This is a genomic window from Micromonospora sp. NPDC005707, assembly GCF_040631005.1.
Taxonomy (GTDB): domain Bacteria; phylum Actinomycetota; class Actinomycetes; order Mycobacteriales; family Micromonosporaceae; genus Micromonospora.
Map to the genome: position 1 here is coordinate 1 of NZ_JBEXYR010000003.1, position 55,388 is coordinate 55,388.

The window sequence follows — 55,388 nt, forward strand, 5'->3', positions numbered from 1 at the left end:
TTAACCATCGCCGCCGCACCTTAGTAGGAAAATTTCCTTTACAACAGGGGGTACTCGCGGCGGGCGCCCGCCTCCGTCTTCACCCTGAGCTGCCCGGACGGCACCCCTGCCGCCCGGGCGTCCGGCTGCGATACCGTCGCCTCGGCCGCCCGCCGCGAGTACCCCCTGTTGTAAAGGAAATTTTCCTACTAAGGTGCGGCGGAGAAGGTTAATGCCAAACGCCCCGAGGGAGATATGGCGTGAACAGGTGGAAGCGGCTGGCCCCGGTCACCGCCATCGTGGCCTCGGCCGCGATGGTGCTCTCCGGGTGCGGTGGCTCGGGCGACGACGACAAGGCCGGCGACAACAGCAAGCTGACGGTCTGGATGATGGGTGAGGGCGGCGACGCCCAGACCGCGTTCCTCGACGGCGTCGAGGCGGAGTTCAAGAAGAAGCACCCCGAGACCGACGTCGTGGTGCAGTACATCCCCTGGCTCGAGGCGCCGAAGAAGTTCCAGGCCGCGCTCGCCGGCGGGGAGGGACCCGACGTCACCGAGCTGGGCAACACCGAGACGCAGGGCTGGGCGGCGCAGGAGGCCCTCGCCGACGTCACGGAGAAGTTCAACGGCTGGTCCGAGGGCAAGGACATCCTTCCCGACCTCGTGAAGAACGCCCAGCTCGACGGCAAGCAGTACGGCGTCCCGTGGTACGCCGGCGTGCGGGCCATCTACTACCGCACCGACTGGTTCGCCGAGGCGGGGGTGAAGCCGCCGACGACCTGGGACGAGCTGGTCGCCGCCGCGAAGGCCGTCCAGGCCAAGAAGCCGGGCACCTACGGCATCGCCCTGCCCGGCAACTCGGAGCTGCCGTTCTACTCGTTCCTCTGGGCGGCCGGCGCGGAGATCGCCACCAAGGACGGCGACAGCTGGAAGTCCGGCTACAACACGCCGGAGGCGCAGAAGGCGGTCAAGTTCTGGACCGACCTCGTGACCGTGCACAAGGTGGCCCCGCCGGCCGCCGCCGCCTGGAACGAGGTCGACGCCCGCACCCAGTTCGCCACCGGCAAGGCCGCCATGGCATTCGCCGGTAGCTGGCAGGGCGGCGCGATGAAGAAGGACAACCCCGACATCGAGAAGGTGTGGGGCACGTTCCCGATCCCGGGTCCGGACGGCAAGGCCGCCCCGGCCTTCGCCGGTGGCTCCGACATCGCCCTCTGGAAGGACAGCAAGCGGCAGGCCCTCGCCTGGGACTACCTGACCGTGCTGCTCAGCAAGCAGAAGGACCAGGAGTTCGCCAGCAGCCTCGGCTTCTTCCCGGTCTACAAGGACCTGGTCGGCGGCGGCAACTACGCCAACGACAAGGTGATGGCGGCGTTCGCCACCACGATGCAGAACACCAAGCTGACCCCGCTCACCCCGAAGTGGGTGGAGGTGAGCCGGACCAAGACGGTGACCCAGGCCATGAACAGCTCGGTCATCAAGGGCCAGAAGACGGTCGAGAAGGCCACCGCCGACGCGGCCACCGAGATGGAAAGCATCCTCAACGCCAAGTGACCACGCTGACCGAGGTCACCGGCGAGGCCGCCGCGCGGGAGACCCCCGCGCGGCGGCGCCGCCGTGTGGACCGCCTTCCGTACCTGCTGCTCCTGCCCTGCCTGGCGATCATCGCGGTGCTGCTGCTCTGGCCGCTCGGCCAGGTCGTGATGATGTCCTTCTACAAGCTGGACAGCGTCCGGCAGCTGCGGGGCGACCGCGAGTGGCCGTGGGTGGGCCTGGCCAACTACGCGCAGATCCTCGGCGACCCGTTCTTCCGTACGGTGCTGCGCAACACCGTGCTCTTCGCCGTGGCCAACGTGGTGCTCACCATGATCCTCGGCACCCTGGTCGGGCTGCTGCTCAACCGGCTCGGCAGGAAGATGGCCACCTTCGTGGCGAGCTGCGTGATGCTGGCCTGGGCCACCCCGGCGCTGACCGGCACCATCGTCTGGAAGTGGATCTTCGACGACACCAGCGGCCTGGTGACCTGGCTGTTCAACAAGCTTCCGGACGGGCTCTCCACGGCCCTGTTCGGGCGCAGCGACTGGACCGGCTACGGCTGGTTCAACGACCCGCTGCTCTTCTTCGGCATCCTGACCCTCGTGGTCGTCTGGCACTCGTTCCCGTTCATCGCCGTCAGCGTGCTGGCCGGGCTGAAGAGCGTGCCGAGCGAGCTGCAGGAGGCCGCCCGGGTCGACGGGGCCGGCCCGTGGCGGGTCTTCTGGTCGGTCACCTTCCCGATGCTGCGGCCGGTCTTCGGCATCCTCGTGGTGCTCTCCACGATCTGGGACTTCAAGGTCTTCACCCAGCAGTTCGTGCTGGCCGGTGGCACCCAGGACCGGTCGACGTTCATGCTGTCGATCTACTCGTACGCGGAGGCGTTCTCGCCGCCGCCCAAGTACGGGCTGGGCTCCGCCATCGCCGTCATCCTGACGCTGATCCTGCTGGTGGTGACCGGCGTGTACGTCCGTATGGTGCTCCGGCAGGAGGACGAGTCGTGAAGAAGATCGCCCTCAACGGCGCCGGCCTGCTGGTCGCGCTCTTCGCGGCCTTCCCGGTCTACTGGATGGTCGCCACCTCGCTGAAGCCCAACAAGGAGATCTTCTCGGCCACGCCGCGCCCGGTCCCGGCGGAGCCGACCCTGGAGCACTACCGGGAGATCCTCACCGGCAACCTCATCCCGGGCGTGACCTTCACGGACTTCTTCCTCAACAGCGCGCTGGTCGCGGTGGCCACCGTGGTGTTGAGCGGGCTTGTCGCGCTGCTCGCCGCGACCGCGGTGGCCCGGTTCCGCTTCAAGCTGCGCACCACCTTCCTGATCCTGCTGCTGGTGGTGCAGATGATCCCGCTGGAGGCGCTGGTCATCCCGCTGTTCCTGATGATCCAGCGGCTCGGGCTCTACAACACCCTGCCCAGCCTGATCCTGACCTACCTCGGCTTCTCGCTGCCGTTCGCGGTCTGGATGCTGCGCGGCTTCGTGGCCGCGGTGCCCAAGGAGCTGGAGGAGGCGGCGGCGATCGACGGGGCCAGCCGGGCCCAGACCTTCCGCAAGGTGCTCTTCCCGCTGGTCGCGCCCGGCCTGGTGGCCACCAGCATCTTCTCCTTCATCACCGCCTGGAACGAGCTGATCTTCGCGTTGACCTTCGTCAACGACCAGAGCAAGTACACGCTGCCGGTGGCCATGACGTTCTTCTTCGGGCGGGACGACACCGCCTGGGGTTCGGTGATGGCCGCCTCGACGCTGTTCACCCTGCCGGTGATCGTCTTCTTCCTGCTGGTCCAGCGCCGGATGGTGTCCGGCCTGGTGGCCGGCGCGGTCAAGGGCTGACCCGTCCGCCGGGTGCCGGGAGGAACCCGTTTTCCCGCACCCGGCGGCGGCACCTAGGCTGACCGCCATGACGGGCAGGCTGGCGGCGGTGAACATCGGCGGGGTGACCGAGGCGGAGTGGGCAGGCGACCCGAGCGGTCGCAGCGGCATCGACAAGCGGCCCGTCGACGGCCGGGTGGAGATCCGCTTCGCCGGCGTCGCCGGGGACTTCATCGGCGAGCGGGCCCACCACGGCGGCCCCGACCAGGCGGTCTACGCGTACGCCGAGGAGGACGCCGGCTGGTGGGCCGGCGAGCTGGGCCGGGCCCTGCGGCCGGGCGCCTTCGGCGAGAACCTCACCACCTGGGCGGTGGACGTCACGGGCGCGGTGATCGGCGAGTGCTGGGCGGTCGGCTCCGCGCTGCTGCAGGTGACCAAGCCGCGCACCCCGTGCACCACCTTCGTCGGCTTCTGGGGTGTGCCCGACCTGATCAAGCGGTTCACCCTGCGGGGTGCGCCCGGGGCGTACCTGCGGGTGCTGCGCGAGGGTGACGTGGGCACCGGCGATCCCGTCGAGGTGGTCGACCGGCCGGCGCACGGGGTGACGATCGGCGAGGTGTTCCGGGCGACCACCCTCGAACCGGAGTTGCTGCCGCGCCTGCTCGACGTGCCGGAGCTGCCCGAGTCGGTGCGGGCCAAGGTCCGCCGCCGCCTCGGCGCCGCCGCCGGCTGACCGCCCGGACCGCCCGCGCCGCGCCGGGTCAGGCCGCGGCGGGCCGGGTCAGGCCGCGGCGCGCCGGGTCAGGCCGCGGCGAAGACCTCGGCCAGCACCTGGGTCGCCGGGTCGCCCTTCACCTTGGCCCAGGTGCCCTGCTCGGCCGTCCACTCCAGGCCGCCGAACCGCACCAGCTTCACCCCGTGGTCGTCGGCGTGCGAGACCAGCCAGTGGGCGTACCGCCAGCCGTTGCGGCTGTCGGCGGCCGGCACGGTCAGCCCGGTCAGGTCGGTGCCCGAGCTCAGCTCCGGCAGGCCCCAGTCGAGGGCCAGGCTCTGCATCAGGGCGCTGGCGGCGGCCGGGCCGCGCATCGTCGGCGTCGGGCCGACCGTGCAGGCCACCGCCCCGGTCGCGTTCCCCAGCAGGGCGCGGGTGAGCACCTGCGACTCGTCCGCCCACTTCTCGTACGCCTCGGGGTAGGCCGACCGCTGCACCCGCTGGGCGGCCTCGGTGACCCGCAGCTTCTCCCAGCCCTTGACCTTCTTCAGCGCGGCGTAGAACTTCTTGGCCGCGTAGCGCGGGTCGCGGATCTCGTCGGGGGTGCCCCAGCCCTGGCTCGGGCGCTGCTGGAACAGGCCGAGCGAGTCCCGGTCGCCGTGCGCGATGTTGCGCAGGTGCGACTCCTGGTAGGCCGTCGCCAGCGCCACCACCACGGCCCGCTCCGGCATCTTGCGCTGCACCCCGATGGCCGCGATGGTGGCCGCGTTGGCCATCTGGTCGGCGCTGAGCACGACCTCGCCGTCGGCCTTGACGGTGCAGGTCCGGCTGGCCATCGGCAGCCGCAGCTGGTGCCCGAACTGCTTCGCGACGAACCACACGCCGAGCAGGGCCAGGACCGCCACCACCACACCCGATGCCACGATCGCCGCTCGCGTTCGCACCCGCACCCCCAGTCCCGACAGCCCGCCAAGCGTACGTCGCCCACTCCCGTCCCCGGGTCGGCCGACCGGACGCCTCACGGTCCGTAGCCGACCCGGCACCTCCGGCCTCAGTCTGCGGCGGGCACCCAGGCCGCGGGCCGCTTCTCCCGGAACGCGAGGACGCCCTCCCGGCCCTCCTCGGACAGGAAGTACCCGGTGGAGAGCGCGGCCAACTCGGCGATCTCGGCGCGCAGGTCGGTGGCGGCCGGGCGGCGCAGCAGCTCCTTGGTGCCGGCGAGGGCCTTCGGTGCGCCCTTCACCAGCGAGGCGCAGTACCGGTCCACGGCGTCGTCCAGCGCGTCCGCCGGCACGGCGGCGGTGACCAGGCCGATCTCGGCGGCCCGCCGGCCGTCGAACATGTCGCCGGTCAGGTACAGCTCGGCGGCGGCCCGGGGGTGCAGCCGCGGCAGCACGGTCGCCGAGATCACCGCCGGGATCACCCCGATCCGGACCTCGGTGAAGGCGAACGTGGCCTCCTCGGCGCAGACCGCCAGGTCCGCGGCGGCGATCAGGCCCAGCCCGCCGGCCCGCGCCGGCCCGGCCACCCGCGCGAGCACCGGCTTCGGGCACTCCCGGACCGCGACCAGCACGTCGCCCAGCATCCCGGCCGGCACGGAACCGCTGGCGTACGCGGCGGCCGTCTCCTTCAGGTCGGCCCCGGAGCAGAACACCGGGCCGGTGTGGTCCAGCACGACGGCCCGGACCGCGCCGTCGGCGACCGCCGCGGCCAGCCCGGCCAGCAGTTCGGTCATCAGCGGGGTGGAGAGCGCGTTGCGGTTGTGCGGGCTGTCCAGGGTGAGGGTGGTCACCCCACGGGCCGTGGCGACCCGCACGAGAGCGTCCGGAGAGGTCATGCCGGGCACACTAGTGGCCATGCCCGGCGTCCTTCCAGAAGGCGAACCCGTCCCGCGCGACGGGGCGCTGCCCGCTGCCGCCCGCCGCGCCGTCGGCGCGCGCGGCTTCGGCGTGTACGTGCACGTCCCGTTCTGCGCCAGCCGGTGCGGCTACTGCGACTTCAACACCTACACGGCCGCCGAGCTCGGCGGCGGCGCCAGCCGCGAGACGTACGCCGACACCGTGCTGGCCGAGCTGGCCCTCGCCGGCCGGGTGCTGGGCGACACCCCGCCGCCCCGGGTCGACACCGTCTTCGTCGGTGGCGGCACGCCCACCCTGCTCCCCGCCGACGACCTGGCCCGGATCCTCGACGGCATCGACCGCACCTGGGGGCTGGCCGCCGGCGCCGAGGTGACCACCGAGGCCAACCCGGAGACGGTCACCCCGGAGTCGCTCAAGACGCTGCGGGCCGCCGGCTACACCCGGATCTCGCTGGGCATGCAGTCCGCGGCGCCCGGCGTGCTGGCGATCCTCGACCGGCAGCACAGCGCCGGCCGGGCCACCGCCGCCGCGCTGGAGGCGCGGGACGCCGGGTTCGAGCACGTGAACCTGGACCTGATCTACGGCACGCCGGGGGAGAGTGCCGAGGACTTCGCCGCCTCGCTGGAGCAGGTGGTCGCGGCGGGGGTGGACCACGTCAGCGCGTACGCCCTGATCGTCGAGGACGGCACCCGGCTGGCCGCGCGGATGCGCCGCGGCGAGCTGCCGTACCCCAGCGACGACGTGGCGGCGGACCGTTACCTCGCGGCGGAGGCGGCCCTCGGCGCGGCCGGCTTCTCCTGGTACGAGGTCTCCAACTGGGCCCGCTCGGAAGCGGCCCGGTGCCGGCACAACCTGCTCTACTGGACCGGCGCCGACTGGTGGGGCCTCGGCCCGGGGGCGCACAGCCACGTCGGCGGGGTGCGCTGGTGGAACGTCAAGCACCCGACCGCGTACGCCCAGCGGCTGGCCGCCGGGGAGTCGCCCGGCCTGGCCCGGGAGCTGCTCACGCCGGACGAGGCGCACATGGAGGACGTGATGCTGCGGCTGCGGCTCGCCGACGGACTGGCCCTGTCCGGGCTCGACGAGGCGGGCCGGGCGGGCGCCGAGCGGGCCCGGGCCGGCGGCTTGCTCGACGCGGGCGCGTACGCCGCCGGGCGGGCGGTGCTCACCCTGCGCGGCCGGCTGCTCGCCGACGCGGTCGTCCGCGACCTGCTGCCCTGACCGGCTCCGGCCGGCCCACGCCCGCGACGCTGCCCGGACGGGCCCGGCCGGCCCTCCGGGCCGGCCGGGCCGGGCTCACTTGATCAGGTTGGCCGACATCGGGTAGCGGTAGGGCTGCCCCTCGTTGGCCTTCACCCCGGCCATGATGCCGAAGATCACGCCGATGATGACGGCCGCGCCGACGGCGAGGAAGCCGACGAGGATGCAGCTCAGGATCCAGCCGACGAGGCCCACGATCGACCACACGAGCTGGAAGTTGAGCGCCGACACCGCGTGCTGGCGCACGGTCGGGGACTGGTTGCCCCGCGCCAGCATGGCGACCAGCGGCGGGAGCCAACCCAGCACACCGCCGCTGACGAACATCGCCGCCGCCCCGCCGAAGTGCGCGACGAGGGCCCAGGTCTTGTCGTCGTTGTTGGCGTAGCCGGCGGGCGGCCCGTAGGCGCCGCCGCCCGGGTAGCCGCCGCCCGGCGGGGGATAGCCGCCCGGGGGCGGGTAGCCGCCCGACGGCGGCTGGCCTCCGGGAGGTGGGGGATAGCCACCGGGCGGGGGATAGCCGCCCCCGGCCGGCGCCCCGGACAGTGGTGCGGTGGGTGGTTCGCCGGCCGGCGACGAGCCGTACGGTGCCGACGGCGGGGTCGGCTCCGGCGGCGGTGCGCCGGAGTCCCCCGCTCCGGGAGGGCGAGGAGGTTCAGTCATGGACGTCACGGTAGGTCCCGGGGGCAAGGGCACACCAGAGCGAGATCGCCCGGGATGTCCGGCTGTTCGGCCCTGGCGGGTCGGATGTGCGGCGGGCCGGGCCGGAGGTACGTCGCTGATCATCGCGTCGGCGGGTCGGCCGACGTAGACTGGCACTCGCTACAGTCGAGTGCCAGACGCCCGGCGGACGCCGCGCGCCGGGGCGGACGAGGTGCGTCAGGAGGTGGGGAGATGGGTCTCGACGACCGCAAGCTCGCCGTGCTGCGCGCGATCGTCGAGGACTACGTCGCCACGCAGGAGCCGGTCGGCAGCAAGGCCCTGGTCGAGCGCCACCAGCTGGGCGTCTCCCCGGCGACCGTCCGCAACGACATGGCGGTGCTGGAGGAGGAGGGCTACATCCGGCAGCCCCACACCAGCGCCGGCCGGGTGCCCACCGACCGCGGCTACCGGCTCTTCGTCGACCGGCTCTCCCGGGTCAAGCCGCTCAGCCCGGCCGAGCGCCGGGCGATCGAGCGCTTCCTGGTCGGCGCGGTCGACCTGGACGACGTGGTGCACCGCACCGTTCGGCTGCTGGCCCAGCTCACCCGGCAGGTCGCCGTGGTGCAGTACCCGAGCCTGGCCCGCTCCAAGGTGCGCCACCTGGAGCTGGTGCCGATCTCCACCACCCGGCTGATGGTCGTCATGATCGCCGACACCGGCCGGGTCGAGCAGCGGCTGGTCGAGATGCCCGGGCCGGTCGCCCCCGACGACGTGACCGACCTGCGCCGGGTGGTCAACGAGAAGCTGGTCGGCTCCCGGCTCTCCGACACCCCGCCGCTGGTGCAGGCCCTGGTCGACGAGTCGACCCCGCAGCTGCGCCCGGCCATGGCCACGCTCTCCAGCGTGCTGCTGGAGACCCTTGTCGAACGGCACGAGGAGCGCATCGCGCTGGCCGGCACGGCCAACCTCACCCGGGGTGGTTTGCTCGACTTCCAGGGTTCGCTGCGCCCGATCCTCGAGGCGCTCGAGGAGGAGGTCGTGCTGCTCAAGCTGATCGGGGAGGCCGAGCCGAGCACCACCCGGGTGCTCATCGGCGACGAGAACGAGATCGACAACCTGCGGGCCGCCTCGGTGGTCAGCACCGGGTACGGCCCGGGCAGCACGATCGTCGGTGGGCTCGGCGTGCTCGGGCCGACCCGGATGGACTACCCCGGCAATATCGCCATGGTGAGGGCCGTGGCACGCTACGTGGGCGAGTTGCTGGCCCAGAACTGACCAGTCAGACCGACGGCCGGCTCCGGCCGACGACCGGCGCAACGCGAGACGAACATGAGGACACCGAACGCAGTGGCCAGGGACTACTACGGCATTCTCGGCGTGAGCCGGGACGCCTCCGATGACGAGATCAAGCGCGCCTACCGCAAGCTGGCGCGGCAGTTCCACCCGGACGTCAATCCGGACCCGGAGGCACAGGAGAAGTTCAAGGACATCAACGCCGCGTACGAGGTGCTCTCGGACGATCGGAAACGGCAGATCGTCGACCTGGGCGGCGACCCGCTCGCCCCGGGCGGCGGGGGCGCGGGTCCGGGCGGTCCGGGCGGCGCCGGCCCGTTCGTCGGCTTCCAGGACATCATGGACGCCTTCTTCGGCGGGGCGGCCGGCGGCAGCCGGGGCCCGCGGCCGCGTACCCGGCCGGGCGCCGACGCGATCCTGCGGCTGGAGCTGGACCTGAACGAGACGGCGTTCGGCGTCGAGGCGCCGATCACCGTCGACACCGCCGTGCTCTGCACCACCTGCTCCGGCGCGGGCACCGCGGCCGGCACCCACCTGGCCACCTGCGAGGCCTGCGGCGGCCGGGGCGAGGTGCAGTCGGTGCAGCGGACCTTCCTCGGCCAGGTGGTCTCCGCCCGGCCGTGCACGGTCTGCCAGGGCTACGGCACCACCATCCCGCACCCCTGCCCGACCTGCGCGGGCGACGGCCGGGTGCGCACCCGCCGCTCGCTCACCGTCAAGATCCCGGCGGGCGTCGAGGACGGCATGCGGATCCGGCTGGCCCAGCAGGGCGAGGTCGGTCCGGGCGGCGGCACCGCCGGGGACCTCTACGTCGAGATCCACGAGCGCCCGCACGACGTCTACTCGCGCAAGGGCGACGACCTGCACTGCCGGGTCACCGTGCCGATGACCGCGGCGGCGCTCGGCACCCGCCTGACCATCAAGACCCTCGACAGCGAGGAGACGGTCGACGTCAAGCCGGGCACCCAGCCGGGCAGCACGCTGCGGCTGCGCGCCCGGGGCGTGCCGCACCTGCGCGGCACCGGCCGGGGCGACCTCTACGTCCACCTCGACGTGCGGACCCCGACCAAGCTCGACGCCGACCAGGAGCGGATGCTGCGCGACTTCGCCAAGACCCGCGGCGAGGAGGTCGCCGAGCTGACCAAGCAGGGCGGCTTCTTCTCCCGGATGCGCGACGCCTTCAACGGGCACGCCTGAGGTGTCGGCGCCGCTGTTCCTGGTCGAGGCGCTGCCCACCGGTGACACGCTGACGCTGGACGGCCCCGAGGGGCACCACGCGGCGACCGTGCAGCGGCTGCGCGTCGGCGAGGAGCTGCTGCTCGCCGACGGGCGGGGCGGCACGGCCGGCGCGGTGGTCACGGCCGTCGGCAGGGGCACCCTCGACCTCCGGGTCACCTCCCGGGGGTACGCCGACGCGTCCGTCCCCCGGCTGGTCGTGGTGCAGGGCATCGCCAAGGGTGACCGGGGCGAGCTGGCCGTGCAGGCGATGACCGAGGTCGGGGTGGACGAGATCGTCCCCTGGGCGGCGTCCCGCTCGGTGACCCAGTGGCGCGGGGACCGGGGCGTACGCGCGCGGGAGAAGTGGGCGGCCACCGCCCGGGAGGCGGCCAAGCAGGCCCGCCGGCCGTGGCTGCCGGTGGTGGCGGGCACGCCCGACGAGTCGACCACCACGGTGACCCGGCGGATCGCCGGCGCGGCCGCCGCGTTCGTCCTGCACGAGGAGGCCGAGGAGCGGCTGACCACGGTCGAGCTGCCCGACGCCGGCGAGATCGTCCTGGTGGTCGGCCCCGAGGGCGGCATCACCGACACCGAGCTGTCGGCCTTCGGGGAGGCCGGCGCCCGCCCGGTCCGCCTGGGCCCGTCGGTGCTCCGCACGTCAACAGCCGGCGTGGCCGCGCTGACCGTCCTGTCCACCCGCCTGTCCCGCTGGTAGACCCGCCCCGCACGGCGCTGCGAGTGGGCGTGTCAGGTGCGGAGGTAGGAGGCGCCGTTCAGGTCGACGATCGTTCCCGACGCCCACTCCGCTTCAGGGCTGGCCAGCCAGTGCACCGCCGCGGCGATCTCCTCGGGGCGGGCCACCCGGTTGAACGGGGACTGGGCGCGGATCGCGTCGCCCCGCTCGCCGCTGAGGTGGGTGGTGGTCATGTCGGTCGCCACGAAGCCGGGCGCGACCGTCGCCACGGCGATGCCGTACGGGGCCAGGGCCAGCGCCAACGACTGACCGAGCGCGTTCAGCCCCGCCTTGCTCGCCCCGTACGCGGGCTGCTCGGGCTCACCCCGGAAGGCGCCCCGGGACGACACGTTCACGATCCGGCCGCCCCGCTCGCGCATGTGCTGGGCGGCGCACCAGGTGGCGTTCGCGGCGCCGGTCAGGTTGGTCTCCAGGACCAGCCGCCACTGCTCCCGCCACTGGTCGTACGTGTTACCGAAGACCGGGTGGGGCAGGTCGCGGGGCCCGTAGACGCCGGCGTTGTTGACCAGGACGTCGAGACCGCCCAGGCGCTGCGCCGCCTCGTCCACCATGGCCCGCACGGCGTCCGGGTCGGCCAGGTCGGCACGGACCACCACGTGCCCGTCGCCGGGCAGCTCCGCCCGCAGCGCCTCGGCCAGCTCCGCGGAGTCCCGGTGGTGGATCGCCACCCGGTCCCCGCCCGCCGCGAACGCCCGCGCCACCGCGCGGCCGATGCCGCGCGAGGCCCCCGTCACCAGTACCGCCCGAGAAGTCACGCGGCACATCATGCCTGAGCGGGTACGGGACGACTTACCATGCCCCGATGGGAACCGACTGCCTGTTCTGCCGGATCGTAGCCGGGGAGATCCCGGCCACCATCGTCCGCGAGACCGCCACCACGCTGGCCTTCCGCGACATCGACCCGAAGGCGCCCACGCACGTGCTGGTGATCCCGAAGGAGCACTACGCGGACGTGGTCACCCTGGCCGAGGGCGACCCGGGGCTGGCCGGTGAGCTGCTGGGCACCGCGGCCGTGGTGGCCGAGGAGGAGGGGCTCACGGTGGACGGCTTCCGGCTGATGTTCAACACCGGCCCGTACGGCGGCCAGGAGGTCTTCCACGTGCACGCGCACCTGCTGGGCGGGGCCCCGCTCGGCCCGATGCTGTGCCGCTGACGGGCTGCCTAGACTGCCCTCATGATCACGGTGCATGACCGGCTCGGCCGGATGGTGCGGCAGGCGCAGGCCCACGGGCGGATCCCGGCCGTCTCGGTCGCCCTGCACCGGGCCGACCGGCCGCTGTGGACCTGCGCGGTCGGCGGGACCGGCAACGACACGGCGCTCGGGCCGGAGTCGGTCTTCCGGATCGGCTCGGTCACCAAGACCTTCACCGCGGTGCTGGTCATGCAGTGCCGCGACGAGGGGCTCCTCGACCTGGACGACCCGATCGGGCGGCACCTCGACCTGCCGGCGCACGGCGAGCTGACCGTACGCCGGCTGCTGTCGCACACCGCGGGCCTGCAGCGCGAGCCGCACGGCGACGTCTGGGACAGCCTCCGCGCGCCCGACGTCAGCGAGCTGCTCGCCGACCTGACCCGGGTGGAGCGGGTGCTGCCCACCGGCCGGCGCTACCACTACTCCAACCTCGGCATGGCCCTGCTCGGCGAGCTGGTCGCCCGGCTGCGCGGCGGCACCTGGGCCGAGGTGCTGGGCGAGCGGGTGCTCGCCCCGCTCGGGCTGGCCGCCACCGGCACCGCGCCCGGCGACCGGGCGGCGACCGGGTTCCTGGTCGACGCGTACTCCGACGAGGCCCGTCCGGAGCCGCCGACCGACTTCGGCGCGGTGGCCCCCGCCGCGCAGCTCTGGAGCACCGCGCCGGACATGGCGCGCTGGGCGGCCTTCCTGGCCGACCCGGCGGCGCTGGACCCGGCCGGCGCCGTGCTCGCGCCCGCCACCCTCGACGAGATGCGCTGGCCGCTGACCACCACCGACGAGACGCTTTGGGCGGGCGGCTTCGGCCTCGGGCTGATCCTGGTGCCGCAGCCGGGGCGGGTGATGCACGTGGGGCACGACGGGGCCATGCCCGGTTTCCTGGCCGCCGTCTACGGCCGGCGCGGCGGGGACGGCACGGCCGGCGCGATGGGCTGCGCGGTGCTCGGTTCCTCCGGCACCGGCGTGGAGGTCTTCGAGCTGCCGCACCGCCTGCTCGCCGCCGCCGCCGAGCACGACCCGGCCGACGTCGAGCCGTGGCGGCCCGGCGCGCCCGCCCCGGAACACCTGCGCGGCCTGCTCGGCCGCTGGTGGGGCGAGGGCTTCGAGTACGTCTTCTCCTGGCACGACGGGGCGCTGCGGGCCCGGGGCGCGGACGACCCGGCCGGCAAGCCGCCCTCGGTGTTCGCCCCGCTGCCGGACCGGCCGGACGTGTTCCGCACGGTCGCCGGCCGGGAGGTGGGCGAGCTGCTCCGGCTGACCCGGGACGAGCGCGGCGCCGTGGTGCGCATGCACTGGGCCACCTACCGGTTCACCCGGCACCAGGAGACCTTCGAGGGGTACGACTTCCGCGCCGGCAGCTGATCTCCCACCGATGGCGAGGGCTCTGTTCCGCCGGCTCGCGCCCGACGGAAATGGACACGGTGCCGCGGGTGTTGACCCGATACGATGGGAGTCACGACCGCCGCGCCAGCAGGGCCCGGCGCCGAGTTCGAGAGCAGGTGGCGCAGGGCCCGACGGGCCCGACCTATGACCGGCACCCCACCTCCCGGCCCGCCCCGGGTGCAGACCAGGATCACGGTCCCCGACCAGAAGATCATGGTGAATCTGCTCGGCGCGGGCGACGAGATCCTGCGGCTCGTCGAACGCTCGGTCAACAGTGACGTCCACGTGCGGGGCAACGAGATCACCATCACCGGCGCGCCCGCCGACAACGCCCTCGCCGAGCGACTCTTCAGCGAGCTGCTCGAACTGATCGAGAAAGGCGAGACCCTGACCACTGACGCAGTCCGGCGTACGGTCGGGATGCTCGAGCAGGGCGGCACCGAGCGGCCCGCCGAGGTCCTGACGCTCAACATCCTCTCCCGGCGCGGCCGCACCATCCGTCCCAAGACCCTGGGCCAGAAGCGCTACGTCGACGCCATCGACGCGCACACCATCGTCTTCGGCATCGGCCCGGCGGGCACGGGAAAGACCTACCTGGCCATGGCGAAGGCCGTCCAGGCGCTCCAGGCCAAGCAGGTCAACCGGATCATCCTGACCCGGCCGGCGGTCGAGGCGGGGGAGCGGCTGGGCTTCCTGCCCGGCACCCTGAACGAGAAGATCGACCCCTACCTGCGCCCGCTCTACGACGCGCTGCACGACATGCTCGATCCGGAGTCCATCCCGAAGCTGATGGCCGCCGGCACGATCGAGGTGGCGCCGCTGGCGTACATGCGGGGTCGCACCCTCAACGACGCGTTCATCATTCTCGACGAGGCGCAGAACACCACGCCCGAGCAGATGAAGATGTTCCTCACCCGGCTCGGGTTCAACTCCAAGATCGTGGTCACCGGTGACGTCACCCAGGTCGACCTTCCCGGCGGGACGACGAGCGGCCTGCGGGTGGTCCGGGAGATCCTGGGCAACGTCGAGGACGTGCACTTCGCCCAGCTGTCCAGCTCCGACGTGGTGCGCCACAAGCTGGTGGGCGAGATCGTCGACGCGTACGCCCGCTGGGACGCCGAGCGGGAGAACCAGCAGGCGCAGAGCGTGCACGCCGTGCCCGGGCGGACCGCCCAGGGCGGCCGGGCCGGCCGGCGCCGCTAACCATCAGAGGAAGACAGTTGTCCATCGAGATCGCCAACGAGTCTGGCGCCGACGTCGACACCGACGCCGTGCTCGCCGTCGCCCGGCACGCCCTCGACGAGATGGGGGTCAACCCCCTCGCCGAGCTCTCCGTGCTGCTGGTCGACATCGAATACATGTCCGAGCTGAACCACCGCTGGATGGGTGGCGACGGCCCGACCGACGTGCTCGCCTTCCCCATGGACGAGGGCAGCGTCGACCACGGCCCGGGGGAGAGCTCCCCGGCCGGCGGTGAGCCGGCCCTGCTCGGCGACATCGTGCTCTGCCCGGAGGTGGCGGCCAAGCAGGCGGCCACCGCCGGGCACACCACCGCCGACGAGCTGCACCTGCTCACCGTGCACGGCGTGCTGCACCTGCTCGGCTACGACCACGCCGAGCCGGAGGAGGAGCGGGAGATGTTCGGTCTCCAGGCCCGGCTGCTGGCCAGCTGGCGGTCGACCCGATCGCAGTGATCACCACCCTGGCGGCCGGCGGCGCGCCCGCCGGCCTGCCCGATCTCACTCTCCTCGCCGTCGCGGCGGGGCTGGTGGTGCTCGCCGGCCTGATCGCGATGACCGAGGCCGCGCTGGCCGCCGTCTCGCCGGCCCGGGCCGCCGAGCTGGCCCGGGACGGGGCGCGCGGCGCGCGCACCCTCCAGGCGGTCGCCGGCGACGTGGTCCGCCACCTCAACCTGCTGCTCCTGCTCCGGCTGCTGGCCGAGCTGACCGCCACCACGCTGGTCGCGCTGGTGGCGGTGGACACCTTCGGCGCCGGTTGGCGGGCCGCCCTGGTCACCGCCGTGGCGATGGCCGTGGTCAGCTTCGTGGTGGTCGGCGTCGCGCCGCGCACCCTGGGCCGGCAGCACGCCTACGCGGTGGGCCGCGCGGTCGCGCCCCTGGTGCGCTGGCTGGGCCGGGCGCTCAACCCGCTGGCCTCGCTGCTGATCCTGATCGGCAACGCCGTCACCCCGGGGCGCGGCTTCCGCGAGGGGCCGTTCGCCACCCAGGTCGAGCTGCGCGAGCTGGTCGACCTGGCCGAGCAGCGCGGCGTGGTCGAGCACGGCGAGCGGCAGATGATCCACTCGGTCTTCGCGCTCGGCGACACCATCGCCCGTGAGGTGATGGTGCCCCGCACCGAGATGGTGTGGATAGAGGAACGCAAGACGCTCGCGCAGGCGCTGGCGCTCTTCCTGCGTTCCGGCTTCTCCCGGATCCCGGTGATCGGCGAGAACGTCGACGACGTGCTCGGCGTGCTCTACCTCAAGGACCTGATCCGGCGGATCCAGGGCGCACCGGAGGCCCGGCAGATGCCGGTGGCCGAGCTGATGCGCCCGGCGACCTTCGTGCCCGAGTCCAAGCCGGTCGACGACCTGCTCTCGGAGATGCAGGCGGCCCGCAACCACCTGGTCATCGTCGTGGACGAGTACGGCGGCACCGGCGGCCTCGTCACGATCGAGGACATCCTGGAGGAGATCGTCGGCGAGATCACCGACGAGTACGATGTCGAACGCCCGCCGGTCGAGCGCCTGGCGGACGGGGCCGTGCGGGTGACCGCCCGGCTGCCGGTGGAGAATCTGGGCGAGCTGTTCGACACCGAGCTGCCCACCGACGAGGTGGAGACGGTCGGTGGCCTGCTCGCCCAGGCGCTCGGCCGGGTGCCGATCCCCGGTTCCGGGGCCGAGGTGGCCGGGCTGCGGCTGATCGCCGAGGGCACCACCGGGCGGCGCAACCGGATCGACACCGTGCTGGTCAGCCGGGTCGAGCCGGGCGACGCGCCGGACAGCGCGGGGCGCGGCGAGCAGGCCGATCCCCGTGGCAACCAGAACCGTTCCGAGGAGAGGCAACCCGCCGATGCCTGAGTCACCCGCCGTGCCGGCCGCCCGGCCCACCCCGTCCGACCCGGGCGAGCTGAGCGCCGAGGACGGCAAGCTGGTCGTCCTGGCCCGGGGCGCGCGGGGCCGGGTCGGCGCCGTGGAGGGCGCGGCGGTCCGCGACCAGGACGGCCGGACGTACGCGGCGGCCAGCGTGGCGCTGCCGTCGCTGACCCTGACCGCGCTCCAGCTCGCGGTCGCCTCGGCGGTGGCGGCGGGCGCGAGCCGGCTGGAGGCCGCGGTCGTGGTGACCGAGGCCTCGACGCTGGACGGCGCGGGGCACGCCGCGGTCCGCGACCTCTCCGCCGACGCGCCGATCCACGTGGCCGCCCCGGACGGCGCCGTCCTCGGCACGGTGGTCGAGTGAGCGAGGCCCAGCAGCGTCCCTACCGGGCGGGTTTCGGCTGCTTCGTCGGGCGGCCGAACGCCGGCAAGTCGACGCTGACCAACGCGATCGTCGGCACCAAGATCGCGATCACCTCGAACAAGCCCCAGACCACCCGGCACATCATCCGGGCGGTGCTGCACCGGCCGGAGTCGCAGCTCGTGCTGGTCGACACCCCGGGCCTGCACCGTCCCCGCACGCTGCTCGGCGAGCGGCTGAACGACCTGGTCCGGGAGACCTGGAGCGAGGTCGACGTGATCGGCCTCTGCATCCCGGCGAACGAGCCGATCGGGCGGGGCGACCGGTTCATCACCGGCGAACTGGCCAGCCTGCGGGCCACCGTGCTGGCCGTGGTCACCAAGACCGACCTGGTGGACAAGAAGCGGCTGGCCGAGCAACTGCTCGCCGTGAGCGAGCTGGGCGAGTTCGCCGACGTGGTGCCGGTGAGCGCCGTCTCGGGCCACCAGGTGGACACGCTCGTCGACGTGATGACCGGCTACCTGCCGGAGTCGCCGCAGCTCTACCCGGACGACATGCTCACCGACGACCCGGAGCAGGTGCTCGTGGCCGAGCTGGTCCGGGAGGCCGCCCTGGAGGGGGTCCGGGACGAGCTGCCGCACTCCATCGCCGTGGTCGTCGAGGAGATGATCCCCGAGGGCGGCGTCACGAAGATCTACGCCGACGTCTACGTGGAGCGGCCCAGCCAGAAGGCGATCGTGATCGGTCACCGCGGCAGCCGGCTCAAGCAGGTCGGCATCACGGCCCGCCGGCAGATCGAGGAGCTGCTCGGCACCCGGATCTACCTGGACCTGCACGTCCGCGTCGCGAAGGACTGGCAGCGCGACCCGAAGCAGCTGCGCAAGCTCGGCTTCTGACCCCGTACGCCCCGAACCGCCGGCCCCGAATCCTCGGTGCCGGCGGTTCGCGTTGCGGAGTCGCCGGGATGGTCCGGATCGGTCTGCTTTATGGAATGTTTCACTTTTGACCCCGGCCCGCGCATCGTTTCGTCCGGGCGGATCGGAGGGTAGGGGAGGAGTTAGCCCCCCGCCCCCGACGCCCCCGCGAGCTGATGCGAAACCGATATCTCGACCTGCTCCGCTCCCTGGCCATCATTCGAGTCGTCGTCTACCACGTCACCGGATGGGCGACGCTGACCCTGGTCTTCCCGGCCATGTCGGTGATGTTCGCGCTCGCGGGCTCGCTGATGGCCGCGTCGCTGGACCGGAGCGGCGTACCGGCCGTGGGGCGGCGACTGCGCCGGCTGCTGCCGTCGCTCTGGGTGCTCGCCGCGGTCTTCGTGCCGGCCATGCTGCTCACCGGGCTGCCGCTCACCCCGAAGGTGCTGCTCTGGCTCTTCCCGGTCAGCGACCCGCCGGCCAACCACTGGGGCGCCCTCGCGCTGAGCCCGATCTGGTACCTGCGGGACTACCTCTGGTTCGTGCTGGCCTCGCCGGTGGCGCTGTGGCTGTTCCGCCGGGCCCCGCTGCCCACCCTGCTGGCCCCGTACGCGCTGCTGGCGGCGATCGAGTTCGGCGTGCTGGCGGACCCGCCGACCGTGCTGCGCGAGTTCGGCCTGTACTTCGGGGCCTGGGTGCTCGGCTTCGCCCACCACGACGGCCTGCTGCGCCGCACGGCCAACCGGGTGCTCGTGCCGCTTGCGCTCGCCCTCAGCGCGGCCGGGCTGGGCTGGATCTTCACCCACCCGGGGCCGCGCGGCCACGACCTGAACGACATCCACCTGGGCAATGCGCTGTGGTCGGCGGCGTTCATCCTGGTGGCGATCGGCCGGGCGCCCGCGGGGGCGGCCTGGGTCGACCGCACGCCGGTGCTGGGCCGGGTGGTCACCGTGCTGAACCGGCGCGCGCTGACCGTCTACCTCTGGCACATGCCGTTCGTGGTGGCGCTCACCCCGCTGGTCGACGTGGTCGGCTGGTCGCACCAGGACCTGCTCGGGCTGGCGATCCGGGTGGCGCTGGTGTTCGCGCTGGTCGGCGTGGTCACCCTGCTGGTCGGCTGGGTCGAGGACCGGGCTGCCCGGCGTACCCCGGAACTGGTGCCGGGCCGCCCCCGGCGGACCGTGGCCGAGCGGGCGGCGGCCGCACCGGCCAGCCCGGCGCCCGCCGGCGCGGGCACCGAACTGGCGACCGCGGGCGCCCGGGTGCCGGGCCCGCGCCGGGCGCCGGAGCGGGCGGGACGGGCCCCCGGCTGACCGGCGACCGCCCTCAGCGCTGCTTGACCGTCACGTTGCCGCTGGTGGCGGAGACGTCGAGCAGCAGGGACGCGCCCGGGTCGTTCGGCACGGCGAGATCGGTGTCGCCGGACTTCGCGTCCGCCCGCACCCGGTACCGGCCCTCGGGCACGGTCAGGTCGACGTCGCCGCTGGTCGCGTGCAGCCGGGCCGCGGCCGGCTGGTCCAGCTCGACGACGAGGTTGCCCGAGGTGGCCTCCGCGTCCACCCCGCCGGCGAGCCGGCGGGCGCTGATGTCACCGGAGGAGGCGCGCAGCCGGACCGGGCCGGTCGCGTCGACCACCTCGATGTTCCCCGACGTGGTGGCGGCGCGGACCTCGCCGCGGGCCTCGGTCACGTTGATGTCGCCGGACTTCAGAGTGAAGTCCACCGGGCCGACCCGGTGCAGCGAGACGTTCCCGGAGCTGGTCTCACCCCGCACCGTCACCCCCTCCGGGGCGGTCACCTCCCAGGAGACCGTGCACCGGGAGCCGCAGTCGCTCGGCAGCACCAGCTCGTCGCCCTTGATCTCGTAGCGGGTGTTCGGCTCCCCGCCCTCGTAGCGGACGATCCGCTTGATCCGCACCTGGTCGGCCGAACCGGTGGCCCGGATCGTCACGTCACCCGCACCGCCTGCCGGCAGGGTGATCTTGGTGATCTTCACCTGCTCGGTCTGGTCGTAGTCGAGGCGGCGGAACGACAGGGTGTCACACCCGGCGAGGACGATCAGGGAGGCGGCCGCGGCGGCGGCCACGGCGGTCCGGTGCAGAGCCATGGCCAGGACGCTACGGCCGACCGTGCGGGCGGCGCATCCGGGTTCGACCGCCGATCCACCCCGAGGAGACCCTGAGATCGCACCCCGAGGGAGAATGGACCGATGGCCGGATATCGCCGACAGCTCTACCGCGACGACGCGGTGGTGCTGCGCGTGCAGAAGCTGGGGGAGTCCGACCGGATCATCACCCTGCTCACCCGCCGGCACGGCCGGCTGCGCGCGGTGGCCCGGGGCGTCCGCCGCACGACCAGCAAGTTCGGCGCCCGGCTGGAGCCGTTCGGGCACGTCGACCTCCAGCTCGCCGGCGACCCCAAGGGCAACCACGGCAGCTCTCTGCACACCATCAGCCAGGCCGAGGGGATCGACCTCTACGGCAAGCGGTTCCTCGGCGACTACCCCCGCTACACGGCGGCCAGCGCGATCGCCGAGACCGCCGAGCGGCTCACCCCGATCGAGCGGGAACCCTCGCTGCGGCTGTTCCAGCTCACCCTCGGCGCGCTGCGCTCGCTGGCCACCGGCGAGCACGCCACCACCCTGGTGCTCGACGCCTACCTGCTGCGCGGCATGGCCTTCGCGGGCTGGGCTCCGGCGCTGATCGCGTGCGCGGTGTGCGGCACACCGGGGCGGCACCGGGCGTTCTCCGTGCCGGCCGGGGGCGCGGTCTGCCCGGACTGCCGGCCCCCGGGCGCCGCCCATCCCGCGCCGGCCACCATCGAGCTGATGTCCGCGCTGACCACCGGCGACTGGGTGTACGCCGACGCCACCGAGACCGGCGTGCGCCGCGAGTGCAGCGGCCTGGTCGCGGCGCACCTCCAGTGGCACCTGGAACGCGCGCTACGCTCGCTGCCGCTGGTCGACCGGGGTGCCCCGGCGTCCCGCGCGGTCCCGCCGCCCGGCGGCGCGGGGCCGGGTGTGGTCCCGCCGCGCACCGGCGACGGGCCCGCCGTCGCTGGTGTGAACAGGGAGATTACCGAGTGATCCGATCGATGAGGGCCGGCCGGCGCGAGCCGGTGCCACCGACTCCGCACCCCTCCGGCGCCCGCCCGCCGGCCCTGCCGGCCGAGGCCCTGCCGAAGCACGTCGCCGTGGTGATGGACGGCAACGGCCGCTGGGCCAAGGAGCGTGGGCTGCCCCGGACCAAGGGTCACGAGCAGGGCGAGCACAGCCTGTTCGACACCATCGAGGGCGCGATCGAGCTGGGCATCCCCTACCTGTCGGCGTACGCCTTCTCGACCGAGAACTGGCGGCGCTCGCCGGACGAGGTCCGCTTCCTCATGGGCTTCAACCGGGACGTCATCCGGCGCCGCCGCGACCAGCTCGTCGACCTGGGCGTCCGGGTGGTCTGGTCGGGTCGGGCCGGGCGGCTCTGGAAGAGCGTCATCTCCGAGCTGCAGACCGCCGAGGAGATGTCCCGGGGCAACTCGACGCTGACCCTCCAGTTCTGCGTCAACTACGGCGGTCAGGCGGAGATCGCCGACGCGGCCGCCGCGATCGCCCGCGACGCGGCCGCCGGCCGGATCGACCCGGGCAAGGTCACCGAGAAGACCATCGCGAAATACCTCTACCACCCGGAGGTCCCCGAGGTTGACCTCTTCCTCCGCCCGTCCGGGGAGCAGCGCACCTCCAACTTCCTGCTCTGGCAGACCGCCTACGCGGAGCTGGTGTTCCTCGACACCCTCTGGCCGGACTTCGACCGCCGGCACCTCTGGTACGCCTGCGAGCTCTACGCCCAGCGGGACCGCCGCTTCGGCGGCGCGCTGCCCAATCCGGTGGCCCCCACCACCTGAGGTCGCGCTTACCGACGCCACCTGCTGGGTATCAATCCGGACAGCAGGCAGATTGCGGAGGTGAACCCACATGATTCAGAAGCGGATTGCCCAGTGGGCGGTCATGGCGGTCGCCGTGCCGCTGGCGGCGGCCGGCGCGCGCCGGCTCAGCCACTCCCTGGAGGCCCGTCGCGGCCCGACCGGGGTGAGCCGACTGCTCACCAAGGGCGCCGACATGCTGCGGCCGCAGAAGGCCAAGCGCCGTCGGTTCTGGTGACGTCCACGGTCCGCCGCGGTGTTGCGGCGGCCCGTGTCGCGGGCGCCCCGCATCCGGCTTTCCGGCTGGGAGCGGGGCGCCCGCGCGTACGATCGGCGCGAGGGCGCGCCGCCGGGACGCGCCCGCCACGGGGGTGGAGGATGCACGATCTCCGGTTCAAAATGATCATGGCGTTGAACGCGGCGGACCTGGGCAGCCCGATCTGCGAACAGGTCGCCGAGATCTGCGCGGAGATCGCCGAGCAGCACTGCGACGAACTCGGCCACGCCCCCGCCGTCCGCGCCGGGGAGATCGGCGAGCTGGCCACCGGCGAGCCGGCGCTGACCTGGGCGCCCACCGAAACCGGGCAGCGTGCCTGGTGACCGCTGTCGCACCCGCCCCGGCCGTGGACGTACGCCGGGCCGCCGACCGGTTCGCCACCCGGTTGTCCTGGCTCGACTCCAAGCACTCCTTCTCGTTCTCCCGGCACTACGACCCGGCCAACACCCACCACGGGCTGCTGCTGGTCAACAACGACGACGTGGTGCACCCGGGCACCGGGTTCGAGACCCACCCGCACCAGGACATGGAGATCGTGACCTGGGTGCTGCGGGGTTCCCTCGTGCACCAGGACTCCACGGGCCACTCCGGCGTCATCTACCCGGGCCTGGCCCAGCGGATGAGCGCCGGCACCGGCATCCTGCACTCGGAGAAGAACGACTCGTGGCGGCTGGAGAACACCGCCCCGCACCAGGACCCGGTCCACTTCGTGCAGATGTGGGTGCTCCCCGACGAGGAGGGGATCGACCCTGGCTACGAGCAGTTGGAGATCGGCGACGAGCTGCTGCGGGGCGGCCTCGTGCCGGTCGCCTCCGGGATGGACCGGTACGACGGCGCCTCCGCCATCCGGATCCGCAACCGGTACGCCACCCTGCACGCCGCCCGGCTCGCTCCCGGCGACTCGGTGAACCTGCCCGATGCGCCCTTCCTGCACCTCTACGTGCCCAGCGGCGGCGTGACCCTGGAGGCGGCCGGGCGGCTCGACGAGGGCGACGCGGCCCGGATCACCATGGCCGGGGGCCAGCGGGTGACCGCCGCCGAGCCGGCGGAGATCCTCGTCTGGGAGATGCACGCCGGGCTCGCCTGAGCGCGATCAGCCCGCCACCTCCGAGCGGTCGCCCGCCCACAGGGTGTGGAACGACCCCTCCCGGTCCACCCGGTGATAGGTGTGCGCGCCGAAGTTGTCCCGCAGCCCCTGGATCAGCGCGGCCGGCAGCCGCTCGGCCCGCAACGCGTCGAAGTAGGCCAGCGACGACGAGAAGGCCGGGGTGGGCACGCCCGCCCGGGCCGCGTCGGCCACCACCCGCCGCCAGGCCGGGACCCCGGCGCCGACCCGGTCGGCGAACCAGGGGGCGACCAGCAGCGTCGGCAGGTCCCGCTCCGTGTCGTACGCCTCCCGGATCCGGTCCAGGAAACGGGCCCGGATGATGCAGCCGCCCCGCCAGATGGTGGCGGTGCCGCCCAGGTCGATGTCCCAGTCGTACTCCCGGCTGCCGGCACGGATGTGGTCGAAGCCCTGCGCGTACGCGACGATCTTGCTGGCCAGCAGCGCCCGCCGGACGTCCTCGACGAACGTGTCCCGGTCGTCCACCTGCCACTTCTCGCCCGCGTCGGGGAACGCGCGGCGGGCGGCGGCACGCTGGTCGGCGTGCCCCGAGAGCGACCGGGCGAACGTGGCCTCGGCGATGCCGGTGATCGGGATGCCGAGGTCCAGCGCGCTCTGCACGGTCCACCGGCCGGTGCCCTTCTGCTCGGCCTGGTCGAGCACCACGTCCACGAAGGGCCGGCCGGTGGCCGCGTCGCCGTGCCCGAGCACCTCGGCGGTGATCTCGATGAGGAAGGACTCCAGCTCGCCGCCGTTCCACTCGCGGAAGATCTCCGCGATCTCCGCCGGGCTCGCCGACAGGCCGGCCCGCAGCAGGTCGTACGCCTCGGCGATGAGCTGCATGTCCGCGTACTCGATGCCGTTGTGGACCATCTTCACGAAGTGGCCGGCGCCGTCCGGTCCGATGTGCCGGCAGCACGGGACGCCGTCCACCTGCGCGGCGATGCGCTCGAAGATCGGGCCGAGCTTCCGGTAGGACTCGGCCGAGCCGCCCGGCATGATGCTCGGCCCGCGCAGCGCGCCCTCCTCGCCGCCGGAGACGCCGGTGCCGACGAAGTGCAGCCCGTGCCCGCGCAGCGCCTCCTCCCGGCGGCGGGTGTCGGCGAAGTGCGCGTTGCCGCAGTCGACGACGATGTCCCCCTCCTCCAGCAGCGGGACCAGCTCGTCGATCACCGTGTCGGTGGGGGCGCCCGCCTTCACCATGACGATCACGGCGCGGGGGCGCTCCAGCGAGGCGACGAAGTCGGCCATCGACTCCGAGGGCACGAACGTGCCCTCGTCGCCGTGCTCGGCCACCAGGCTGCGGGTGCGCTCCGGCGAGCGGTTGTGCACCGCCACGGTGAAACCGTTGCGGGCCAGGTTCCGGGCCAGGTTGCGGCCCATCACCGCCAGACCGGTGACCCCGATCTGCGCCGTCGCCTGCTGTGCCATGCGTACCGCCACCCCTCGTCTCCGGTGCCCGTGCTGCGACCGTATCGCGGTCGGTGCGGGGCCGGGCCGGGACGTCGACGGCGGGTGAGGGCATGGTCGCGGTCGGTCCTCGCCGGTCGTGCCCGTAATTCGGCTGCGGGCGGCCCGGGGGTGGGTTAGCGTGCTCTCATGCGTAACTGACGCCCACCTCTCGAAGGCCCGGTCCACCGTGCGTACCGCCGTGGATCGTGCGCCCCGGGCGTCCCGCATTCTCCGCGCCACCGTCGGGTGGCGGCGTCGCATGCCTCGTCGGACCGCCCGGGTGTTCCCCGCTCGCCGTGCCCACGGGTGCCCGACAGTCAGGAGGCAGCGTATGCCCGCCAAGCGCAGTCCGAAGAAGCTCCAGAAGCCCGCGCCGTCCCCGGTGGACCTCACCCCGCCGGATCTCGACGCGCTCACCGTGGCGCCCGTCGCGCCGGTGACCCTGCCCGGCCGTGCCGACACGCCGCCGCCGCCGAAGGCCGGCCCGCCGGCCGGTCGCGACGCCCGGCTCGGGGGGCGCAGCCAGCGCGCCGGTCAGACCCGGTTCTACGCCTTCCGGCGCAGCTGAGGCCGTGTCGGGTGCAGTTGTCGCCGCCGCGGCGACGACAACTGCACCCGAAGCCGCGGGCGGTGCCCTCGCGCCCGCGTTCGCCCCTCAGGCGGCGGCGGTCGCCGGGGTCGCCGTCCCGGCCGGCGCCTCGACACTGCGCCGTCGCGCCACGCCGAGAGCCAGGCCCACGAAGCCGGCCACCATGAGCGCACTCACCGCCAGCTTGACCGGGACGCCCGAGCCGACCAGGTCCAGCAACTGCCCGGCGGTGAGCAGCAGCGGCACCCAGAGGGCCACGAGGCGGGCCCGCCAGGCGCCGAAGGCCAGCACGAGGAGGCCGACCAGCCAGCCGAGCAGCCACACCGCGAACGAGGCCATCACGAACGGATCCCCGTCGATCGCGGTCGTCACCGGGCGGGCGGCGTCGGCGTCCACACCGCCGCCGGCCAGGGCCCCGAAGAAGGCGTTGTACTGCCACAGGTGGACGGTCGAGAAGTAGAGCCCGAGCAGCGCCGTGGCCCCGCCGATCATGGCGGCCACCGGCTTGCGCGGGTGCAGCGTGGCGGCCAGCCCGAGCGTCGCGGGCAGCAGCAGCAGGTGGGCCAGCGCGAACAGCACGGTCTCCACCCGCCACGCGCCCAGGTTTCCGGCGGCCACCGCCACGTTCCCGGCGGTGTCGGCCACGTCGTCCGGGAACATCACCCAGTAGAAGGCGTTCGCGACGCCGTACACCACGCCGCCGCCGAGCAGGGCGCCCGCGGTGAGCCGCCGGCCGGTCCGCCCGCCAGTGCTGTCGTCCATCAGTGTCTCCTCTCGAAGTCGTGGGAGGGACGCTAGGAGCCACACCCGGCCCGGGTCGTCGGCGCGGAAGTTGAGCCCCGGGTGGAGTGTCGGCGGCCGTCGCTACACCCGTGGGTGGACGCGGAGAGCCGCCCGCCGTGGCTACCCTTCCGGCATGTCTGCCCTCGACGTCCGGGCCCGGTGGCGCGGTGCGGCCACCTCGCTCGCCGGGGCCGCGCTGTTCGCGTTCGGCCTGGCCGAGCTGTACGTCCCGCTGGCCGGCTACGTCGAGGGGGAGGGGCCGGACCTCGCCGCGCTCTCCACCGGCTGGCTCGCCGTCCTCACCGTGCTGCTGGTCGGTTACGGCCTCGCGGTGGCCGGCTGCACGGCGTACCCCCGGACGGCCGCCGTCGTCGCCGGGGCCTGTTTCACCGCGCAGAGCTTCACGCCGGTCCTGCCGGAGTGGCCGGTCGTGCCGCTCCTGGCGCTGGTGGCGGCCACCTTCGCCTGTGTCGCGGTGGGTGGCCGGGCCGCGGTCCCGGTCGCCGCGGCCGGCTATCTCCTCCCGCTCGGCATCGAGAACGCCATGGCCGGCGACTCCGACTGGGTCTTCATCCTGTTCGTGGGGCTCGCCGTGCTCGGCCCCGGATACGCCGTGCGGATGCGGCGGGCGCAGGCGGCCCGGCTGGTGGCGCTGGCCGCCGAGCGCGAGGCCGCCGCCCGGACGGACGAACGGCTGCGGGTGGCGCGCGAACTGCACGACATCGTGTCGCACGGGGTCTCGGTGATGGTGCTGCAGGCCGCCGCGGCGCAGGCGGTGCTCGACTCGGACGCGGGTCAGGCCCGCGCGTCCCTCGACGCGGTGCAGGAGGTCGGGCGCGAGGTGGTCACCGAGCTGCGCCGGCTGCTGGTGATCCTCCGCGGCGCGGAGGCGGCCCCGGACGGACTGCCGTCGTTGCAGCGGCTCGACGCGCTGACCGCCGGGGTGACCCTGGCCGGCGGGCGGATCGACGTGACCGTCACGGGTGACCTCGACGCGATCCCGGCCGCCGCGGACGTCAGTGGTTACCGGATCCTTCAGGAGGCGCTGACCAACGCCGCCCGGCACGCGCCGGGCGCGACCGTCGCCGTGTCGATCGAGGTGGCGGGCGACGCCCTCCAGTTGCACGTCGCGGACGACGGTGCCGGCCCGGCCCGGCGGAACGCCGGCACCGGGCACGGCCTGACCGGCATCCGGGAGCGGGTGGAGCTGTTCGGCGGCACCGTGAACGCCGGTCCCCGCCCGCGGGGCGGCTTCGAGGTACGCGTCACGCTGCCCTTCGACGCCGAAGCGTCGGCCGGCGCACTGGCCACGGCGGGGACCACCGGATGACCCGGGTCCTCATCGCCGACGACGAGGCGCTGGTGCGGGGCGGGCTCCGCATGATCCTCACCGCCCAGCCGGACCTCGAGGTGGTCGCCGACGCGGCCGACGGCGAGGAGGCCGTGCAGTTGGCGACCCGCTTCGCTCCCGACGTGGTGCTCATGGACATCCACATGGCACCGGTGGACGGGATCGCCGCCACCGAGCGGATCCTGGCGGCGCGGAGCGACATCCGGATCATCATGCTGACCACCTTCGACCTCGACGAGTACGTCTACCGGGCGCTGCGCGCCGGCGCCTCCGGGTTCATGCTCAAGACCACTCCGCCCCGCGAGCTGGCCGAGGCGGTGCGGACCGCGGCCCGGGGCGACGCCCTGCTCTCCCCGTCGATCACCCGCCGTCTGATCGACCACTACACCGCGACCGCGTCGGTGGTCGCCCACCCGAGCCTCGCCGACCTGACCGCGCGCGAGACCGAGGTGCTGCGGATGATGGCCCTCGGCCTGTCCAACCGGGAGATCGCCGACCGGCTCTTCGTCGGCGAGGCGACCGTGAAGACGCACGTGAACCGCATCTTCGCCAAGCTCGGGGTGCGGGACCGGGTGCAGGCGGTGGTGCTGGCGTACCGGAGCGGGGTGGCCCAGCCGCGGCGGTAGCGGGGCTCAGCCGATCAGCGGGCGGAAGGTGCCCAGCAGCACGCTGACCGTCAGCGCCGCCGCGCCGAGCGCCCCGGCGGCGACGACCAGCAGGGTGTCGGCCCGGGTGAAGCGCTGCCGCCGGGCGACCGTACGCGGGGTGCCTGCGTCGAAGCCCCGGGCGTCCATGGCGACGGCCAGCCGGGTGCCCCGCCGGATCGCCCCGACCAGCAGCGCGAACGCCGTCGACCCGAACAGCCGCAGCTTGGCCACCGGGTTGCGGCCGGCGTCCACGCCCCGGGCCCGGCGCGCCATGCTGATCATCCGCCACTCGTCCTCCAGCAGCGGCACCAGCCGGAACGCGGCCAGCGCCCCGATGGCGAACCGGGCGGGCGCCTTCGCGTTCTGGATCAGCGCGTCGGCCAGGTCGGTCGCGTCGGTGGTGGCGAACACGATGATCCCCGGCAGCGCCACCGCGAGCATGCGCAGCACCAGGCCCAGCGCGGTGACCAGCACTCCCTGGGTGACCAGCAGCGGACCAACCGCGAGCAGCACCGGGCCGGACCGGTCGGCGGCGAAGAGCACAAGGGTGACCAGGATGCCGCCGGCGCCGGCCAGCAGCGGCCAGGCCCGCCGGGCCAGCACCCGGTAGCGGATGCCGAACAGCGGCAGCACGGCCAACTCGACCGCGATGGCGATCGCCGGGGCGACCGGGTCCAGGGTGGCGATCAGGACGACCGAGAAGAGCAACGCGGCGGCCAGCTTCGCCACCGGGTTGCGCCGGGCCAGCGGCGCGCCCGCCGCCGCGACGGGTTCGACGCCGATCACGGCCGGCCTCCGGACGTCCGGCGCTCCAGGGTGACGGTGCGGTGTGGCCGGGTCCGGGGTGCGGCGGCCTTCATCGGCGCTCCAGGGTGAGGGTCCGGTCTGGCCGGGTCCGGGGTGCGGCGGCCTTCATCGACGCTCCAGGGTGACGGTCCGGTCTGCGAGTGCGGCCACGAAGTCGGGATCGTGGGTGACCGCGACGACGCCGTGGCCGGCGTCGCGCAGCTCGGCGAAGAGGTCGATGAGTTCCCGCCAGGTCCGCCGGTCCTGGCCGAAGGTGGGCTCGTCGCAGATCAGCAGGCGGGGCGCGGTGGCCAGGGCGGTCGCCACGCTCAGCCGCCGGGCCTCGCCGCCGGAGAGGGTGTACGGGTTGGCCCCGGCCAGCCGGTCCAGGCGCAGCCGCGCCAGCAGGGCGTCCACCGTCGCCGTCACGGCGGGCTCGGGCTGGCCGGTGCGGCGGGGTCCGAGGGCCAGCTCGTCCCGGACGGTGCCGGTGACGAACTGGTGCTCCGGGTCCTGGAAGACCGAGCCGATCCGCCGGGCCAGGGCGGGCGCCCGCCAGCGGTGCGGGGGAGTTCCCGCGTCCCGGCCGGCCAGGGCCGGGGTGGCCGTGACCGTACCGGTGCCGGGGCGGAGCAGCCCGCCGAGCAGCAGGGCCAGGGTGGACTTGCCGGCGCCGTTGGGGCCGAGGACGGCGAGCGCTTCGCCGGCGCGTACCCGAAGGTCGGTGGGGGCCAGCCGGGGAGGCAGGCCGAGCCGGTCGGCGGTGAGCAACACCTCGCCGGGCGGCGTGCTGGCGTGCCGGGGCGGCACGGTGTGGCCGGGCACCCAGACCCCGGCGTCGGCCAGCGCGTCGCCGTGCGCGGCGAAGACCGCGTCGGGGCGCCCGTCGGCCCGCACGCCGCCGCCGGGCTCCAGCACGACCACCCGGTCGACCAGCGGCAGCGCCTCGGCGACCCGGTGCTCGACCAGGATCAGTGTGGTGTCGGCGTCGACGGCGTCCGCGACGGCCTGCCGGACGAGGGTGGCGCCGGCCGGGTCGAGATTGGCGGTGGGCTCGTCGAGCAACAGCAGTCCCGGCCGCAGGGCGAGTGCCCCGGCCAGGGCGAGCCGCTGCTGTTCGCCGCCGGACAGCGCGGCCGTGGGCCGGTCCCGGTGGTAGGGGAAGCCGACCCGGCGCAGCGCCTCGTCCACCCGGGGCCAGATCTCGTCGGCGGGCACTCCCCGGTTCTCCAACCCGAACGCCACGTCGTCGCCGCAGCGGGCCATCACCAGTTGGCTCTCCGGGTCCTGGAAGACGACGCCGACGCGTTCCCGGGCCTTGCGCGGGTCGAGCCCGTCGATCTCGACGGTGCCCTCCTGCTCGCCGGAGTCCTCCGGCAGCAACCCGGCCAGCGCCGCCAGCAGCGTGCTCTTACCGGCCCCGGAAGCCCCGAGCAGCAACACCCGCTCGCCAACCTCGACGCGCAGGTCCACCCCGCGCACGGCCCAGCCCTTCCGCCCGGCGTGCCGCCACCCGAACCCCCGCAGGCTCACGGCTCCCACCGCGCCACCTCCCTCCGGCCCTCCCGGCCCCAGCTTGGTTGATCAAGGAGTTCGCGTCTGGAAAACCGCCTCGGCCGACGCAAACTCCTTGATCAACACGGTCGGCGGGGGCGGTCAGACGGCGGCGCGTTCGCGGCCGGCGGGGAAGCGGTCGAGGACACCCGTGTTGGCCAGGGCCCGGGTGAGGGCGACGCTGCCCAGTCCGGCCACCACCAGCGAGCTGGCGGCGGTCAGCAGGATGTAGGGCAGGCGGAAGCTGCCCCACGCGGTGCCCGGGTACCAGACGAAGACGTCGTAGATCGCCGCCGCGAGGCCGGCCAGCGTCGCGGCGAGCAGCGCCACGGGCAGCCGGTAGCTGCGGTACGCGAAGAGCGCGAAAGCCAGCTCGGCGGCGGCCGCCTCCAGCGGGCCCTGCACGACGATCGTCCAGCCCCAGCTCGTGCCCAGCGCCACAGAGACCAGCGCGGCCAGGGTGAGGGTGAAGAGCGCCGCGCCCGGCTTCCGGACGACGAGGGCGCCCAGCACGGCCGGCACCAGCCAGACGCCGTACAGGACGGCGCGACCGGGCAGCGGAACGGCGTCGGCCGGCCCGTTCCAGAGCAGGCCCCAGGCCCAGAAGATGATGCCGAACGCCACCGCGAGCACGGAGGCCACGACGATGTCGATGGTGCGCCACCGGTTGGTGCTGTCCATGGTTGCTCCCAGTTCTGTGAGGCGAACCAGGAGAAGACGCACGCCGCGCCCGGTGGTCACCGGACGGCGGCGCGGCTGGAGGTCGACCGAACTCCCTGCGCTGGCATTACCCAGATCAGGTTCGAGGGTCTGCGGGCACCGGCCCGCACTCTCAGCGCTGTGCGCTCCCCTGTCGGATGTGAAGTTGTCTCGTCGCAGACGCTAGCACCGACCCCGCCGTCGGGCCCAGCAGGGCGATCGCCCGTTAGGGTGGCGGCCATGCGGGTCGAGGCGCGAGGGCTGACGTTCGAGGTACGCACCGGCGGCCCCGAGGGCGGTGAGCCCGTCCTGCTGCTGCACGGCTTCCCGCAGCACTCCGGTGAGTGGGACGAGGTGACCCCCGCGCTGCACGCGGCCGGGCTGCGCACCTACGCGCTCGACCAGCGCGGCTACTCGCCCGGCGCCCGGCCGGCGGACGTCGGGGCGTACCGGATTCCGGAGCTGGTGGCCGACGCGGCCGCCGTGCTGGACGCGCTCGGGGTGACCGCCGCCCACCTGGTCGGCCACGACTGGGGCGCGATCGTGGCGTGGGGCCTGGCGGCGGCGCACCCGGAGCGGGTGCGCACGCTGACCGCGGTGTCGGTGCCGCACCCGGCCGCCATGGGGCATGCGCTCGCCACCGACCCGCGGCAGAAGGCCCGCTCCTCCTACATCGCCCTGTTCCGCAAGCCGGGCAAGGCGGAGAAGGTGCTGCTGGCGTTCCGCGCGGCGACCCTGCGCCGGATGCTGTCCGGGGTGGGTGACGCCGACCGGGTGGCCCGCTACGCCGACCCGATGCGCGAGCCGGGCGCGCTGACCGCGGCGTTGAACTGGTATCGGGCCATGACCGGGGCGGACATGACGGCCGTCGGGCCGGTGGGCGTGCCGACCACGTTCGTCTGGAGCGACCGGGACGTGGCGATCGGGCGGACCGCCGCCGACGCGTGCGCGGCCCACGTCACCGGCGACTACCGCTTGGTGGTGCTGCCCGACGTCACCCACTGGATCCCGGACGAGGCGCCCGGCCCGCTGGCCGCGGCGATCCTGGCCCGCGCCGGCCGATGACCGCGAGCCCCGCGTCGGCCCGGCCGCACACCCGCGCGTCGCTCGCCGCCCAGCTCCGCGACCTGGGGGTACGCCCCGGCGGGACCGTTCTCGTGCACGCCTCCCTGCGCCCGTTGGGCTTCCTCTGCGGCGGCCCGGAGGCCGTGCTGCTCGCCCTGCGCGACGTGCTCGGCCCGGCCGGCACGGTGGTGGTGCCCACCCACACGCCGGAGAACAGCGACCCGGCGGGGTGGAGCAACCCGCCGGTGCCGGCGGACTGGTGGCCGGTGATCCGCGACGAGATGCCCGGCTTCGACCCGGCGGTGACACCGAGCCGGTTCATGGGCGCGCTGGCCGAGCTGGTCCGCACCTGGCCGGGGGCGCGGCGCAGCGACCATCCGTTCGTCTCGTTCGCCGCGCTCGGGCCGGCCGCGGCGCCGATCGTCGACGGCCATGCGCGGGCCGACATGCTGGGCGAGGGCTCCCCGCTGGCCCGCCTCTACGATCTCGACGCCGACGTGCTGCTGCTCGGCGTGGACCACGGCAGCAACACGTCCCTGCACCTGGCGGAGTACCGGCAACCGGCGCCGCCCCGGCAGCGCTGCGGCGCGGCCGTGCTGACCGGCGACGGCGGCCGGGAGTGGGTGTGGTGGGACGACGTGGACCTGGACGAGGAGTGTTTCGCCCGGCTCGGCGCCGACCTGGAGGCCACCGGTGCGGTGCGGCTCGGGCCGGTCGGCGACGGGACGGGCCGGTTGATGAGGCAGCGGGTGGCGGTCGACTTCGCGGTCGAGTGGCTGGCCCGACCCCGAGGGACGGAGGAAGCATGACGGTGAGCGCCGAGGCGTACCTGGCGATCGTGACCGAGACGATCGCCCGGGTCGCCGCCGACCAGCGGGAGAACGTGGCCCGGGCGGCCGACCTGATCGCCGAGTCGCTGCGCGCCGACGGGGTGGTGCACGCGTTCGGCACGGGCCACTCGGAGGCCCTCGCCATGGAGATCGCCGGCCGGGCCGGCGGCCTGGTCCCCACCAACCGGATCGCCCTGCGCGACCTGGTGCTGCACGGCGGCGAGCCGGCCGACGTGCTCGGCCCGAAGCTGGAGCGTGAGCCGGCCGTGGCGCACCGCCTCTACGAGCTGGCCCCGGTCCGGCCGCAGGACGTGTTCGTGCTCGCCTCCAACTCCGGGGTGAACGGCGCCATGGTCGAGTTCGCCGCCGTCGTCAAGGAGCGCGGGCACGGGCTGGTGGCGATCACCTCGGCGCAGCACTCGGCCCGGATGACCTCGCGCCACCCGTCCGGGCGCAAGCTCGCCGACTTCGCGGACGTGGTGCTGGACAACGGCGCCCCGTACGGCGACGCCACCCTGCCGCTGCCCGGCGGCGGCGCGGTGGGCGCGGTGTCCTCGATCACCGCCGCGCTGCTGGCCCAGCAGATCGTCGCGGAGGTGGTCGCCCGGCTGCTCGCGGCGGGGGAGCGGCCCCCGGTCTACCTGTCCGCCAACATCACCGGCGGCGACGAGCACAACGCGGAGCTGGAGGCCCGGTACGCGGGCCGGATCCGCCGCGGGTCCTGAACCGGTTTCACGCCCGGCGCGACGGGGCACAGGCGGTACTGCCGGTGGGGAGCCCTCACCGGCAGTAGCGTCTTCCCTGGAGGTAGCGGGTGTCCAAGGAAACCGAGAAGCAGCGCTGGCAGCGCAACTTCGCCGACCTCCTCCAGGAGTTGCGGGTCGCGCAGACCGGGGTGCAGATCCTCTTCGCCTTCCTGCTGACCCTGCCGTTCAGCAACGGTTTCACCCGGACCTCGGAATTCCAGCGGGACGTCTACATCGTCGCCCTGCTGTCCGCCGCCGCGGCCACCGCGATGATCATTTCGCCGGTCGCCTTCCACCGGGCGCTGTTCCGCCAGGGCCGCAAGCCGGAGCTGGTCCGCTTCGCGCACCGGATGGCCACCGGCGGCCTCGCCTTCATGCTGATCTCGATGGTCAGCGCGGTCCTGCTGATCACCGACTTCGTGCTGGACCGCCCGATCGCGTTCCTGCTCAGCGCGCTCACCGGGCTCTGGTTCCTGATGTTCTGGGTGATCCTGCCGTTCGCCCGGCGTGGCTGGGGCGACGAGGACATCGACGACGAGGACGACGATCCGCGGTCGCTGGCCGGCGACTGACCGCGCGGACCTGCCAAATCGGACGTGCGCGCGAGGCTACCCCTGGGTAACACCCGGGGGTAGCGTCGTTTCCGTCGCACGTCGACGCAGCCGGACCGAGGTCTCCAGGAGGCAGCCGTGACCACGACACAGAACAGCCGACCCGACCCCGCCGGACACGGCGGCCCGACCGGGCGGGTGGCGCCGATCGACGACCCGCAGCCACCGGCCGGCGCGGACGGGGCCGGGCCGCTGCCCGCCGAGGCCGGCCAGGTCTCCGAAAAGGAGGCGCGGCAGGTCGCCGAGGCGGCCCGCGAGTCGGCCTGGGACCGGCCCAGCTTCGGCAAGGAACTGTTCCTCGGCCGCTTCCAGCTCGACCTGATCAACCCGTGGCCGCGCCTCGACCCGGCGGAGGCGGCGCGGGCCGAGGAGTTCCTCACCGCGTTCGGGGCGTACCTGGACTCCGACGTGGACGGTGCGGCCATCGAGCGGGACGCGCGCATCCCCGACGAGGTGTTCCAGGGGCTGGCCCGGCTCGGCGCGTTCGGCATGAAGATCGACCGGAAGCACGGCGGCCTCGGGCTGAGCAACCTGCACTACTGCCGGGCGTTGATGCGGGCCGGCTCGGTGAACCCGTCGATCGGCGCGCTGCTCTCCGCGCACCAGTCCATCGGTGTGCCGCAGCCGCTGAAGATGTTCGGCACCCCCGAGCAGAAGGAGCACTTCCTGCCCCGGCTGGCCGCCGGCGAGGTCTCCGCCTTCCTGCTCACCGAGCCGGATGTCGGCTCCGACCCGGCCCGCCTGGCCACCACGGCCGAGCCGACCGAGGACGGCACCGGCTACCGGCTCAACGGGGTGAAGCTGTGGGCCACCAACGGCACGGTCGCCACCCTGCTCGTGGTGATGGCCCGCGTGCCGGCGGCGGAAGGGCGGCGCGGCGGCATCACCGCCTTCGTGGTGGAGGGCGACAGCGAGGGCATCACCGTCGAACGGCGCAACGCCTTCATCGGGCTGCGCGGCCTGGAGAACAGCGTCACCCGGTTCCACGACGTCTTCGTGCCGAAGGAGAACGTGATCGGCGGCGAGGGCAAGGGCCTGAAGATCGCGCTGACCACGTTGAACACCGGCCGGCTCTCGCTGCCGGCCATGTGCGTGGGCGCCGGCAAGTGGGCGTTGAACGTGGCCCGTGAATGGGCCGCCGACCGGGTCCAGTGGGGCCGGCCGGTCGGCGAGCACGAGGCGGTCGCCAAGAAGCTGGCCTTCATCGCCGCCACCACGTACGGCATGGAGTCCATGCTGGACCTCTGCTGCCTGCTCGCCGACGACGACCGCAACGACATCCGCATCGAGGCCGCCCTGGTGAAGCTCTACGCCAGCGAGATGGCCTGGAAGATCGCCGACGAGCTCATCCAGATCCGGGGCGGGCGCGGCTACGAGACGGCCGACTCCCTGGCGGCTCGGGGCGAGCGCCCGGCCGCGGTCGAGCAGCTCCTGCGCGACCTGCGGATCAACCGGATCTTCGAGGGCTCCACCGAGATCATGCACCTGCTGATCGCCCGCGAGGCGGTCGACGCGCACCTCTCGGTGGCCGGCGACATCATCGACCCGGACGCCGGGCTGGGCCGCAAGGCGAAGGCCGGCGCGCGGGCCGGCGTCTTCTACGCCAAGTGGCTGCCCACCCTGGCCGTCGGCAAGGGCCAGGCGCCCGGCGCCTACCACGAGTTCGGCCCGCTCGCCGGGCACCTGCGGCACGTCGAGCGCACCTCCCGCAAGCTGGCCCGGTCCACCTTCTACGCGATGTCCCGCTGGCAGGGGAAGATGGAGCGCAAGCAGGCGTTCCTCGGCCGGGTGGTGGACATCGGCGCGGAGCTGTTCGCCATGTCGGCGGTCTGCGTCCGGGCCGTCGCCGAGCGCGCCGAGCACCCGGAGAACGTCGAGCTGGCCGACCTGTTCTGCCGGCAGGCCCGGCTGCGCGTCGACGAGCTGTTCACCGGGCTGTGGTCCAACACCGACGCGGTGGACGTGGCCGCCGCGAAGCGCATCCTCGCGGGCCGCTACGCCTCGGTCGAGGAGGGCGTGGTCACCCCGCCCGCCGATCAGCCCTGGGTGGCCCGCTGGGAGCCCGGCCCGTCCACGGCGCAGGACGTCCGCCGCCGCATCCCGCCCACGGCGTGACGGTCGGAGGCCCCCGCCGGTCGCGGCGGGGGCCCGCCGTCAGCGGGCGACCGCCCAGGCGATCACGCCGGCCAGGATGAGGCCGTTCAGGCCGGCCAGCACCAGGTACGCGGCCGGCGGGATCCGGCGGCCCTTGCGGACGAAGCTCACCAGGACGCCCGCGTAGATCAGCAGCAGGACCGCGACGACGATCAGGAAGTACAGCACCGGCACACCTTACCGGCCGGTGCGCAGCCCGAGTCCGCGCAGCTCCAGCGCGGCGAGAGCGTCCACCGTCCCGTCGTCGCCGCGGCGCCACGCCTCGGCCACGTCCGGCGCGATCCGGTTCAACTTGGCGAGGGGCTGCCCGGCCAGCGCGCGGAGCGCCAGCAGGTCCCGCCCGGCCGGGGCGGCGGCCAGCGCCTTCGCCGCGCCGGCCCGGCGCATCCAGCGCACCCGCAGCGGCAGCCAGCCGAACAGCACCAGCCCGAGCGGGAAGACCAGCACGGCGACGGTCAGCGCCAGGGCCAGCTGACCGACCAGTTCCTGCTGGTCGCGGCCGGCCTCGGCGACGGCGCGGGCGGCCTCGGCGGCCTTGGTGAACGGGCCGGTCAGCTCGTCGCCGACGAGCGGCACCCGGCCGACCTTGCCGCCGGCGTCGGCCAGGTTGTCGGCGAGCCCGCCGCCGGCCCCCTCCAGCTTCTGTCCCGGTACGGCGAGCTTCTCGACCAGGTCGTGCAGCCAGAGCGCGAAGCGGATCGCCGCGTACACCCAGACGACCACGAGCAGATCGGTGAGGAGCTGACGGAGGGCGGTCGGAAAACGGTCGGCGTAGATCTTCACGCGGGACAGCGTGCCACGGCCCGGCCGCCCGGGCACGGGTCGGTTTTGTCAGCCGGCGCAGGCCGGGCAGGTGCCGAAGATCTCCAGGGTGTGGCTGACCTGCACGTACCCGTGTTCGGCGGCGACCCGCTCGGCCCAGCTCTCCACCGCGGGGCCGGCCACCTCCACGGTCCGGCCGCAGGCCCGGCAGACCAGGTGGTGGTGATGGCCCTCGCTGCACCGCCGGTAGAGGTGCTCGCCGCCGGGCGGGCGCATCACGTCGATCTCGCCCGCGTCGGCCAGCCCCTGCAGCGTCCGGTAGACGGTGGTCAGCCCCACCCGCTCGCCGCGCTGGCGCAGCATGGCGTGCAGGTCCTGGGCGCTGTGGAAGCCGTCGACCTCGGCCAGCAGGGCGCTCACCGCGGTCCGCTGCCGGGTGTTGCGCAGCGCCCCCTCGGTCACGACGGCCCCTCCCCGGCGTGGCTCACGGCGTCCGCCACGATGTGCGCGACGTGCTCGTCCACCAGCGCGTACGCGATCTCCCGGCCGCGCCGCGAGCCGCGCACCACGCCGGCGCCGCGCAGCACCCGCAGGTGCTGGGAGACCAGGGGCTGCGGGGCGCCGAGCTTCTCCACCAGCTCGTGCACGCAGCGCTCGCCCGCGGCCAGTTCGCTCACGATCGCCAGCCGGATCGGCGCCGACAGCGCGCGCAGCAGGTCACCCGCGCCCTCGAAGGCGTCGTACCCGTTCGTGACCGTCACCCCGTAACGGTAACCAATGCCAGCAGCGGCGGCCCGGACGGCCTCACCGCAGGACCACCTCGTGCTCCGGCGGTTCGACCACCGGCGCGGCGGCCGGGCGGGTCCGCCGGCGCAGCGCCCGCCGGCCGGCCGCCAGCAGCGCCACCACGAGGAACGAGCCGATCGCCAGCAGCACCACCGAGGCGCCGGGCGCCGTGTTCGCGGTGGCGGCCACCCAGACGCCGGCACCGGCCGCGAACAGCCCCAGCGCCATGGCCGCCGCCATGGTGGCCCGGAAGCCCCGGGTCACCTGCTGCGCGGTGGCCACCGGCACCACCATCAGCGCGCTGATCAGCAGCACCCCGACCGCCCGCATGGCGATGGTGACGGTCACGGCGGTGCCGACCGCGAGGAGCAGGTTCAACGCCCGCACCGGCAGGCCGGACACCCGCGCGTACTCCTCGTCGTGGCAGACCGCGAAGAGCGCCGGGCGCAGCGCCAGCATGGTCACCAGGATCGCCACGCCGAGCACCAGGATGGTGATCAGGTCGGCCGGCGACGTCGTGGTCAGCGACCCGAAGAGGTACGCGTTGAGCTTGCCGCTGCCGGCGTCGGAGAGCCCGACCAGCATCACGCCGCCGGCGATGCCGCCGTAGAACAGCAGGGCCAGGGCCAGGTCCCCGGAGGTGCGCCCGCGCGAGCGGACCAGCTCGATCACGATCGCGCCGAGCGTGGCCGCGACGACCGCGACCAGCACGGGGGAGCGGTTGAGCAGCAGCCCGGCGCCGACGCCGGTGAGCGCCACGTGGCCGATGCCGTCGCCGATCAGCGCCAGCCGGCGCTGCACCAGGTAGATGCCGAGCGCCGGGGCGGCCAGCCCGATGACCAGCGCGCCGACCAGGGCGCGCAGCATGAAGTCGTACTGGAAGAGGTCCATCACATCCTCCACAGCCCGGCGGGCTCCTCGTCGCAGTGCGGGTGCACGTGGTCGTGGCCCGGCTCGGCGTGGTGCCCGGCCGGCTCCGGCACCGCGCCGTCGTGGCAGATGGCGCCCTGGTGGACGACGACGGCCCGGCCGATCAGCGGGCGCAGCGGCCCCAGCTCGTGGGCGACCAGCAGCACGGTGCCGCCGCCCTCGCGGAAGCCGCGCAGCGCGCCGGCGAACGCCTCCTGGCTGGCCGCGTCCACCCCGGCGGTCGGCTCGTCGAGCACGAGCAGTTCGGGCCGGCCGGCCAGGGCCCGGGCGATGAGGGTGCGCTGCTGCTGGCCGCCGGAGAGCGTGGCGACCGGGTCGCCGGCCCGGTCGGCCAGCCCGACCGCGCGCAGGGCCGCGGCCACCGCCTCCCGGTCGGCCCGCCCCGACGGGCGCAGCACGCCCCGGCGGGCCAGCCGCCCGGACGCCACCACCTCGCCCACCGTGGCGGGTACGCCGCTGCCCGCGCCGAGCCGCTGCGGGACGTACCCGATGCGGTGCCACTGCCGGAAGCGGCGCTGGGGCGTGCCGAAGAGGGCGACCGACCCGGCGCCCAGCGGCACGAGGCCGAGCACGGCGCGGATCAGGGTCGACTTGCCGGAGCCGTTGGCGCCGAGCACGGCGACCACCTCGCCGGCGGTGACGGTCAGTGAGACGTCGCGCAGCACCCCCCGGCCGTCGTAGCCGACGGCGGCGTGTGCGACCTGGATGACGGGGTCGGTCATGAGCAGTCCAAGGCGGTCCGCAGGGTCTGGAGGTTGGCGCGCATCGCCGAGAGGTAGTCGCCGTCGGCGGGCCGGCCCTCGATCGGATCGAGGACGGCGGTCCGCGCCCCGACCTCCCGGGCGACGGTCTCGGCGATCTTCGGGCTGACCAGTGTCTCGAAGAAGATGGTGGTGGCGCCGTGTTCCCGGGCCTCCTCTGCCACCTCGGCGAGGTGCTGCGGGGCTGGCTCGGCGTCGGGGCTGAGGCCGGTGATGCCGACCTGTTCGAGCCGGTAGTGGTCGGCCAGGTAGCCGAAGGCGGTGTGGCTGGTCACGATCTCCCGACGCTGGCAGGTGGCCAGGCCCCGGGTGTAGTCGGCGTCGAGCCCGGTCAGCTCGGCGCGCAGCGCCGCCGCCCGGGCGGTGAAGTCGCCGGCCCGGCCCGGGTCGGCCTTGCCGAGCCGGTCGGCGAGCCGGTCGCCGGCGGTCGCCAGCCGGGTCGGGTCCAGCCAGAGGTGGGGGTCCTTGCCGCCGGACTCCTCCTCGTGACCGGCCTCACCCTCGTGCTGGTGGCCGCCCGCGGCGGCGTCGAGCAGCGGCTGCACGCCCGCCACGTCGAACGCCCGGTCGCCGCCGTTCTGCTCGACCGCCTCGTCCACGGCCGGCTGGAAGCCGGAGAGGTAGACGATCAACTCGGCGTCGGCCACCTGGCCCACCTGCCGTGGGTTGAGTTCCAGGTCGTGCGGCTCGGCGCCGGGCTTGGCCAGGCTGGTGACGGCGACCGCGTCGCCGCCGATCTTCTCGGCGAGGAACTGGAGGGGGTAGAAGGCGGCCACCACGTCCACGCGGTCCGGGTCGCTCCCGCCACCGTCGCCCGAGCAGGCGGCGAGGCCGCCCAGGGTGAGCAGGGCGGCGGTGGCGGCGGCGAGCGCGCGGGAGGCTGAGCGGACGGTCATGCCACTACTGTCCGCGATAACGAAATTGATTGTCAAAAACGCATGATTGCATGTCTGCGCAGGTCAACGGTCAGAGCAGCTTCGCAAGCGCGATCGCGATCAGCAGGGTCAGCATCACCAGCCGCAGCATCCGGGTGGCCGGCGCCTGCACCGCCCAGGTGACGGTCATCAGCCACACCAGCCCGGCGGCCAGCGCCAGCAGCAGCACCCCGCCCGCCACACCGGGCGCGAAGAGCCCGACCAGCACCAGGACCAGCGCGGCCAGGAACACCGTCGTCGGGTTGAGCCGGGCCAGCCGGGACAGCACGGGAGTCTGCGTACGCTGCATGGCACAGACTCTACGAGGAGGAACCCGGTGCTGGTCACCAACCGGTTCGTGGTGGACGCCGACGAGGCCGACGAGTTCACCCGGCAGGCGCACGCCGCGCTCACCGCGCTCGCCGCCCGCCCGGGCTACCTGCGCGGCGAACTGCTCCGGGCGCTGGACGACCCCGACCACTGGTGCCTGCTCACCGAGTGGGAGTCCGTCGGGGCGTACCGCCGGGCGCTCGGCGGGTTCGACGTCAAGGTCACCGCGGTGCCGCTTCTCGCCCGGTCGGTGGACGAGCCCTCGGCATACGAGACGCTGGCCAGTGCCGCGCCGGACGGCGAGATCGTCGTGGTGGCCAGTGATCGGGCCGCAGGTCCTTACCGGTGAGGCCGGGGGCACTACCCTGGCGCGTATGACCGCTCCCGGGCCGGCTGCCCCACCACCCCCGCCCGTGCCCTCCGGCGTGCCGCCGGCGCCGGGATCCCCGGCCGAGCCCGGCGTCCCCGCCCCGCCGCCCGGTGTCCCGCCGGTGTCGCCGGGCGAGCCGGGCGTCCCCGCGCCGCCGCCCGGCCCCGGAGTCGCCCCGCCGTTCGCCGCGCCGCCCACCGAGGGCGGCCGGGCCCGGCTCTGGCTCGGCCTGGGCGTCGGCGCGCTGGCCGTGCTGCTCTGCTGCGGCGGGGGCGGCGCGGCCGTGGTCGGGCTCGCGGTGAGCAACGTGCAGGCCGTCGAGGAGCAGGGCCGGGCGGTCACCGACGACTACTACCAGGCGCTCGTCGTCAAGGACTGGTCCAAGGCGTACGACCAGCTCTGCGACGACGCCCGACGGCGCGAGTCCCGGGCGGAGTTCGAGCAGCGGGTCGCCACCGAGCCGCAGGTCTCCGGCTACCGGGTGGGCGACGTCGACACCACGACGCTGACCGTGCCGGTGGACGTGACCCTGGCCGGCGGCCGGCGGGAGGCGCAGACCGTCACGCTGGCGCCCGACCAGCAGACGGGCGGCATGGAGGTGTGCGGGGTGAGCTGACCGCGCCCCGGTATTCTGCTGGGCCCGGGACCTCGGTGGTCGTACCGTTGTCCCGAACCGTCCGGTTCCACTCACATCGCCCCCGCCGACCGCCAGCCGGCGTAGGAGGAAACATGCCAGCCGACCGTATCGACGCCGTCGTCAGCCTCGCCAAGCGCCGAGGCTTCGTCTTCCCCTCCAGCGAGATCTACGGGGGCACCCGGTCGGCCTGGGACTACGGTCCGCTCGGCGTCGAGCTCAAGGAGAACGTCCGCCGGCAGTGGTGGAAGACCATGGTCCAGCAGCGCGACGACGTCGTCGGCCTCGACTCCGCGGTCATCCTGGCCCGCAAGGTCTGGGAGGCCAGCGGCCACATCGCCGAGTTCGTCGACCCGCTCACCGAGTGCCAGTCCTGCCACAAGCGGTTCCGCGCCGACCACCTCGAAGAGGCGTACGAGGCCAAGCACGGCAAGCCGCTCACCTCGCTGACCGAGCTGAACTGCCCGAACTGCGGCAACAAGGGCACCTTCACCGAGCCGAAGATGTTCAACGGCCTCATGAAGACCTACCTGGGCCCGGTGGAGAGCGACGAGGGCATGCACTACCTGCGCCCGGAGACCGCGCAGGGCATCTTCGTCAACTACAAGAACGTGGAGACGGTCGCCCGCAAGAAGCCGCCGTTCGGCATCGCGCAGACCGGCAAGTCGTTCCGCAACGAGATCACCCCGGGCAACTTCATCTTCCGGACCCGGGAGTTCGAGCAGATGGAGATGGAGTTCTTCGTCGAGCCGGGCACCGACGAGCAGTGGCACGAGTACTGGCTCTCCGAGCGCTGGAACTGGTACCTCGACCTGGGCCTCTCCGAGGAGAACCTGCGCTTCTACGAGCACCCCAAGGAGAAGCTCTCCCACTACTCGAAGCGCACCGTCGACATCGAGTACCGGTTCCAGTTCGGCGGCACCGAGTTCGCCGAGCTGGAGGGCATCGCCAACCGGACCGACTTCGACCTGTCCACGCACAGCAAGCACTCCGGCGTCGACCTGTCGTACTTCGACCAGACCAAGGGCGAGCGCTGGATGCCGTACGTGATCGAGCCGGCCGCCGGCCTCACCCGCGCGGTGCTGGCCTTCCTGCTCGAGGCGTACGACGAGGACGAGGCACCGAACACCAAGGGCGGCGTGGACAAGCGCACCGTCATGCGCTTCGACCCGCGGCTGGCCCCGGTCAAGGTGGCGGTGCTGCCGCTGTCCCGCAACGAGGCGCTCTCGCCGAAGGCCAAGCAGCTCGCCACCGACCTGCGCAAGCGCTGGGTCGTCGAGTTCGACGACTCGCAGGCCATCGGCCGCCGTTACCGCCGGCAGGACGAGATCGGCACCCCGTTCTGCGTCACCGTCGACTTCGACACCCTGGACGACAACGCGGTGACCGTGCGGAACCGGGACACCATGGGCCAGGAGCGCATCTCCCTGGACCAGGTCGAGCGCTACCTCATCGAGCGCCTGCCCGGCTGCTGACGCTGGTCACGGGGCCCCGACCGGTGGGTCGGGGCCCCGTACACTTGTGCGGTGACCGCCCCGACCCTGCCCGCGCTGCGCCCGCTCACCCTCGGCCCGCACGAGGTGTGGCCGCCCGTGGTGCTCGCGCCGATGGCCGGGATCACCAACGTCGGCTTCCGCCGGCTCTGCCGGGAGCAGGGCGGCGGCATCTACGTCTGCGAGATGATCACCACTCGCGCGCTGGTCGAGCGGAACCCCAAGACGCTCCGCATGATCGCCTTCGGCGCCGACGAGCAGCCCCGCAGCCTCCAGCTCTACGGCACCGACCCGGAGATCACCGCCGCCGCCGTGCGGATCGTGGTCGAGCGGAACCTCGCCGACCACATCGACCTGAACTTCGGCTGCCCGGTCCCCAAGGTCACCCGGCGCGGCGGCGGGTCGGCCCTGCCGTGGCGGCGCCGGCTCTTCGCCCGGCTGGTCCGGGCCGCGGTGGCCGCGGCGGCACCCGCCGGGGTGCCGGTCACCGTGAAGATGCGCAAGGGCATCGACGACGACCACCTGACGTACGTCGAGGCGGGCCTCGCCGCCCAGGACGCCGGCGTCGCCGCGGTCGCCCTGCACGGGCGTACGGCCGCGCAGCGCTACTCGGGCACCGCCGACTGGGACGCCATCGCCACCCTCAAGCAGGCGCTCGACGTGCCGGTGCTCGGCAACGGCGACATCTGGGAGGCCGACGACGCGCTGCGGATGGTCGCCCACACCGGCGTCGACGGCGTGGTGGTCGGGCGCGGCTGCCTGGGCCGGCCCTGGCTGTTCGCCGACCTGGAGGCCGCCTTCAACGGGCGCACCGAGCGGCGGCTGCCGAACCTCGGCGAGGTGGCGGCGACCATGCGCCGGCACGCCGAGCTGCTGGTCGACCAGTTCGTGGCCGGCGCCCGCAACCCGGCCCGGGGCGAGCGCGACGGCTGCACCGACTTCCGCAAGCACGTCGCCTGGTACCTGAAGGGCTTCCCGGTCGGCAGCGAGCTGCGCCGCTCGCTCGCGATGATCGACAGCTTGGCCCAGCTCGACGACCTGCTCGGCAAGCTCGACCCGACCGTGCCGTTCCCCGTGGAGACCCTGGGCCAGCCGCGCGGCCGGACCAACTCCCCGGGCCGGGTCGCCCTCCCCGACGGCTGGCTCGCCAGTCGCGACGACGACACCCCGCCGGACGGCGCCGAGCTGGACGACTCCGGCGGCTGACGAGACGCGCAGAAAGGGCCCGACCCCTGGTGGGGTCGGGCCCTTTCTGGTTGGTGCTGGTGGATCAGGAAGCCGAGTAGCCGCGGGTGGCGATCCAGTCGGCGAGGTTGTCCACGCTGATGCGGTAGGACGCGGTGTTCGGGTTGGCGCTGTCGGCGATGGTCACGGTGTGGCCGTCGTTCTGGTAGCCGACGACGCTGATGTAGTGGCCACCCTCGAAGGAGTGGGTGTTGCCGTCGGTGTCGGTGGCGGTGCCGGCGATGTTGGCGACCACGGCGCGGCCGTCGTCGACGGTGCGCACGATGTCGGCGCGCAGGGTGTCGGTCTGCTTGTCGTCGGCCTTGCCGTCCTTGATCTCGACGGACCGGTAGTGCTTGCCGGTCTCCTTGTTCAGGACGGGGGTGATGTCGTTGATGCTGTTGGTGCCGTTCTCGGTGGTGCCCATTTCCTTGGCCATGGCGTCGACGTCGATGTTCTTGCCGAGCACCGAGATGGCGTTGCGGGTGGCGGCAGGGCCGCAGTAGTAGAAGTTGGGCTGCGCCTCGTAGCGGACGTCGAGTTCGCGCTCGCCGTGGCCCTTGCGGTCGGTGGTGACCTGGGCGGTCTTCTCGGCGGGGGTGGCCTGCGCGGCGATGGCGGGGCCGGCGATACCGACGGTGGTGGCGGCGAAGCCGGCGGCGGTCAGAACGGTGTTTCGCAGCATGGTGTTGGTACGCATGATGAGTCACGCCTTTCTGTCGGGGGTGCACAGCACACGCCGATAGGGGGTGCGGTGCTGCGTGGTGAAAGTCTGTGAAGGTGCCCGGCGATCAGGGGGTGACCTGCTCGGGCGGTCCGGGGGTGTAACCATCGGCGGCGGGGAAGCGATTCCCACACACCTGATCCGATGTCCCGGGGATGTAACGACCGGCGGCCGGGGGTCATTCCCTGGCTCTACCGGCTCGGACCTTCACGGTCCGGGGGATGTAACGGCCGGGGGCAGCGGATGATTCCCTGACTCGACCGGCGCGGGCCGGTGGTGCGTGGCCCGGGGGATGTAACGACCGGGGGCGCGGGGTGATTCCCGGCCGACCCGGTGTGGTGGGCCGGTGGTGCGCGGCCCGCCATGTGTAACGACCGGCGGGGGCCGGTCATTCCGACCGGGCTGCCTCGCTCGGGGGCGGGGTGCTGCGCGGTCTGCCATGTACAACGGCCCCGGCCCCGGCATGATTCCGCTGTGGCGGTGGCGTGGGCCACCCGCCACGACCGGCCGATACCGGACAGTCCGGCTGAATCTGCCGGCGCAAACCGGACGGGCACCCCAGGGCGCACAAGGCGACGGCGTGGATCTTGGACAGTTGCCGTTCGCAGCGAACGGCAACTGTCCAAGATCTGCGGGGCGGGCGGGGCGGAGTGGGCGGAGTGGGCGACCCGGCCGGGTGGGCCGGGTGGGCCGGTGGGGCCCGTGGGACCCGGTGAGGTCGGCGAGGTCGGCGAGGTCGGGGAGCTGGCGAGATCGGCGACCCGGACACCGGCGCGTTGATCAAGAGGTTTGCGTCGCGGCCAGGGTCGAATCCTGACGCAAACTCCTTGATCGACGCGGGGTGGGTGGGGAGGCCTCTGGGAGTGACCGACTGGTCGTCCGCGGCACGTAAGGGATGTCTTGGCGGGCCGGGTCGCGGCCGCTCGATCCGGTCCACCGAGACCGGCGGGTGGGTCACCCCCAGGGCCAAGATCCCCGGGTCAAGATCGGCGGGCCGAGCGGGCAGGGCGATCCCCGATGAGGCCGACAGTCACCCGCGTTGATCAAGAGGTTTGCGTCGCGGCCGGGCTGAATCACGACGCAAACTTCTTGATCAACACCAGCGGGTCCGGGACGGCGCGCATGGCCGGCCGGTCACCTGCGGTGCGGGGCATAACGGACATCTTGCCGAAGGCTGCGGTCGGGCGTGGCGGTGGGTGGAACGCCATGGATGTCTCGGGACGGCTGAGACACCCATGGCGTTCCACTGAAGCGTCGGGGCTGCTTAGCGCTGACGGCGCCTCAGTGCGTGGGGGCGGTGGTGTTGCCGGTGGGTTGGGTGGGGATGGCGGTGGTCGGCGTGGGCCACGGGACGTCGGGGGAGGGGTGGAAGGTGATGCCGGCGGCGGTCCAGCGCGGGCCGTGCGCGGCGAGCCGCTCGCGGAAGCCGCCCCAGTCGTGCCTCGACCGGGGCGACCAGCCCAGCTCGGCGATGGCGGGCAGGCGGGGGAAGAGCATGAACTCCACCTCGGCGAGGGTGGTGACCGATTCGGTCCAGAGCGGCGCCTCCACGCCCAGGACGGCCTCGGCGGGTACGCCGGTGAGGTGCGTCCCCGGATCCCAGTCGTACGCACGGCGCACGTCGATGAGGCCCGCCCAGTCGTGCCCGATCGCGGTGTCGGCGGCGTACTTCATGTCCAGGTAGACGCGGTTGCCGGGGGAGAGGATGAGGCGGGCGCCCCGGCGTACCGCATCGGCGGTCTCGGGGTCGTCGCCGTTGGTGCCCCACCACTGGAGCACCCGACCGTCGACGTGCCCGGCCGGAGCGAGCTGGTGCCAGCCCACCACGGTCTTCCCGGTCGCCGCGACGATCGTCTGAGCCCGCTCGACGAACGCGCGGTAGGTGTCGGCCGGCACCTTGAACGCCTCGTCGCCGCCCAGGTGCAGCCAGGGACCGGGGGTCAGGGCGGCCACCTCGCCGACCACGTCGGCGACGAAGGCGTACGTCCGCTCGTCGGCGGGGTCGACGTAGCTGAAGCCGACCTCGGTGCCGGTGTACGGCGGCGGCGGGACCTTGCCGGGCGCCAGCTCCGGGTAGGCGACGAGGGCCGAGTTGGTGTGCCCGGGCAGGTCGATCTCCGGCACCACGGTGACGTGGCGGCGGGCCGCGTACGCGACGATGCGCCGGTAGTCCGCCTGCGTGTAGTAGCCGCCGGCGCCGCCACCCACCTCGGTGGTCCCGCCGACCTCGGCGAGCCGGGGCCAGGAGTCGACGGCGATCCGCCAGCCCTGGTCGTCGGTGAGGTGCAGGTGCAGGTGGTTGAGCTTGTACCGGGCCAGGTGGTCGACGACCCGCAGCACGTCCTCGACGGGGAAGAAGTGGCGGGCCACGTCGAGCATCGCGCCACGGTAGGGAAAGCGCGGCCGGTCGACGATGCTGCCGCCGGGCACGGCCCAGCGTTCGGTGACCGGGGCGGCGCCGTCGATCGCGGCGGGCAGGAGCTGCCGCAGGGTCTGCGCGCCGTGGAACAGCCCGGCGGGGGCGGCGGCCGTGATCCGCACCCCGGCGCCGGTCACGTCGAGCCGGTAGCCCTCGTCACCAAGCCCGCCGGCCACGCCCGCCGCCGCGTCGCCCGGACCCGCCGCGTCGCCCGGACCCGCCGCGTCGCCCGGACCCGCCACGTCGAGCAGGCCCGCCGCGTCGCCCGGACCCGCCACGTCGAGCAGGCCCGTTGCGTCGCCCGGACCCGCCGCGTCGGCGGAGCCTGCCGCGTCGGTCAGGGGTGCCTCCGACAGCGTCAGCACGAGCGGGCCGTCGGCGGTGGTGGTGTCGGTGACCGGCAGGGGGAAGCCGGTGGCGGGGCGCAGCCACTCGGCGAGCTGCTCGGCGACGTCCCGGCCGGCCGGGCTGACCCGGATCGCCGCGTCCGGGGACAGGGTGAAGTCCGCCGCCGGGTCGGGGCGCACCTGTTCCGGCGCGGGCACCACGTCGCCGAGGCGGACCGGCGCGGGCGGCGCGAGCAGGTCGCCGGCCGCGCGGGCGGCGGTGCGGGCCAGGTCGGCGGCGGCCGGTTGCCGGTCGGGGAGGCGGTCGAGCGGCTCGGGACCGGTTTCGGCTGGGGTGGTGGGGATGGTCGGCACGGCAGCGACTCCGGGGTGTATTTGCGCCGGATATGGCAATGGTCAGGTTCAGCAGAACCAGTGCCGTCAAGCGTACGAGGGGAATCGGAATTGCGTGATAGTGCGCGTGGAAGCGTTCCCAAAAACCGGTACGGACGCGGATAGTGGTGACTGTTGTGCCGATTGTCACCGAACGGTCCCAGGCCACTCGAAGTTCGCTTAACCTTCGCCCACCGATCGCTGACGAGCCGGGATTACCGGTGGTCGCTCCCGGGGTATGTCCGAACTGAACCTTCGTTAAGTGTCAATGGCGCGCGTGGGAGGCTCTGGTGGCAGCGCAAGAGACGGTCGAGCACAAGTACGTCTACGACTTCGCCGAGGGCAACAAGGACCTCAAGGACCTGCTCGGCGGCAAGGGGGCCAACCTGGCCGAGATGACCAATCTCGGCCTGCCGGTCCCGCCCGGCTTCACCATCACCACCGAGGCCTGCAAGGCGTACCTGACGACCGGCCGGGAGCCGGACGGGCTGGCCGCCCAGATCGAGGCGCACCTGGAGTCCCTGGAACGGGAGATGGGCCGCAAGCTCGGTGACCCGCAGGACCCGCTGCTGGTCTCGGTGCGCTCCGGCGCCAAGTTCTCCATGCCCGGCATGATGGAGACCGTCCTCAACGTGGGCCTCAACGACCGCAGCGTGGTCGGGCTCAGCGCGCAGGCCGGCGGCAACGACCGGTTCGCCTGGGACTCCTACCGCCGGCTCATCCAGATGTTCGGCAAGACGGTCTGCGAGGTGCCGGGCGAGGAGTTCGAGCACGCGCTCGACGACGCCAAGCGCGCCAAGGGTACGCAGAACGACCTCGACCTGGACGCCGACGACCTGCGCGGGCTGGTCGACGCGTACAAGAAGATCTTCGCCAAGCACACCGGCCGGGAGTTCCCCCAGGAGCCGCGCGAGCAGCTCGACCTGGCCATCCGCGCGGTCTTCGAGTCGTGGAACGCCGAGCGCGCGGTGGTCTACCGCCGGCAGGAGCGGATCCCGGCCGACCTGGGCACCGCGGTCAACGTGGTGGCCATGGTCTTCGGCAACCTCGGCGCGGACTCCGGCACCGGCGTCGCCTTCACCCGGGACCCCGCCAGCGGCGCGCAGGGCATCTACGGCGACTACCTGGCCAACGCCCAGGGCGAGGACGTGGTGGCCGGCATCCGCAACACCGTGCCGTTGCAGGAGCTGGAACAGCTCGACAAGAAGTCCTACGACGAGCTGCTCGACTACATGGCCCGGCTGGAGGAGCACTACAAGGACCTCTGCGACATCGAGTTCACCATCGAGCGCGGCAAGCTCTGGATGCTCCAGACCCGGGTCGGCAAGCGCACCGCCGCCGCCGCGTTCGTCATCGCCGGGCAGCTCGTCGACGAGGGCCTGATCGACCTGGACGAGGCGCTGCACCGGGTCAACGGCGCGCAGCTCGCCCAGCTCATGTTCCCGCGCTTCCAGCTCGACCACGAGTTCCAGCCGGTGGCCAAGGGCATCGGGGCCTCGCCCGGCGCGGCCTCCGGCAAGGTCGTGTTCACCTCGGCCCGCGCCGTCGAGCTGGCCGCCGAGGGCGAGTCGGTGATCCTGGTGCGCCGGGAGACCAACCCGGACGACCTCAGCGGCATGATCGCCGCCAAGGGCATCCTCACCTCGCGCGGTGGCAAGACCAGCCACGCCGCCGTGGTGGCCCGGGGCATGGGCAAGACCTGTGTCTCCGGCGCCGACGAGCTGGAGGTCAACGTGCCGGCGAAGCGGTTCACGGTCGCCGGGCAGACCGTCAACGAGGGTGACGTGGTCTCCATCGACGGCACCACCGGCAAGGTCTACCTCGGCGAGGTGCCGGTCATGCCGTCCGAGGTGGTGCAGTACTTCGAGGGCAGCCTCGACCCGGAGCACATCGACAACCCGCTGGTCCGCGCCGTACACCGGATCATGACGCACGCCGACGCCACGCGGCGGCTGCGGGTCCGGACGAACGCCGACACCGGCGCGGACGCGGCCCGGGCACGGCGGTTCGGGGCCGAGGGCATCGGCCTGTGCCGCACCGAGCACATGTTCCTCGGCGACCGGCGCGAGCTGGTCGAGCGGCTGATTCTCGCGTCCACCGACGAGGAGCGGCAGACGGCGCTCGCCGCCCTGCTGCCGCTGCAGCGGGACGACTTCGTCGAGATCTTCCGCGAGATGGACGGCCTGCCGGTCACCGTGCGGCTCATCGACCCGCCGCTGCACGAGTTCCTGCCCCCGCTGGAGCAGCTCGCGGTCAACGTGGCGGTCGCCCAGGAGCGCGGCGAGGACGTGGCCAAGGAGGAGGCGCTGCTCGCCGCCGTCCGGCGGATGCACGAGGAGAACCCGATGCTGGGCCTGCGCGGCGTCCGGCTCGGCCTGGTCATCCCCGGCCTGTTCGCCATGCAGGTCCGCGCGATCGCCGAGGCCGCCGTCGCGGTCACCCGGGACGGCGGGTCCGCCTGCCCGGAGATCATGGTCCCGCTGGTCGGCGCGGTGCAGGAGCTGGAGACGGTACGCGCCGAGGCCGAGAAGATCATCGCCGAGGTGGTCGGGGACAGCGGCGTCGAGGTGCTGATCGGCACCATGATCGAGGTGCCCCGGGCGGCGCTGACCGCCGGGCAGATCGCCGAGGCCGCGCAGTTCTTCTCCTTCGGCACCAACGACCTCACCCAGATGGGCTGGGGCTTCTCCCGCGACGACGTCGAGGGCGCGTTCTTCTGGCGCTACCTGGAGCTGGGCATCTTCGGCATCTCGCCGTTCGAGTCGATCGACCGGGACGGCGTCGGCCGGCTGGTCCGGATCGCCGCCGACGAGGGCCGGGCGGCCCGCCCGGGGCTGAAGCTCGGCGTGTGCGGCGAGCACGGTGGCGACCCGGAGTCGGTGCACTTCTTCCACGAGGTCGGGCTCGACTACGTCTCCTGCTCGCCGTTCCGGGTCCCGGTCGCCCGGCTGGAGGCCGGCCGCGCGGTGCTCACCACCACCGGTTCCGACTCCCGCTGACGGCGTGACGCTTCCGGGGCCGCCGACGCTCAAGTCGGCGGCCCCGCGTGCGTCCGGGCGCGCCATTCCGGCCCGCCGGGCGTAACCTGGGCTCCCGCGTACGTGTCGATCAGGAAGGTGGCCGAATGACCAGCGTCTGGGAGAACCTGACGGTCGACGCCCAGGACCCGTCCCGGCTCGCCCACTGGTGGGCGGAGGCGCTCGGCTACCAGGTGATCAGCGACAAGCCGGACGAGGTGGAGATCCGCCGCACGGCCGACACGCTGCCCGGCATCGTCTTCGTCCCGGTCAGCGGCCCCAAGGAGGGCAAGAACCGGCTGCACATCGACCTGCGCCCGGCCGACCTGGAGGCCGAGGTCGAGCGCCTCGTCGACATGGGCGCCCGGCACGTCGACATCGGGCAGGGCGAGGTGGACTGGACCGTGCTGTCCGACCCGGAGGGCAACGAGTTCTGCGTCCTTCGGCAGCGGGGATGAGGGTTGGCCGCCGGTTCCGGCGCTGACGACGCGGCGCGCCTGGTCACCGAGGCGCCCAAGGACACCGGGTACGGGCGGTCGCCGTACGAGCGGGACCGGGCCCGGGTGCTGCACTCGGCGGCGTTCCGCCGGCTCGCCGCGAAGACCCAGGTGCACACCGCGGGCACCGACGACTTCCTGCGTACCCGGCTGACGCACTCGCTCGAGGTGGCGCAGATCGCGCGGGAGATGGGCGCCCGGCTCGGCTGCGACCCGGACGTGGTGGACACCGCCGGGCTGGCGCACGACCTGGGTCACCCGCCCTTCGGGCACAACGGCGAGGACGCCCTGGACACGCTCGCCGCCGACTGCGGCGGCTTCGAGGGCAACGCGCAGACGCTGCGGGTGCTCACCCGGCTGGAGGCCAAGGTGCTCGCCCCCGACGGCGGCTCCGCCGGGCTGAACCTGACCCGCGCCTCGCTCGACGCGGTCGCCAAGTACCCGTGGGAGCGCCGGCCCGGCCGGCGCAAGTTCGGGGTGTACGCCGACGACCGCCCGGTCTTCGCCTGGCTGCGGGAGGGCGCCCCGCCCGGCGACCGGCGCTGCCTGGAGGCGCAGGTGATGGACTGGGCCGACGACGTGGCGTACTCGGTGCACGACGTCGAGGACGGCATCCACGGCGGCTACGTCAGCCTGCGCCCGCTGCTGGTCGACGCCGACGAGCGGCGGGCGCTCTGCGCCGACGTGGCGGCCGCCTACTCCGGGGAGGCCCCCGAGGACCTGGGCGAGGTGCTGGCCGAACTGCTCGCCGATCCGGCGCTCGCGCCGCTCGCCGCGTACGACGGCAGCCACCGGGCGCTCGCCGCCCTGAAGACCACCACGAGCGTGCTCACCGGCCGTTTCGTGTCGACCGTGGTGGCCGCCACGCAGGAGCGCCACGGCCCCGGCCCGCACCGCCGGTACGCCGCCGACCTCGTGGTGCCGCGCCGCATCCGGGCCCGGTGCGCGCTGCTCAAGGGCATCGCGCTGCGCTACGTGATGCGCCGCCCCGGCGCCGGCACCCGGTACGCGCAGCAGCGGGAGATCCTCGCCGACCTGGTCGCCGCCCTGCTCGACCGGGCTCCGGACGCGCTCGACCCGGTCTTCGCCCCGCTGTGGCGGGCCGCCCCGGACGACGCCGCCCGGCTGCGCGTGGTGGTCGACCAGGTGGCCTCGCTCACCGACCCGGCCGCCCTGGCCTGGCACGGCCGCCTGGCGGCGGGCCGCTGACCCCCCGACGGTCGGCAGCCGGACAGCCCGGTGGGAGAGATCAGCGACTTAGGCTAGCCTAAGAAGCATGACGGAGCAGCGCCCGAAGAAGCTCACCGCCGCCACGGTCGTCCGGACCGGGCGGCCCACCCCGCACCTGATCCGCCTCGTGCTCGGCGGTGCGGAGCTGACCGGCCTGCCGGTGGGCGCCTACACCGACCACTACGTGAAGTTCGTCTTCCCGCCCGCCGGGGTGAGCTACCCGCACCCGACGGACCTGGCCACCATCAGGCGCGAGTTCCCGGCCGAGCAGTGGCCGCGGCTGCGGGCGTACACGGTGCGGGCCTGGGACGCGGCGGCCGGCGAGCTGACCGTGGACGTGGTGCACCACGGCGACGAGGGGCTGGCCGGGCCGTGGGCGGCCGCGCTGCGCCCCGGCGACCGGGTGCTGTTCGCCGGCCCCGGCGGCGCGTACGCGCCGGACCCGGCGGCCGACTGGCACCTGCTGGCCGGGGACGAGAGCGCGCTTCCGGCGATCGCCGCCGCGCTGGAGCGGCTGCCCGTGGGCGCGCCCGCCAAGGTCTACGTCGAGGTGGGCGGTCCCGCCGACGAGCTGCCGCTGGCCAGCGCGGGCGCGGTCGAGCTGCGCTGGCTGCACCGCGCCGGCCGTCCCGTGGGTGAGCCGCTGGTGGAGGCGCTCCGCGCGCTGGACTTCCCGGCCGGCCGGGTGCACGCCTTCGTGCACGGCGAGGCCACCGCGGTGAAGGAGCTGCGCCACCTGCTGCGGGTCGAGCGCGGTGTGCCCCGGGGCGACCTGTCGATCTCCGGCTACTGGCGGCGCGGCATGGACGACGAGGGCTGGCGCTCCACCAAGGCGGCCTGGAACGCCCAGGTCGAGGCCGAGGAGTCGGCCGTCCTCCCCGTCTGATCGACCGCCGGCCCGCGACGGTCCTGCGTCGTTCGGCCCCGGCGGGGTCACCCGCCCGCTGAGGATGGGGCCATGGCGGAGCAGGTGCGGCAGGACCGGCCGGTGCAGCGTGCCGACCGGGTGGTGCTCGGGCTGGGCGTGGCCGGCGTGCTGGCGGTGGTGGCCTGGGGTGTGCTCGGCGGCGGATCCCTGGCGGCGTTCGGGAAGTCCGGGCTGGCCTGGGTGATCGGCACGTTCGGCTGGTTCTTCGTGGTGGCCGCCGACGCCTTCCTGGTGCTGTCCGTGGTGCTCGCCGCGTCCCGGTTCGGCCGGATCCGGCTCGGCGCCGACGACGACGAGCCGGAGTTCAGCACGCTGGCCTGGGTGTCGATGATGTTCAGCACCGGCATGGGCATCGGCCTGGTCTTCTACGCCGTCGCCGAGCCGATCCAGCACTACGCCGCGCCGCCCCCCGCCGCCGGGGTGCAGCCGCAGACCGGGCCGGCCGCCGCGGCGGCCATGCAGTACACCCTCTTCCACTGGACCCTGCACCCGTGGGGCATCTACGCGGTCGCGGCGCTGGCCCTGGCGTACTCGACCTTCCGCAAGGGGCGCGGCAGCCGGATCTCGGCGGCGTTCGTGCCGCTGCTCGGCGCCCGGGCGTACGGGCCGGTGGGGCAGGCGATCGACCTGCTGGCGGTGTTCGCCACCGTGTTCGGTTCGGCGACCAGCCTCGGGCTCGGCGCGCTCCAGGTCACGGCGGGCCTGGACAGCGCGACCGGCGTGCCGGACAGCACCGGGGTCGAGCTGGTGGTGATCGCCGCGCTCACCGCCGCGTTCGTGATCTCCGCGTTCACGGGCCTGCACAAGGGGATCAAGTGGCTGTCGACCAGCAACGTGGTGCTGGCGGTGGGTCTGATGGTCTTCGTCTTCGTGGCCGGCCCGACCATCTACACGCTGGAGGTGCTGCCCGCCTCGGTCGGCGACTACCTCAGCCACCTGGTGGTCATGTCCACCCGCACCGGAGCCTTCACCGACCCGGCCTGGCTGGGTTCGTGGACCATCTTCTACTGGGCCTGGTGGATCTCCTGGGCGCCGTTCGTCGGCATCTTCATCGCCCGGATCTCCCGTGGGCGCACGGTCCGGGAGTTCG

Annotated in this window: 58 protein-coding genes and 1 riboswitch (1 of these 59 running past the window's edge); of the genes, 38 read left to right on the forward strand and 20 right to left on the reverse strand. The window is 73.6% G+C overall.

The features are described from left to right. Positions 1-239 precede the first annotated feature (239 nt). From ABZ452_RS05175 to ABZ452_RS05190, 4 genes are all read left to right on the forward strand, one after another. Entirely contained in the window at positions 240-1,532 is a 1,293-nt protein-coding gene (locus tag ABZ452_RS05175) for a sugar ABC transporter substrate-binding protein (RefSeq protein WP_357939117.1), read from the forward strand. Next, positions 1,529-2,515, forward strand: a complete 987-nt coding sequence (locus ABZ452_RS05180; protein WP_357939119.1) for a sugar ABC transporter permease — start codon at positions 1,529-1,531, stop codon at positions 2,513-2,515. The genes ABZ452_RS05175 and ABZ452_RS05180 overlap by 4 nt, the downstream gene beginning before the upstream one ends. Further along, a complete protein-coding gene (locus ABZ452_RS05185; protein WP_357939122.1) occupies positions 2,512-3,342 on the forward strand; it encodes a carbohydrate ABC transporter permease in 831 nt (276 codons plus the stop codon). The genes ABZ452_RS05180 and ABZ452_RS05185 overlap by 4 nt, the downstream gene beginning before the upstream one ends. A 67-nt stretch (positions 3,343-3,409) precedes the next feature. Beyond that, on the forward strand, positions 3,410-4,054 hold the full coding sequence (locus ABZ452_RS05190; protein WP_357939124.1) for an MOSC domain-containing protein: 645 nt from the start codon (positions 3,410-3,412) through the stop codon (positions 4,052-4,054). Between the two features lie 68 nt (positions 4,055-4,122). Here the strand turns inward: ABZ452_RS05190 and ABZ452_RS05195 are convergent, their stop codons facing one another. Together ABZ452_RS05195 and ABZ452_RS05200 are read right to left on the reverse strand one after the other, a co-directional pair. Then, positions 4,123-4,983 (reverse strand): hypothetical protein, encoded by an 861-nt coding sequence (locus ABZ452_RS05195; RefSeq protein WP_357939126.1) that lies wholly within the window; start codon positions 4,981-4,983, stop codon positions 4,123-4,125. Positions 4,984-5,084: 101 nt separating this feature from the next. Continuing rightward, positions 5,085-5,870 (reverse strand): enoyl-CoA hydratase-related protein, encoded by a 786-nt coding sequence (locus ABZ452_RS05200; protein WP_357939128.1) that lies wholly within the window; start codon positions 5,868-5,870, stop codon positions 5,085-5,087. Between the two features lie 19 nt (positions 5,871-5,889). Between ABZ452_RS05200 and hemW the strand changes: the two genes are divergently transcribed. Then, positions 5,890-7,113 (forward strand): radical SAM family heme chaperone HemW, encoded by a 1,224-nt coding sequence (gene hemW / locus ABZ452_RS05205; RefSeq protein WP_357940019.1) that lies wholly within the window; start codon positions 5,890-5,892, stop codon positions 7,111-7,113. Positions 7,114-7,188: 75 nt separating this feature from the next. On the opposite strand, the gene ABZ452_RS05210 is transcribed toward hemW, so the two are convergent. Continuing rightward, on the reverse strand, positions 7,189-7,812 hold the full coding sequence (locus ABZ452_RS05210; protein WP_357939130.1) for a DUF4870 domain-containing protein: 624 nt from the start codon (positions 7,810-7,812) through the stop codon (positions 7,189-7,191). 231 nt (positions 7,813-8,043) lie between these two features. Between ABZ452_RS05210 and hrcA the strand changes: the two genes are divergently transcribed. The 3 genes from hrcA to ABZ452_RS05225 all read left to right on the forward strand — a co-directional run bounded on the left by hrcA (position 8,044) and on the right by ABZ452_RS05225 (position 11,017). Further along, the gene (hrcA, locus tag ABZ452_RS05215) at positions 8,044-9,066 is read left to right on the forward strand and encodes a heat-inducible transcriptional repressor HrcA (RefSeq protein WP_357939132.1); all 1,023 of its coding nucleotides are present in this window, start codon (positions 8,044-8,046) and stop codon (positions 9,064-9,066) included. Between the two features lie 72 nt (positions 9,067-9,138). Continuing rightward, positions 9,139-10,281, forward strand: a complete 1,143-nt coding sequence (gene dnaJ / locus ABZ452_RS05220) for a molecular chaperone DnaJ (protein ID WP_189198120.1) — start codon at positions 9,139-9,141, stop codon at positions 10,279-10,281. A 1-nt stretch (position 10,282) separates the two neighbouring features. Beyond that, positions 10,283-11,017 (forward strand): 16S rRNA (uracil(1498)-N(3))-methyltransferase, encoded by a 735-nt coding sequence (locus ABZ452_RS05225; protein WP_357939134.1) that lies wholly within the window; start codon positions 10,283-10,285, stop codon positions 11,015-11,017. A 32-nt stretch (positions 11,018-11,049) separates the two neighbouring features. Here the strand turns inward: ABZ452_RS05225 and ABZ452_RS05230 are convergent, their stop codons facing one another. After that, positions 11,050-11,811, reverse strand: coding sequence for an SDR family oxidoreductase (locus ABZ452_RS05230; RefSeq protein WP_357939136.1), 762 nt, complete (start codon positions 11,809-11,811; stop codon positions 11,050-11,052). 47 nt (positions 11,812-11,858) lie between these two features. Between ABZ452_RS05230 and ABZ452_RS05235 the strand changes: the two genes are divergently transcribed. The 8 genes from ABZ452_RS05235 (at position 11,859) to ABZ452_RS05270 (ending at position 19,313) form a co-directional block, all read left to right on the forward strand. Continuing rightward, on the forward strand, positions 11,859-12,209 hold the full coding sequence (locus tag ABZ452_RS05235; protein ID WP_355665666.1) for a histidine triad nucleotide-binding protein: 351 nt from the start codon (positions 11,859-11,861) through the stop codon (positions 12,207-12,209). A 21-nt stretch (positions 12,210-12,230) separates the two neighbouring features. Then, a complete protein-coding gene (locus tag ABZ452_RS05240; protein WP_357939138.1) occupies positions 12,231-13,607 on the forward strand; it encodes a serine hydrolase domain-containing protein in 1,377 nt (458 codons plus the stop codon). Between the two features lie 165 nt (positions 13,608-13,772). Further along, positions 13,773-14,831, forward strand: a complete 1,059-nt coding sequence (locus tag ABZ452_RS05245; protein WP_357939140.1) for a PhoH family protein — start codon at positions 13,773-13,775, stop codon at positions 14,829-14,831. Positions 14,832-14,848: 17 nt separating this feature from the next. Beyond that, positions 14,849-15,322, forward strand: a complete 474-nt coding sequence (ybeY, locus tag ABZ452_RS05250; RefSeq protein WP_151464132.1) for an rRNA maturation RNase YbeY — start codon at positions 14,849-14,851, stop codon at positions 15,320-15,322. Continuing rightward, on the forward strand, positions 15,298-16,707 hold the full coding sequence (locus tag ABZ452_RS05255; RefSeq protein ID WP_357940022.1) for a hemolysin family protein: 1,410 nt from the start codon (positions 15,298-15,300) through the stop codon (positions 16,705-16,707). The genes ybeY and ABZ452_RS05255 overlap by 25 nt, the downstream gene beginning before the upstream one ends. Beyond that, a complete protein-coding gene (locus ABZ452_RS05260; RefSeq protein ID WP_357939142.1) occupies positions 16,700-17,086 on the forward strand; it encodes a cytidine deaminase in 387 nt (128 codons plus the stop codon). Before ABZ452_RS05255 ends, ABZ452_RS05260 begins: the two co-directional genes overlap by 8 nt. Then, entirely contained in the window at positions 17,083-17,979 is an 897-nt protein-coding gene (gene era, locus ABZ452_RS05265; protein WP_357939144.1) for a GTPase Era, read from the forward strand. Before ABZ452_RS05260 ends, era begins: the two co-directional genes overlap by 4 nt. Before the next feature lie 194 nt (positions 17,980-18,173). Further along, positions 18,174-19,313, forward strand: coding sequence for an acyltransferase (locus ABZ452_RS05270; protein WP_357939147.1), 1,140 nt, complete (start codon positions 18,174-18,176; stop codon positions 19,311-19,313). A 13-nt stretch (positions 19,314-19,326) separates the two neighbouring features. On the opposite strand, the gene ABZ452_RS05275 is transcribed toward ABZ452_RS05270, so the two are convergent. Then, positions 19,327-20,106: a DUF4097 family beta strand repeat-containing protein gene (locus ABZ452_RS05275; RefSeq protein WP_357939150.1), complete on the reverse strand. Its 780-nt coding sequence runs from the start codon at positions 20,104-20,106 to the stop codon at positions 19,327-19,329. A gap of 102 nt (positions 20,107-20,208) precedes the next feature. Here ABZ452_RS05275 and recO point away from each other — a divergent pair, with 102 nt between their 5' ends. From recO to ABZ452_RS05300, 5 genes are all read left to right on the forward strand, one after another. Next, entirely contained in the window at positions 20,209-21,084 is an 876-nt protein-coding gene (recO, locus tag ABZ452_RS05280) for a DNA repair protein RecO (RefSeq protein WP_357939152.1), read from the forward strand. Between the two features lie 8 nt (positions 21,085-21,092). After that, positions 21,093-21,893 (forward strand): isoprenyl transferase, encoded by an 801-nt coding sequence (locus ABZ452_RS05285; RefSeq protein ID WP_357940024.1) that lies wholly within the window; start codon positions 21,093-21,095, stop codon positions 21,891-21,893. A gap of 70 nt (positions 21,894-21,963) precedes the next feature. Then, positions 21,964-22,149 carry a hypothetical protein gene (locus ABZ452_RS05290; protein ID WP_254337650.1) on the forward strand — a complete coding sequence of 62 codons (186 nt, stop codon included), beginning with the start codon at positions 21,964-21,966 and terminating at the stop codon, positions 22,147-22,149. Positions 22,150-22,289: 140 nt separating this feature from the next. After that, a complete protein-coding gene (locus tag ABZ452_RS05295) occupies positions 22,290-22,511 on the forward strand; it encodes a thioredoxin reductase (protein WP_357939154.1) in 222 nt (73 codons plus the stop codon). After that, entirely contained in the window at positions 22,508-23,275 is a 768-nt protein-coding gene (locus ABZ452_RS05300) for a pirin family protein (RefSeq protein ID WP_357939156.1), read from the forward strand. Before ABZ452_RS05295 ends, ABZ452_RS05300 begins: the two co-directional genes overlap by 4 nt. A 6-nt stretch (positions 23,276-23,281) precedes the next feature. On the opposite strand, the gene gndA is transcribed toward ABZ452_RS05300, so the two are convergent. Then, positions 23,282-24,724, reverse strand: a complete 1,443-nt coding sequence (gndA, locus tag ABZ452_RS05305) for an NADP-dependent phosphogluconate dehydrogenase (protein ID WP_357939158.1) — start codon at positions 24,722-24,724, stop codon at positions 23,282-23,284. 352 nt (positions 24,725-25,076) lie between these two features. On the opposite strand from gndA, the gene ABZ452_RS05310 reads away from it, so the two are divergent. Beyond that, positions 25,077-25,313: a hypothetical protein gene (locus tag ABZ452_RS05310; protein ID WP_357939160.1), complete on the forward strand. Its 237-nt coding sequence runs from the start codon at positions 25,077-25,079 to the stop codon at positions 25,311-25,313. Positions 25,314-25,400: 87 nt separating this feature from the next. Here the strand turns inward: ABZ452_RS05310 and ABZ452_RS05315 are convergent, their stop codons facing one another. Next, positions 25,401-26,096: a hypothetical protein gene (locus ABZ452_RS05315; protein WP_357939162.1), complete on the reverse strand. Its 696-nt coding sequence runs from the start codon at positions 26,094-26,096 to the stop codon at positions 25,401-25,403. 154 nt (positions 26,097-26,250) lie between these two features. Here ABZ452_RS05315 and ABZ452_RS05320 point away from each other — a divergent pair, with 154 nt between their 5' ends. Beyond that, on the forward strand, positions 26,251-27,447 hold the full coding sequence (locus ABZ452_RS05320) for a sensor histidine kinase (RefSeq protein WP_357939164.1): 1,197 nt from the start codon (positions 26,251-26,253) through the stop codon (positions 27,445-27,447). After that, on the forward strand, positions 27,444-28,094 hold the full coding sequence (locus ABZ452_RS05325; RefSeq protein ID WP_357939166.1) for a response regulator transcription factor: 651 nt from the start codon (positions 27,444-27,446) through the stop codon (positions 28,092-28,094). Before ABZ452_RS05320 ends, ABZ452_RS05325 begins: the two co-directional genes overlap by 4 nt. Positions 28,095-28,100: 6 nt before the next feature. Here ABZ452_RS05325 and ABZ452_RS05330 read toward each other — a convergent pair whose 3' ends face one another. The 3 genes from ABZ452_RS05330 to ABZ452_RS05340 all read right to left on the reverse strand — a co-directional run bounded on the left by ABZ452_RS05330 (position 28,101) and on the right by ABZ452_RS05340 (position 31,136). Further along, positions 28,101-28,901 (reverse strand): energy-coupling factor transporter transmembrane component T, encoded by an 801-nt coding sequence (locus tag ABZ452_RS05330; protein WP_357939168.1) that lies wholly within the window; start codon positions 28,899-28,901, stop codon positions 28,101-28,103. Between the two features lie 126 nt (positions 28,902-29,027). Then, a complete protein-coding gene (locus tag ABZ452_RS05335; RefSeq protein WP_357939170.1) occupies positions 29,028-30,443 on the reverse strand; it encodes an ABC transporter ATP-binding protein in 1,416 nt (471 codons plus the stop codon). Positions 30,444-30,557: 114 nt separating this feature from the next. Beyond that, positions 30,558-31,136, reverse strand: a complete 579-nt coding sequence (locus tag ABZ452_RS05340) for an ECF transporter S component (protein WP_357939172.1) — start codon at positions 31,134-31,136, stop codon at positions 30,558-30,560. A 74-nt stretch (positions 31,137-31,210) separates the two neighbouring features. Then, positions 31,211-31,317: riboswitch (TPP riboswitch) on the reverse strand. 77 nt (positions 31,318-31,394) lie between these two features. On the opposite strand from ABZ452_RS05340, the gene ABZ452_RS05345 reads away from it, so the two are divergent. The 5 genes from ABZ452_RS05345 (at position 31,395) to ABZ452_RS05365 (ending at position 36,521) form a co-directional block, all read left to right on the forward strand. After that, positions 31,395-32,219, forward strand: a complete 825-nt coding sequence (locus ABZ452_RS05345; protein WP_357939174.1) for an alpha/beta hydrolase — start codon at positions 31,395-31,397, stop codon at positions 32,217-32,219. Beyond that, a complete protein-coding gene (locus ABZ452_RS05350; RefSeq protein ID WP_357939176.1) occupies positions 32,216-33,028 on the forward strand; it encodes an AAC(3) family N-acetyltransferase in 813 nt (270 codons plus the stop codon). Before ABZ452_RS05345 ends, ABZ452_RS05350 begins: the two co-directional genes overlap by 4 nt. Beyond that, positions 33,025-33,774, forward strand: coding sequence for an SIS domain-containing protein (locus ABZ452_RS05355; RefSeq protein ID WP_357939178.1), 750 nt, complete (start codon positions 33,025-33,027; stop codon positions 33,772-33,774). Before ABZ452_RS05350 ends, ABZ452_RS05355 begins: the two co-directional genes overlap by 4 nt. A gap of 89 nt (positions 33,775-33,863) precedes the next feature. Continuing rightward, positions 33,864-34,367 carry a DUF6328 family protein gene (locus tag ABZ452_RS05360; protein ID WP_357939181.1) on the forward strand — a complete coding sequence of 168 codons (504 nt, stop codon included), beginning with the start codon at positions 33,864-33,866 and terminating at the stop codon, positions 34,365-34,367. A 177-nt stretch (positions 34,368-34,544) separates the two neighbouring features. Next, a complete protein-coding gene (locus tag ABZ452_RS05365; protein ID WP_357940026.1) occupies positions 34,545-36,521 on the forward strand; it encodes an acyl-CoA dehydrogenase family protein in 1,977 nt (658 codons plus the stop codon). A gap of 39 nt (positions 36,522-36,560) precedes the next feature. Here the strand turns inward: ABZ452_RS05365 and ABZ452_RS05370 are convergent, their stop codons facing one another. The 8 genes from ABZ452_RS05370 to ABZ452_RS05405 all read right to left on the reverse strand — a co-directional run bounded on the left by ABZ452_RS05370 (position 36,561) and on the right by ABZ452_RS05405 (position 41,023). Beyond that, the gene (locus ABZ452_RS05370; protein WP_167537054.1) at positions 36,561-36,728 is read right to left on the reverse strand and encodes a hypothetical protein; all 168 of its coding nucleotides are present in this window, start codon (positions 36,726-36,728) and stop codon (positions 36,561-36,563) included. Positions 36,729-36,737: 9 nt separating this feature from the next. Continuing rightward, a complete protein-coding gene (locus tag ABZ452_RS05375; RefSeq protein WP_357939183.1) occupies positions 36,738-37,343 on the reverse strand; it encodes a hypothetical protein in 606 nt (201 codons plus the stop codon). Positions 37,344-37,391: 48 nt separating this feature from the next. Next, the gene (locus ABZ452_RS05380; protein ID WP_357939185.1) at positions 37,392-37,784 is read right to left on the reverse strand and encodes a Fur family transcriptional regulator; all 393 of its coding nucleotides are present in this window, start codon (positions 37,782-37,784) and stop codon (positions 37,392-37,394) included. After that, positions 37,781-38,083 (reverse strand): metalloregulator ArsR/SmtB family transcription factor, encoded by a 303-nt coding sequence (locus ABZ452_RS05385; RefSeq protein ID WP_357939187.1) that lies wholly within the window; start codon positions 38,081-38,083, stop codon positions 37,781-37,783. The genes ABZ452_RS05380 and ABZ452_RS05385 overlap by 4 nt, the downstream gene beginning before the upstream one ends. A 43-nt stretch (positions 38,084-38,126) precedes the next feature. Further along, positions 38,127-38,999: a metal ABC transporter permease gene (locus ABZ452_RS05390; RefSeq protein ID WP_357940028.1), complete on the reverse strand. Its 873-nt coding sequence runs from the start codon at positions 38,997-38,999 to the stop codon at positions 38,127-38,129. After that, a complete protein-coding gene (locus tag ABZ452_RS05395) occupies positions 38,999-39,760 on the reverse strand; it encodes a metal ABC transporter ATP-binding protein (RefSeq protein ID WP_357939189.1) in 762 nt (253 codons plus the stop codon). Before ABZ452_RS05395 ends, ABZ452_RS05390 begins: the two co-directional genes overlap by 1 nt. Further along, positions 39,757-40,695 (reverse strand): metal ABC transporter substrate-binding protein, encoded by a 939-nt coding sequence (locus ABZ452_RS05400; protein WP_357939191.1) that lies wholly within the window; start codon positions 40,693-40,695, stop codon positions 39,757-39,759. The genes ABZ452_RS05395 and ABZ452_RS05400 overlap by 4 nt, the downstream gene beginning before the upstream one ends. A gap of 70 nt (positions 40,696-40,765) precedes the next feature. Next, on the reverse strand, positions 40,766-41,023 hold the full coding sequence (locus tag ABZ452_RS05405) for a DUF6703 family protein (protein WP_357939194.1): 258 nt from the start codon (positions 41,021-41,023) through the stop codon (positions 40,766-40,768). A 27-nt stretch (positions 41,024-41,050) separates the two neighbouring features. Between ABZ452_RS05405 and ABZ452_RS05410 the strand changes: the two genes are divergently transcribed. The 4 genes from ABZ452_RS05410 to dusB all read left to right on the forward strand — a co-directional run bounded on the left by ABZ452_RS05410 (position 41,051) and on the right by dusB (position 44,746). After that, positions 41,051-41,392 carry an antibiotic biosynthesis monooxygenase family protein gene (locus tag ABZ452_RS05410; protein ID WP_357939196.1) on the forward strand — a complete coding sequence of 114 codons (342 nt, stop codon included), beginning with the start codon at positions 41,051-41,053 and terminating at the stop codon, positions 41,390-41,392. A 142-nt stretch (positions 41,393-41,534) separates the two neighbouring features. Next, a complete protein-coding gene (locus ABZ452_RS05415) occupies positions 41,535-42,029 on the forward strand; it encodes a hypothetical protein (protein WP_357940030.1) in 495 nt (164 codons plus the stop codon). Positions 42,030-42,142: 113 nt separating this feature from the next. Next, on the forward strand, positions 42,143-43,522 hold the full coding sequence (locus ABZ452_RS05420) for a glycine--tRNA ligase (protein ID WP_357939198.1): 1,380 nt from the start codon (positions 42,143-42,145) through the stop codon (positions 43,520-43,522). A gap of 51 nt (positions 43,523-43,573) precedes the next feature. Then, the gene (dusB, locus tag ABZ452_RS05425) at positions 43,574-44,746 is read left to right on the forward strand and encodes a tRNA dihydrouridine synthase DusB (RefSeq protein WP_357939200.1); all 1,173 of its coding nucleotides are present in this window, start codon (positions 43,574-43,576) and stop codon (positions 44,744-44,746) included. Between the two features lie 64 nt (positions 44,747-44,810). Here the strand turns inward: dusB and ABZ452_RS05430 are convergent, their stop codons facing one another. Then, the gene (locus tag ABZ452_RS05430) at positions 44,811-45,464 is read right to left on the reverse strand and encodes a C39 family peptidase (RefSeq protein WP_357939202.1); all 654 of its coding nucleotides are present in this window, start codon (positions 45,462-45,464) and stop codon (positions 44,811-44,813) included. Between the two features lie 1,305 nt (positions 45,465-46,769). Beyond that, entirely contained in the window at positions 46,770-48,599 is a 1,830-nt protein-coding gene (locus tag ABZ452_RS05435; RefSeq protein WP_357940032.1) for a family 20 glycosylhydrolase, read from the reverse strand. A 317-nt stretch (positions 48,600-48,916) separates the two neighbouring features. Here ABZ452_RS05435 and ppdK point away from each other — a divergent pair, with 317 nt between their 5' ends. From ppdK to ABZ452_RS05460, 5 genes are all read left to right on the forward strand, one after another. Continuing rightward, a complete protein-coding gene (gene ppdK, locus ABZ452_RS05440) occupies positions 48,917-51,625 on the forward strand; it encodes a pyruvate, phosphate dikinase (RefSeq protein ID WP_357939204.1) in 2,709 nt (902 codons plus the stop codon). Between the two features lie 125 nt (positions 51,626-51,750). Further along, positions 51,751-52,101, forward strand: coding sequence for a VOC family protein (locus ABZ452_RS05445; RefSeq protein WP_357939206.1), 351 nt, complete (start codon positions 51,751-51,753; stop codon positions 52,099-52,101). A gap of 3 nt (positions 52,102-52,104) precedes the next feature. Further along, positions 52,105-53,349 carry a deoxyguanosinetriphosphate triphosphohydrolase gene (locus ABZ452_RS05450; protein WP_357939208.1) on the forward strand — a complete coding sequence of 415 codons (1,245 nt, stop codon included), beginning with the start codon at positions 52,105-52,107 and terminating at the stop codon, positions 53,347-53,349. A 67-nt stretch (positions 53,350-53,416) separates the two neighbouring features. After that, entirely contained in the window at positions 53,417-54,256 is an 840-nt protein-coding gene (locus tag ABZ452_RS05455; protein WP_357939210.1) for a siderophore-interacting protein, read from the forward strand. A gap of 72 nt (positions 54,257-54,328) precedes the next feature. Then, positions 54,329-55,388, forward strand: partial view of a BCCT family transporter gene (locus ABZ452_RS05460; protein ID WP_357939212.1) — the 5' portion only. It continues 575 nt past the right edge of the window; the window shows 1,060 of its 1,635 coding nt (coding positions 1-1,060); it begins with the start codon at positions 54,329-54,331; its stop codon lies off the right edge, out of view.

Bases quoted from the DNA above. Each gene is read 5' to 3' on its own strand.
- gndA (WP_357939158.1), bottom strand. From the start codon at position 24,724: ATGGCACAGCAGGCGACGGCGCAGATCGGGGTCACCGGTCTGGCGGTG.
- ABZ452_RS05445 (WP_357939206.1), top strand. From the start codon at position 51,751: ATGACCAGCGTCTGGGAGAACCTGACGGTCGACGCCCAGGACCCGTCC.
- ABZ452_RS05310 (WP_357939160.1), top strand. From the start codon at position 25,077: ATGCCCGCCAAGCGCAGTCCGAAGAAGCTCCAGAAGCCCGCGCCGTCC.
- ABZ452_RS05430 (WP_357939202.1), bottom strand. From the start codon at position 45,464: ATGCGTACCAACACCATGCTGCGAAACACCGTTCTGACCGCCGCCGGC.
- ABZ452_RS05340 (WP_357939172.1), bottom strand. From the start codon at position 31,136: ATGGACAGCACCAACCGGTGGCGCACCATCGACATCGTCGTGGCCTCC.
- ABZ452_RS05320 (WP_357939164.1), top strand. From the start codon at position 26,251: ATGTCTGCCCTCGACGTCCGGGCCCGGTGGCGCGGTGCGGCCACCTCG.
- hrcA (WP_357939132.1), top strand. From the start codon at position 8,044: ATGGGTCTCGACGACCGCAAGCTCGCCGTGCTGCGCGCGATCGTCGAG.
- ABZ452_RS05290 (WP_254337650.1), top strand. From the start codon at position 21,964: ATGATTCAGAAGCGGATTGCCCAGTGGGCGGTCATGGCGGTCGCCGTG.
- ABZ452_RS05405 (WP_357939194.1), bottom strand. From the start codon at position 41,023: ATGCAGCGTACGCAGACTCCCGTGCTGTCCCGGCTGGCCCGGCTCAAC.
- hemW (WP_357940019.1), top strand. From the start codon at position 5,890: ATGCCCGGCGTCCTTCCAGAAGGCGAACCCGTCCCGCGCGACGGGGCG.
- ABZ452_RS05315 (WP_357939162.1), bottom strand. From the start codon at position 26,096: ATGGACGACAGCACTGGCGGGCGGACCGGCCGGCGGCTCACCGCGGGC.
- ABZ452_RS05235 (WP_355665666.1), top strand. From the start codon at position 11,859: ATGGGAACCGACTGCCTGTTCTGCCGGATCGTAGCCGGGGAGATCCCG.
- ABZ452_RS05345 (WP_357939174.1), top strand. From the start codon at position 31,395: ATGCGGGTCGAGGCGCGAGGGCTGACGTTCGAGGTACGCACCGGCGGC.
- ABZ452_RS05260 (WP_357939142.1), top strand. From the start codon at position 16,700: ATGCCTGAGTCACCCGCCGTGCCGGCCGCCCGGCCCACCCCGTCCGAC.
- ABZ452_RS05190 (WP_357939124.1), top strand. From the start codon at position 3,410: ATGACGGGCAGGCTGGCGGCGGTGAACATCGGCGGGGTGACCGAGGCG.
- ABZ452_RS05285 (WP_357940024.1), top strand. From the start codon at position 21,093: ATGAGGGCCGGCCGGCGCGAGCCGGTGCCACCGACTCCGCACCCCTCC.
- ABZ452_RS05420 (WP_357939198.1), top strand. From the start codon at position 42,143: ATGCCAGCCGACCGTATCGACGCCGTCGTCAGCCTCGCCAAGCGCCGA.
- ABZ452_RS05210 (WP_357939130.1), bottom strand. From the start codon at position 7,812: ATGACTGAACCTCCTCGCCCTCCCGGAGCGGGGGACTCCGGCGCACCG.
- ABZ452_RS05275 (WP_357939150.1), bottom strand. From the start codon at position 20,106: ATGGCTCTGCACCGGACCGCCGTGGCCGCCGCCGCGGCCGCCTCCCTG.
- ABZ452_RS05325 (WP_357939166.1), top strand. From the start codon at position 27,444: ATGACCCGGGTCCTCATCGCCGACGACGAGGCGCTGGTGCGGGGCGGG.
- recO (WP_357939152.1), top strand. From the start codon at position 20,209: ATGGCCGGATATCGCCGACAGCTCTACCGCGACGACGCGGTGGTGCTG.
- ABZ452_RS05400 (WP_357939191.1), bottom strand. From the start codon at position 40,695: ATGACCGTCCGCTCAGCCTCCCGCGCGCTCGCCGCCGCCACCGCCGCC.
- ABZ452_RS05295 (WP_357939154.1), top strand. From the start codon at position 22,290: ATGCACGATCTCCGGTTCAAAATGATCATGGCGTTGAACGCGGCGGAC.
- ABZ452_RS05395 (WP_357939189.1), bottom strand. From the start codon at position 39,760: ATGACCGACCCCGTCATCCAGGTCGCACACGCCGCCGTCGGCTACGAC.
- ABZ452_RS05355 (WP_357939178.1), top strand. From the start codon at position 33,025: ATGACGGTGAGCGCCGAGGCGTACCTGGCGATCGTGACCGAGACGATC.
- ABZ452_RS05350 (WP_357939176.1), top strand. From the start codon at position 32,216: ATGACCGCGAGCCCCGCGTCGGCCCGGCCGCACACCCGCGCGTCGCTC.
- ABZ452_RS05390 (WP_357940028.1), bottom strand. From the start codon at position 38,999: ATGGACCTCTTCCAGTACGACTTCATGCTGCGCGCCCTGGTCGGCGCG.
- ABZ452_RS05455 (WP_357939210.1), top strand. From the start codon at position 53,417: ATGACGGAGCAGCGCCCGAAGAAGCTCACCGCCGCCACGGTCGTCCGG.
- ABZ452_RS05245 (WP_357939140.1), top strand. From the start codon at position 13,773: ATGACCGGCACCCCACCTCCCGGCCCGCCCCGGGTGCAGACCAGGATC.
- ABZ452_RS05270 (WP_357939147.1), top strand. From the start codon at position 18,174: ATGCGAAACCGATATCTCGACCTGCTCCGCTCCCTGGCCATCATTCGA.
- ABZ452_RS05200 (WP_357939128.1), bottom strand. From the start codon at position 5,870: ATGACCTCTCCGGACGCTCTCGTGCGGGTCGCCACGGCCCGTGGGGTG.
- ABZ452_RS05240 (WP_357939138.1), top strand. From the start codon at position 12,231: ATGATCACGGTGCATGACCGGCTCGGCCGGATGGTGCGGCAGGCGCAG.